Origin of the sequence: Dactylosporangium sucinum, assembly GCF_014647515.1 — a bacterium.
Taxonomy (GTDB): Bacteria; Actinomycetota; Actinomycetes; order Mycobacteriales; family Micromonosporaceae; genus Dactylosporangium; species Dactylosporangium sucinum.
In genome coordinates this window covers 99354-157024 of the sequence record NZ_BMPI01000004.1, presented here as the reverse complement: position 1 = coordinate 157024, position 57671 = coordinate 99354, and the positions used below count along the sequence as shown (strand labels likewise).

Genomic DNA, 57671 nt, shown 5'->3' with positions numbered 1-57671 from the left:
AGTGCCGCGAACTCCTGCTCGTTGCGCTCGGCGAGGTGGACGTAGGCCGAGCCGACGAGGTAGAGGAAGGGGTAGGCGAGAACGCCGAGCAGCAGCCAGGGCAGCGAGACGCCGAAGAGCCGGGCCTTGGCGACCGCCGGCGCGGCCGCGAAGAGCAGCGGCAGCCCGCCGAGCCCGACGGCGACCACGGCCGCCAGCCGCATCGCCACCGCGAACTGGGCCCGCACCAGCCCGCGCGCCAGCGCCTCCCCGACGGGGCTCTGCTCCTCCAGCTCGGCGCGGGTCCGCGCCGGCTTGATGCGCGTGCGGGCGACGTCACCGAGCACCACGCGGACGCGCGGCGCGGGTGGCTCCATGGACCGCAGTCTCGCAACGCTCCCGAAACAAACGCAAGGGCCGACGTCCCCCGTCCGAACGTCGGCCCTCGCGTTGCCTCGCTCAGTAACGTCGATAGCAGGGGTAGTCGCCGACATCGACGGGCCTCGGTGCCACCTCGCGCGCCTGCTCGCGGGCCAGGTTCCAGCCGCGCCAGTCGTCGCGGTCGTAGTAGAGATCCCTCGATATCGCCGACAGCGCGCACTCGCGGGCACCGGCCGGGAGCTTGCGCAGCTCGGGCACGGCGTCGGCGGAGAGCGTGGAGAGGTACCAGACATCGGCGTTGTTCGCCGCCACCCGCTGGACGTTGCCGGCCGCGATGAACCGGTCCGGGTTGAGCCCGGCCAGCCCGAGCAGCGTGACCACCCACAGCGCGACCGCCACCCGGGGCAGCCAGCGGGCCCGCCGGGCCAGGCCGCCGATCATCACGAGGACGAACAGCGCGCCGAGCCACAGCTCGAAGGCGGTGACGAAGACGCGCAGCCGCGTGTAGCCGTACGCCTCCTCGTAGACGTCCATCCGCTTCACCGCGGAGCCCACGATCACGAGCGTGCAGGCGGCGAGCAGGCCGAGCACGACCCGCAGCAGGATCCGGTCGGTGACGGTACCGCGTGGAGCCTTACGGACGGTGACCGCCATAACGACGAGCGTGAGCAGCGTGACCACGAGCAGCTGCCAGAAGCCCTTGCGGGCGTACTCGGCGAAGGTCAGCCCGACGGTCTTCATGACGTACCCGCGGTCGCCGTAGAGCACGGTGAGCTGGACGGCGACGAAGGCCACGAACATCACCAGCAGCGCGCCGACCGGCACCAGCCACTCGACCCGGCGAACCGTGCGCGGCTCGCCCGGCTCCCGGTCGCCGACGGCCGACGGGCTGTCGACGAGGTACGCGGCGCCGAACAGCAGCCAGGCGGCGACCGTGCCGACGAAGATCCAGCGCACCACGGTGCCGGCCGAGAACTCCGGCACGACCTGGTCGACGATCCGGTCGAACGCCACGTCGGCGCTGGCGAACAGGGCGCCGAAGACGACGAGCAGCAGCACCCCGAGCCCGGCCGAGGCGGCGAGGCGCACGACGTTGTTGCCCGTGCCCTTGAGCCGGCTCATCCCGGCGGCGACCCACGGCAGGGCGCGGAAGCCGGCGAGCGGGACGTTGATCAGGGCTATGAACAGGGCCGGCACCCGACGGCCGCGCCCGACGGCGAGGGCCACGCAGCCGAACGCGGCCATGAGGCAGAGGAAGAACAGCCAGCCGGCGGCCCGGAAGGCACCCACCGACAGCAGCGCGAGCGCGGCGGCGCACCAGGCGAACGACTCGACGCGGCCGGTGCCGCCCTTCCACAGCACGACGCCGAGGGAGACCAGCATGGCCAGGCCGGCGATCGGCCAGCCGAGGCCGGGGCGGTCCAGCGGCACGGCGGCGGCCGCGACGATGGCCGTGACCAGGCCGCCGGCGAGGGCGGCGGTCGCGGCGGCCGGCGTGCGCCGCGGCCAGCGCCGCTGGAAGAGCGTCGGGGACGGTGGGCCGAGCGGCACGGGCCGCATCAGGGCCGGAATGACCATGGGCGACACCGGCGTCGGCGCCGGCCCGGCCCAACCGGCCTGCGGCGGCTTCGGTGGCACCTTGATGGCCACCGCCACCCCACCCCCGCCGCCCGCGCGCGAATCCGCGGACGGACCGGTGGCGGGCGCCGCCGGGCGCGGGGTGGGAATCGCTGACGGGGCCGCGGGTCGGGGGGCGGCGCCGGGGGGTTCCGTATCCCTCGGGTTCCCGGCGCCGCCGGTCTCGGTGGGGTCCGCCCGGCTCGGCGGCGTGGCCGGCGACTCGGCGGGCGCTGGGGTCTCGTCCGGGGTTTCGGCTGCTGGCATGGCGAAGCCTCCTGAGGGCATGCGGGAGTGCGCGGGCGGCCGACGGTGGCCTCCGCTGTACCGAATCCGAAGGAATCAGGCGGGTAGCGTCACGCGGATGCGGGCGCCGGGGTGGCCGTCCGGCTGTTCGATCACCGCGATCGTGCCGTCGTGCAGCTGGGTCAGCCACTGGGCGATGGCCAGGCCCAGGCCGGTGCCGCCGCCGGAGGGGCGGGCGCCGCGGGTGAAGCGTTCGAAGACGCGCTCGCGCTCGGCGTGCGGGATGCCCGGGCCCTCGTCGGCGACCTCGATCATCACGTGCTGGGCGTCGCGGCGGCCGATGATGGTCACCGTGCCGCCCTCGGGGCTGTGCCGGGTGGCGTTGTCGACGAGGTTGGTCAGGACGTGGTGCAGCCGGGCCCGGTCGGCGCTGACCAGGGCGTCCTCGGGGAACGAGCAGGTGAGATAGTCGACCTTGCTGCCGGTGGCCGTGGCCTTGACCTCGGCCTCGGCGACGACCTCGTGGAGGAGGTCGTCGATGCGGAAGGTCTCGCGGTCCAGGGGTACCACTCCCGCGTCGAGACGCGAGATGTCCAGCAGCTCGGTGACCAGCCGGCCCAGCCGCTCGGTCTGCGCGAGCGCCGTGCGGAGCGTGGCGGGATCCGGCTCGGCGACGCCGTCCACGATGTTCTCCAGCATCGCCTGTACCGCGGAGATCGGCGTCCGCAGCTCGTGGGACACGTTCGCGATCAGCTCGCGGCGCTGCTGGTCGGCGGCGGCGAGCTCGCCGGCCATCTGGTTGAACGCGGCGGCGAGCTGGCCGACCTCGTCGCGGGACGTGGAGCGGACCCGCACCTTGTAGTCGCCGCGGGCCATCGCGCGGGCGGCGGCGGTCATCTCGCGCAGCGGCGAGGTCACGCCGTGGGCCAGGATCTGCGAGGTCAGCAGTCCGACGGTGAGGGCCATCGCGCTCGTCGTCGGCGGCATCCAGCCGATGCCGATCCGGAAGACGAGCAGGCCGGCGAGCGCGGACGCGAACAGCAGGATCGCCAGCTTGAGCTTGATCGACCGGACCGGGTCAAGGGGCCTCGGCAACAAGTCCATGATCTTTTTCATGTGGCCCTCGCTTCGCCGTTCACGCGGCCTCCAGGGCATAGCCGACGCCGTGGACGGTGCGGATCAGGTCGGCGCCCAGCTTGCGGCGCAGTGCCTTGATGTGACTGTCGACCGTGCGGGTGCCCGACGCGTCCGCCCAGCCCCAGACCTCGGCCAGCAGGCGCTCCCGCGGCAGCACCGTGCGAGGCCTCGTCGCGAGGTTGACCAGGAGGTCGAACTCGGTCGGGGTCAGGTGGGCCTCGACCCCGGCGCGGGTCACCCGCCGCTGGGCCCGGTTGATCTCCAGGTCGCCGAGGACGATCGGCGCCTCGTCCAGGTCCGGCTCGACGTGCGCGAGGCGCTCCAGCCGGCGCAGCAGCACGTGGACCCGGGCGGCGAGCTCGCGCATCGAGAACGGCTTGGTCAGGTAGTCGTCGGCCCCGACGGCGAGCCCGACCAGCATGTCGGTCTCGTCGTCGCGGGCGGTCAGCATGAGCACCGCGACCGGGCGCTCGGCCTGGATGCGCCGGCAGACCTCGAGGCCGTCGAAGCCGGGCAGCATCACGTCGAGGACCACGAGGTCGGGGCGCAGGAGCTTGGCCGCCGCGACCGCGGCCGGCCCGTCGTGAGCCTGGTCGACCGCGAACCCCTCGGCCCGCAGCCGCACCGCGATCGACTCCGCGATCATCCGCTCGTCCTCGACGACGAGCACCCGGCGCCGCTCCCCTGCTCCGTTCATGTCTCGCAGCGTATTCGCAGGACGTGCAGGGCCTCAGTCGGCAATGTGGAGGGATTGTGGAGAACTTCTGTGCGTCACGTCCACGACTTCGCCGCCCGGACCAGCCGATCCTTGAGCTCGCGCGTGTGGCGGCGCGAGACGGGCAGCTCGTGGTCGTCGATCAGCACAACATACCCGCTGTTGGTCATGCGCAGCTCGGTGATGAGCTTGAGCTGCACGAGGTACGACCGGTGAACGCGGACAAAACCGGCATCGGCCCAGCGCTCGGCCAGCGTCGCCAGGGAGACGCGGACCAGGTGCGAGGCGTCGGCGGTGTGCAGGCGGGCGTAGTCGCCCTGCGCCTCGACCCAGCGCACCGACGAGCGCGGCAGCATCCGGGTCGTGCCGGCGAGCTCCACCGGGATCGTCGGGTCGTCCTGCCGGTCACGGCGCGCGGCGACCGCCGGGTGCGCGGGCACCAGCCGGGTGGCGAGCACCCGGCGCAGCGACTCGGCGATCCGGTCGGCGCGGACGGGCTTGCGCACGTAGTCGGCGACGCCGAGGTCGAACGCCTCCGCGGCCCGGTCGTCGTACGCGGTGACGAACACGACGGCCGGCGGCTTGGCGAACCGGCCGAGCACCCGCGCGAGCTCCATGCCGTCGAGGCCGGGCATGCGGATGTCGAGGAACACCACGTCGACGTCGACGTCGCGCAGCACCCGCAGCGCCTCGGTCGCGTCACCGGCCGTGTGCAGGCGGCCGACGCGCGGGTCGGCCCGCAGCAGGTACGCCAGCTCGTCCAGCGCCGGCACCTCGTCGTCGACGGCGAGCACGCGCAGGTAGCCGGTCGCCGGCTCGACGATCACGCCTTTCACGGTGTTGTCGTTTTCATGCGCCGCTCCTGACTCCTGGGTGGAACTTCGGGACCCGCATGCTCACTTTGGTGCCGGCGTCGGGCGCCGTTTCGACCACGACGCCGAAGCCGTCGCCGAAGACCGAACGTAGCCGATCGTCGACATTGCGCAAGCCCACGTGCTGCCCGGCGTCGGTGCTGTCGTCGGCCCTGAGCAGCTGCTCGGGGTCCATGCCCACGCCGTCGTCCTCGACGGTGATGTGACACTCGGCCCCCGCGTCGCGCGCCACGATGCTGATCGTGCCCATGCCGGGCTTGCGCGACAACCCGTGCCGCACGGCGTTCTCGACCAGGGGCTGCAGGCAGAGGAACGGCAGGGTGACCGGCAGGACTTCCGGCGCGATCTGCAGGCGTACCTGGAGCCGCTCGCCGAAGCGGGCGCGCTCGATGGTGAGGTACCGGTCGATGGATCGCAGCTCCTCGGCGAGCGTCGTGAACTCGCCGTGCGCCCGGAAGGAGTACCGCGTGAACTCGGCGAACTCCAGGATCAGCTCCCGCGCCAGCTCGGGGTCGGTGCGCACGAAGCTGGCGATCGCGGTCAGCGCGTTGTAGATGAAGTGCGGGCTGATCTGGGCCCGCAGCGCCCGCACCTCGGCCCGCGCGAGGCGGGCCCGCGAGGTGTCGAGCTCGGCGAGCGCGAGCTGGGTGCCGACCCAGCGGGCGGTCTCGGCCGTGGCCTGGACCAGCCCGGGCGCCGGCGGCCCGTCGGACAGCGCGACGACGGCGCCCTCCCGCTGGGCGAGCGGCACGACCACCGCGCCGCGGACCGGGCAGTCGACCAGGTCGCAGGGCAGCTCGTCGCTGCTGAGCACGGTCGAGCGGCCGGCGGTGACGGCCTTGGTGGCGGCGACCGCCACCTGCTCGCGGTGATGATCACCCGCGCCGTCGAACGCCAGCACCCGCTGCGGGTCGGTGACCGCGATCCCGGCGGCACCCGTGAGCGTGCGCAGGTGCCGGATGGCCTTCCCGGCGGCCGCCTCGGTGAGCCCGGCCCGCAGCGGCTCGGCGGCGAGGGCGGCGATGTGGAGGACGTCGTACGTCGCCCGCTGCGCGGCGGTCGCGATGGCGCGCCGGCTGCGGAGGCGGATCGCGGCATACACCGCCCCGCCGAGCGCGGCCGCCAGCACGACAACGACGAGCGCGGCGATGAGGTTCCCTTCCACGCGCATCATCGTGACGTCGCCGCCGCCCTTTGACCAGGCCACCCCGAGCCCCGCCGCACCCGCCAGACCTATCCGACAATTCGGAAAAGTCCGGCGCCTGGCGGGGCGGGCGCCGGAAGGCGTCTCATGATCGATGGAGACTGCTGGCTGTCATGGCGACCAGAAGTCTCCATGGATCATGGAGTTGGTGCGCGGCCGGGGCTAGTAGGCGCCCTTGCGGAAGACGACCACGCCGACCGTGCGCCACAGCGTGTGGAGGTCGAGGACCAGGGACCAGTTGTCGACGTAGTACAGGTCCAGGCGGACCGCGTCGTCCCAGCTCAGGTCGCTGCGGCCGCTCACCTGCCACAGGCCCGTGATGCCCGGGCGGACCAGGAGGCGCCGGCGGACGTCGCCCAGGAAGTCGCCGTCCTCGGCCGGGAGCGGGCGGGGGCCGACCAGCGACATCTCGCCCATGAGGACGTTGAGGATCTGTGGGAGCTCGTCGATCGAGGTGGCGCGGAGCCACTTGCCGACCTTGAACACGCGCGGGTCGTTCTTCATCTTGAAGAGCAGGCCGTCGCTCTCGTTCTGGTCGTCGAGCATCGCCTGGCGTTCCTCGGCGTCGACGTACATCGTCCGCAGCTTCCAGACGCGGAACGTCTTGCCCTCGCGGCCCACGCGCGGCTGGCGGAAGAAGATGGGGCCCGGGTCGGAGAGCTTGATGGCCAGGGCGATGATCGGGAAGAAGGGCAGGACGACCAGGAGGGCGATCAGGGCGAGCACCCGGTCCATCACGTTCTTGAACAGCCAGCCGAGGCCCGAGAGTTTGGGCTCCTCGACGTACAGCAGGGGGATGCCCTCGATCGGGCGGATGTGCACCCGCGGGCCCGCGATGTCGGTGAGCTGCGGCGCGACGGCCAGCTCGATGCCCGTGCCCTCCAGCTGCCAGGCCAGTCGGCGCAGCTCGACCGGCTCGGCGCTGGCGGAGCCGCAGACGGCGATCGTGTCGGCGTTGATCTCCCGGACGAGCGAGAGGATGTCGCGGCCGGCGTGGACCGGGACCGGCGTGTTGGTGTTCGGGTGCGGCGCGTAGCCCTCGGTGAGGTGGATCGCGACCGGCACCAGGCCCGCCGCGGGGTCGCGGGCGATCGCCTGGTGGACCTCCATCGCCTCCTGCAGCGTGCCGATGAGCAGCACGCGGTGGGTCGCGAGGTGGAACTTCGTCCGCGAGAGATACAGCGCGCGCCGCGCCAGATAGCGCAGGAACAGCACATACAGCAGGGCGCCGACCAGCGCGGTGCCGACCGTGGTGCGGGAGACGTCGGTCTTGAACGCGAAGGCGGCGAAGGCGACGATCGCCACGACGGTCCACGAGGCGCGGACCACGCGCTTGAACTCGTCGGTGCCGGTGCCCAGGTAGCGCCGGTCGTAGGCGCCGTGGCCCCACAGGACCATGATCCAGATCAGCGGCAGCAGCACGTAGGCCGTCAGGTTGAACAGGCCCGGGTTGTGCTGGAAGCCGGCGTTGGTCTTGTTGGGGTCGATGTTCGACAGCGCGGTCAGGCTGGCGAGCGCCACCGCGCCGGCGTCGAGCACCAGCAGGAGGGCGGCATAGGGGCGGTGCCAGCGAGCGGCGCGCTTGGTGCGCTGCCAGCCCGAGCGGGGCACGCCGTTGGGGCCCAGCGGAGTCAGGGCGTGATCGGGGAGGATCTCGAAACTGTCGAGTTCACCCAAGGTCGATCTCCGGCTCGGCGGGGTGGCCGGACGTTGGAGACTAGCGGTCACCTCAGTGCGTCCTCTCGCCCCACGGCGCGGGGCCGCGGAGCTCAGCTGCTCGACCGGTTGGGTTGCCCGTCTTCATGGCGTGGTCACGGACACCGGAAAGCACGTAAAGAGTGTCCCATGGCGGCCGGGGCAACCGACGACGACCGGCCGACACTAGTTGCTCAACGTGTTGGCTGTCGAGTGCTGTGCCGTAGGCCGGACAGAACTCCGCGTGACGATCACCCCGAGTAGTACGCCACCCACCGCACAGCACAGCAGCGGCACGACGCTGCCCGCGGCAGGGTGCCAGGTGCCGCCGAGCGGGTCGAGACCATGGCTGATGCCGTGTTGGAACCGCGTCATGACCCGCGCCAGGGCATAGAGATCCATCGGTACGGTCAACGCCACGCCGGCGAGCACCACGCGACCGAGCCAGCCCCGGTCGGTCAACCACGCTGTGTAACGCTCAGCGAACGCGGCCAGCAGCACCACGCCGACACCGAGGGGCATGATGTACCGCCCGTGGGCGAAATGCCCGACCTTCGGGGCGAAGTACAGCTCCATGGCCACCAGCAGGACCACGCACGCCGCCGCGGTCGCCACGATGCCGAGGCGCAGCCGGCGGTCGCCGAACCAGAGCGCGGGGAGCACCAGGGCCGCGACCAGGAGGTACCAGAGCGCGATCATGCCGATCGAAACCGTGGTCTCGCCGTAGTTGAACTGGCCCACGACCTGGCGGACCCAGAACTCGGCCCGGTTGTCGGCGATGTCGCGCAGGATCGCGCCGGAGGTGGTCGGCGGGATGGTGCGGGTCGTCTCCAGGTCGCTGGAGCGCGCGGCGACGGCGATCCAGAACACCGCGAAGGCGGCGCCGAGCGCGGCCGGGACCAGGAACGAGCGGCGCAGCAGCGCGCGCGGCGAGGTGCGGCTGACGAAGAGCGACACCGCCAGTACCCCCACCGTGAAGACCGGACCGAGATCCCGGACCGTCAGCAGGAGCGCCGCAGCGACCCCGGCCGGCGCGTAGGCCCGGGTCAGCAGGGCCACGAAGAGCAGCACACCGGCGGCGATCTCCAGGCCGTTGGGGTTGATCGAGCCGGCCAGGTTCAGCGCCATGGGGGTGGCGGCCAGCACGATCGCGGCGGCGAGCAGCCGGTTGCCGGCCCGCACGGCCAGCCCGACGGCGGCGGCGAGCAGCAGCGCGGTGAGCGCGGCGGACAGCAGGCGGGACAGGATCAGGCCGGTGCCGTCGGGGCTGATCCGCAGCGGGAGGCCGACGAGGGCGTAGTAGACCGGGCTGTACCGCGCGGCCGCGCTCGGCACCAGCGTCTCCGTGCGATCCGACGTGGTGACCAGGCAGGACGCCGGCCGGTAGGTCGGCTTGTCGATCCAGGTGCAGTCCGCGTTCTCCGGCAGCAGGCTGCGCGGCCCGGTGAACGCGTTGGTCTCGATGCCGCTCGCGTCGACGGCACGGCCCTCGGGCAGCCACTGGCCACTCCAGACCGCGTAGGCGCGGACCAGGTGCTGCTTCTCGTCATACGTGCCGTTGACCGGCAGGGCGAGCGCCCAGGCCGAACCCAGCAGGAAGAAGGCGGCGAAAGCCACCCAGAAAGCACGGCGCACAGGCGTCAGCGTACGAGCTTCGAAAGCCGGCGGTCCGCCAAGGGTTTGCCGTTGGTCTGACACGTGGGGCAGTACTGCAGCGAGGTGTCGGCGAACGAGACCTCGCGCACGGTGTCGCCGCAGACCGGGCACGGCAGCCCGGTGCGCGCGTGGACGGCCAGGCCGGAGCGCTTCTCGGACTTCAACGTGGCGGCCTTCTGCCCGACCGACCGGGTCACCGCGTCGGTGAGGACCCTGCGCACGGCGGCGTGCAGCTGGGTCATGGCCTCATCGGTGATCTTGCTGGTCAGCGCGAAGGGTGACATTTTCGCCGCGTGGAGGATCTCGTCCGAGTATGCGTTGCCGACGCCCGCCAGGATGGTCTGATCGGTGAGGACGCCCTTGACCTGGCCCTTGCGGGAGCGGATGGCGGCGGCGAACTCGTCGGCGGACACCGCGAGCGCGTCCGGGCCGAGCCGCGACACGCCGGGCACCAGCCGCGGGTCGGTCACGAAGTACGCCGCGAGGCTCTTCTTCGTGCCGGCCTCGGTGAGGTCGAAGCCGGATTCGTCGTCGAGGCGCACGCGCAGCGCGATCGGGCCGGAGCCCGGCTTGAGCGGCGTCTTGGCGTTGAACGTGTCGCGGTAGTGCAGCCAGCCGGCCCGGGCCAGGTGCACGACGAGGTGGAGGTCGTCGCCGACGTGGACGTCGAGGAACTTGCCGTGCCGGGAGGCGCCGGTGATCGGCTTTCCGGTGGCGGCGGTGATGGGCGGGTCGAACGTCTTGAGCGCGGAGATCGCGGAGACCTCGATCCGCTCGACGGTGTGGCCGACGGCGCGCTCCCGCAGGAACGCGGCGAGCGCCTCGACCTCGGGAAGCTCAGGCACCCGTACAGTCTGCCGCAAAACGCGGGCCGTAGGCTTTTTCCGTCATGAAGGTCGTCGTCGCGCACAACCGCTATGCGTCCGGCCAGCCGTCGGGCGAAAACGTCATCGTCGATGCGGAGATCGCGCAGCTCACCGGGGCCGGGGTCACCGTGCTGCCGTTCCTGCGCAGCTCCGACGAGATCGGCACCTTCTCCACCGCGCAGAAGGTGCTGTTGCCACTGTCCCCGGTGCGCAACGGCGCGTCGCAGCGCGCGCTGGCCGATCTCCTCAAATCCGAAAAACCGGACATCATCCATCTGCACAATCCGTACCCGCTGATCTCGCCGTGGGTCATCAGGACCGCGCACGCGCACCGCGTGCCGGTGGTCCACACGGTGCACAACTACCGGCAGGTCTGCGCGCCCGGCCTGTACTTCCGCGACGGGCAGATCTGCACCGAGTGCCGCGGGAAGGCGTTCCCGCTGCCGGCGGTCAGGCACGCCTGCTACCGCGACTCGAAGGCCCAGTCCGCCGTGATGGCGGCCACTCTGGCGTACCACCGCGGCACCTGGAAGCACGTCGACCACTTCATCGCGCTGACCGACCGGATCGCCGAGCACCTGATGGACTTCGGCATCCCGCAGGCGCGCATCACGGTGAAGCCGAACGGGATCCCGGACGCCGGCGCTGCGCAGCAATCCGGGGAGGGCTTCCTCTACGCGGCCCGGCTCAGCCCCGAGAAGGGGCTCGCGCTGGTGCTCGACGCGTGGGAGCGGCACCCGGACGGCGCGCTCGGCCCGCTGCGGATCATCGGCGACGGGCCCCTGCGCCAGCTGGCGGTCGATGCGGCGGCGCGCCGGGGCGACGTGACCTATCTCGGCGCGGTGGACAATTCGGCGGTACGGGCGGAGATCGGCCGGGCGGCGTGCGTCATCGCCGCATCCACCTGGCACGACGTGCTCCCGACGATCATCCTGGAGGCGCTGTCCGGCGGCCGGCCGGTGCTCGTGACCGACCGGGGCGGCATGCCGTACCTCGCCGGTGACGCCGGCTGGGTCGTCCAGCCCGACGCGGCGGCCCTGGCCGACGGCCTGCGGGCGGCCCACGCCGGCGCGGCCGAGCTGGCCCCCGTCGCCCGGCGGCGCTACCAGGAGCACTTCTCGCCCGACGTGCTGACCCAGCGGCTGCTGGCGATCTACGCATCGGTGATCTCCTCGCCGTGACGGTGCCGGCCCGGTGGACGGTCGTCGCGGTGGTCGCCGTCGGGCTGGCCGCCGGGGCGGTCGAACTCATGGTCGACGGCGCCCTGGACGCGCTGCTGGCCTCGGTGGCGGGCCTGCTCGCGGCCGCCACCGGGGCGCTCGGCGCGTCCCTGGTGCCGCGGGTGGACTGGCGCGGGCTGGTGGTGGGCGGGGTCTTCTTCGCCCAGGGCGTGCTCAGCTGGACGTACACGAACACCGGCATCGTCGTGTGGACGCTGCTGCTGCTGTCCGGCCTGCTGTTCCTCTTCTGGGCGGCGCCCGTGTCGAACCCGGGCGCGCTCGGCACCGCCTGGCTCGGGGTCTCGTACTGGCTGATCGGCATCCTCGGCGCGCTGCTGGTCCTGAAGGTCGACATCGCGGCGCAGCGCCTGCTCTACGCCGGGTACTTCGGCCTCGTCGTCCTGGTCGTGCTCGCCTTCCGCGGCCCGCGGTTCAGCCTGGGCATCGCGGTGTCGTTCCTGTTCGGCATCGCGGTGCTGCTGCTCGCCGGGTCGGGCAACCTGTTCACCACGCCGCACGTCGTGCCGGACACACCGTGGGGTGCGGGCTTCGAGTACCGCTTCTGGGGCATGCGCTGGCTGCTGCTGCACCCCAACGCGATGGCCCTGGCGGCGATGCTGGCCGCGATCCGGGTCGGCGCCGACCGCTCGCTGGCCGCTTGGCAGCGCATCGGTGCGGTGGCGGTGTCGGCGCTGATCCTCTGCGTGAGCGACTCGCGGACGGGTTTTCTGCTGCTGGCGGTGGCCACGCTGACCTACGCGCTGATTTCCTGGCGTGATGCTCTTGTACCCTTTGTCGCGCTCATGATGGTGCTCGTGGTCAACGGCCCGGGATTCCTGCTGAGGGAGCGCTACGGCAGCGACGCGGGCGTGAGCAGCGGCCGCGTCGAGACCTGGCGGCAGGTCGCGGTGGACTGGCGGGCCGACTCGCCGCCCGAGCAGCTGCTCGGCAACACCCGCGACGCCCGGGCGACGGTCTACCGGGCGTCGAGCGGCGCCGACATCAAGCTTACGGTCGACAACGCCCCGATCGCGGCCTTCCGCAAGGCCGGCGTGGCCGGCGCGCTGGCCTTCGCGGCCGGCCTCCTGCTCCTGCTGTGGAACGTCTGGCGCCGCCGCGCCAACGCCCCACCCTGGCTGCTGGTCCTGCTCCCGGCGGCGCTGCTGAGCGCGGTGACCAACGAGTGGCTCATCGGCGGCACCGGCGGCATCCTGTGGCTGCTCCTCCTCGCCGCCGAGGCCGACGTCGTCAGGCGTTCTGGGCCGCGTCCAGACGAGTGGTCGCCGGGGCCGGCTCCGGCGGTGGGCCGACCCATTTGAGGGCGTAGGCGTAGAGCACCATCATGCAGATCAGGCCGGCCGTGGAGCCGGTCAGCAAGCCCCACGCGGCGCCCTGCAGACCGTAGTTCGCGCCCACCGAAAGGCCGGTCAGCGAGACCGCCGCGAAGACCACGTACTGCACGAAGAGCATCCGGGCCCGGTGCATGCCCCGCATCGCCGCGGTGAACGGGACCTGGAGCAGGTAGACCGCGCCCTGCAGGGCGATCGGCAGGGCCAGCGGGGCGGCCTCGGCGAACTTGCCCGTCTCGGTCAGGATCCACGACACGAGCGGCCAGACGGCGGCGACCATGACCGCGCCGAGAATGGCGAAGGCGATCGCCAGTTGGCGGGTCTGGCGGCGCAGGGTGGCCGCGGCGGCCTGGCCCTCGGCGCCCGGCTTGGCGGCGTCGGCCGCGTTGCGGGAGGCGCGGGGCACGAGCAGGCCCTGGATCGCCGCCACGAGGTTCTGCACCGGCTGGAGCTGGACGGTCTGCACGAACCGCAGGTTGCCCAGGTCGATCTTCGACAGCTTGCCCGCCACGAGGAAGCTGATCGAGAGCACCTGGACCTGGGCGACGACCGCGGTCGCGGTGAACCAGCCCGAGAGGTGGCGGGTCTCGGCCAGCCAGGCCTTCGGGTTGCCGGCCCAGGGCAGGTGCCCCTCGCGCAGGACATACACGGTGGCGCCGGCCGTCGCGCCGATGCCCCACGCCGCGAGGAGGCCGCCGGGGCTGGAGTTGCCGGTCAGCACCATGGCGACGATCGCGACCGCCTGGGTGCCGAACCACACCAGGTCGATGCCGAGCGCCTTCTCCGGGCGCCGGTCGGCGAGGTAGTCGCAGCGGGCGGTGTCGTGCAGCATGATCGGCAGCATGAACGGCGCCAGCCAGATCAGCTCGTGCAGGTCGATCTTGCCGCTGTGCGGCCACAGCAGCCAGATCGCGACGAAGATCAGGGTGGTCACGAGGCCGGAGCACAGCGCCGTGGTGAGCCCGTTGCGGATGAGCCGCGCGCGGTGGTCGCCGTCGTAGCGGGACGCGAGCGCGAGCAGCACGTCGCCGACGATGGCGCGGTTGAGGTACATGGAGAAGTACCCCACGCTGAGCGCGAGGGCGAGCGCGCCGAACTGGCTCTTGGACAGCAGAATGCCGCCGAGCAGCGTGTTCGCCGCGTTGGCGGTGGCGATGACCACCTGGTCCAGCAGGCCGGCGCCCACGAAGCGGGAGGCGACACGCAACGCCTGCAGGCGTCGGGACGGCTGTTCGGTCACGAGCCGAGACGGTTGCGAGCGGGCTTCACGACACGCACCATACGTGACCTGCGGGTGACGAGACTATCCGCAGGCACCTCATTCACCAGCTGACGTCGAGTGGTTTTCCCTCGGCGAAACCGGCCGCGCTCTGCACGCCGACGGTCGCACGCTCGGCGAACTCCGCAAGGTCGGCGGCGCCGGCGTAGGTGCAGGCGCTGCGGACGCCCGCCACAATCTCGTCGAGAATGTCCTCGACGCCGGGACGGCGGGGGTCGAGGTACATCCGGGAGGTCGAGATGCCCTCCTCGAACAGCGCCTTGCGGGCCCGTTCGTAGACGGTGTCGTCGGCCGTGCGCCGGCTCACCGCCCGGGCCGAGGCCATGCCGAAGTTCTCCTTGTAAAGACGGCCGTCGGCGTCGCGGCGCGGGTCGCCGGGCGACTCGTGGGTGCCGGCCAGCCAGGAGCCGATCATCACGTTGGAGGCGCCGGCGGCGACCGCGAGGGCGACGTCGCGCGGGTGCCGGACGCCGCCGTCGGCCCACACGTGCCGGCCCAGGCGCCGGGCCTCGGCCGCGCACTCGAGGACCGCGGAGAACTGGGGGCGGCCGACGCCGGTCATCATCCGGGTGGTGCACATGGCGCCCGGCCCGACACCGACCTTGACGATGTCGGCCCCCGCCTCCAGCAGGTCGCGGGTGCCCTCCCAGGTCACGACGTTGCCGGCGACGACCGGCACGCCCGGGTCGAGCGCGCGCACGGCCCGCAGCGTGGCGAGCATCCGCTCCTGGTGACCGTGCGCGGTGTCGACGACGAGCACGTCGACCCCCGCGGCGAGCAGCTTGTCGGCCCGCCCGGCGGCGTCGCCGGTGATGCCGATGGCGGCGCCGACGCGCAGCCGGCCGTCGCGGTCGACGGCGGGCTCGTACAGGGTGGCCCGCAGCGCGGCGTTGCGGGTGAGAATGCCGACGAGCCGGCCGGCCCGGTCGATGACCGGGGCGAGCTTGTGGTGTCCGGCGGCGAGCCGGTTGAACGCGTCCTCGGGGCTGACGTCGTCGGGCAGCGTCAGCAGGTTGCGCGACATCACGCTCCGCAGCTGGCTGAACCGGTCGACGTCGGCGCAGTCGCCCTCGGTGACCACCCCGACCGGGCGGCCGTCCTCGACGACGATCACGGCGCCGTGCGCACGCTTCGGCAGCAGGTCGAGCGCCAGCGAGACGGTCTCGGTCGGGCCCAGCGTGATCGGGGTGTCGTGCACGAGGTGGCGGCGCTTCACCCAGGAGACGGCCTCGGCGACCACGTCGATGGGGATGTCCTGCGGGATGATGGCCAGGCTGCCCCGGCGCGCCACGGTTTCCGCCATCCGCCGGCCGGCGACGGCGGTCATGTTCGCCACGACGATGGGGATCGTGGTCCCGCTGCCGTCGCGGCTGTTGAGGTCGACCGCCATCCGCGACTCCACGGCCGAGCGGCTCGGCACCATGAAGACATCGTCGTAGGTCAACTCGTGGCCAGGGGTCTGATCATTCAGAAACCGCACGTTTTCGAACTGTATCTCGACCGCACCCGCGGGTGAGCAAGTCTTGAGAGTTCGGCTCCGGGGCGGGACGATATCCGTACCGTGCCTTGCGAGGAGTGATGCGCCATGCAAGTACACGAAGCCATGTCCACGGCCGTCGTGCAGGTCGGCCCGGACCATACCCTGCGACAAGCCGCCCAGCTGATGGCCACCCGGAAGGTCGGTTCGGCGATCGTCGTCGATCCCGACGGGTCCGGCGTGGGCATTATCACCGAGCGTGACGTCCTCAACGCGATCGGCACCGACCTCGACCCCGACGTCGAGCGAACCGCCGCGCACATCACGTGGGAGGTCGTCTACGCGAGCCCCAACTGGACGATCGAGGAGGCGGCGAGCGCCATGGTGCGCGGCGGTTTCCGGCACCTGGTCGTGCTCGACGGCGACGAGGTGCTCGGAGTGATCTCCGTCCGCGACATCATCCGCGTGTGGGTGCAGACGACCATCCTGGCCTGACCCACGGAAAGGGTGGCGCACTTCATAACCGTGCGTGTCCACGCTCCGGATGAACGGAGCGTCGGCGGCGCGGCGGGAAAGTCCGGCGTAAGACCGGCTCACGGCCGGAAGAACACTCCGCCATCCACCCGGTGGAGTCGCCGGAAGTCGGCTGAGCGGTCACCGGCCGCTCTCGTAGGCTGCCACCATGCAGCTCATCTCCTTTGCCCGTGGCGCGCCCAGTCTCGACATCATCGACGTCGAAGGGCTCAAGGCCGCCTCGGCCCGCGCCTTCGAGGCCGACCCGGCTGGCATCACCGCCTACGGCACGTCCGTCGGCTACCTCCCCCTGCGCTCGTGGATCGCCGCCAAGCACGGCGTCGAGGCCGAGCAGGTCATCGTCACCAACGGCTCGATGCAGGCCGACGCGCTGCTGTTCGCGCAGCTGGTCAAGCCGGGTGACGTCGTCGTGGTGGAGAAGCCGACCTACGACCGCACGCTGCTCAACCTGCGCAACCTCGGCGCCGAGGTCCACCAGGTGACCGTCCAGGAGGATGGGCTCGACGTCGAGGAGCTCAAGCAGCTCCTGGAGGGCGGCCTGCGGCCCACGCTCGCCCACGTGATCCCGAACTTCCAGAACCCGGCCGGCGTCACCCTGTCGGCTGACAAGCGGCGGGCGCTGCTCGCGCTGGCCACGCAGTACGGGTTCACGATCTTCGAGGACGACCCGTATGCGGACATCCGCTTCCGGGGCGAGAAGCTGCCGACGATGCTGTCCCAGGACACCGCCGGCGTCGTGGTGCACGCCAGCTCCTTCACCAAGACGATCGCACCCGGGCTGCGGGTCGGCTACCTGGTCGGGCCGCAGGCGACGATCTCCTCGATCGCCAAGCGGGCCACCAACCTGTACATCTCGCCGAGCATGGTCGCCGAGGCCATCACCCACCAGTTCTGCGTGACCGGCGACATCGACCGCTCGATCGCGAAGGTGTCGGCGACGCTCGGCGAGCGGGCCCGCCTGCTGGCCGAGGGCCTGCGCAAGCACATTCCCGACGCCACGTTCGTGGAGCCCGACGGCGGCTACTTCCTGTGGGTCGAGCTGCCCGAGGACGTGGACACGACCGAGCTGGAGACGGTGGCGGCCCGCGACTTCGGCGTGGCCGTGGTCAAGGGCAGCGACTTCCTGCTCGACGGCGGTCGGCACTCGGTGCGTCTGGCCTACTCGGCGGTGCTGACGGACCAGGTCGACGAGGGTGTGCAGCGCCTGGCGGCGGCGATCGAGGCCGTTCGCAAAAGCTGACACCAAAACGTGATGGTGGGGTGGTTCCCCAGCCGGTACCGGATGGATCAAAATCCAGCCCGGCGCGCTTTGCGAATCGCGCTGCAGGCATCACCCCCCGCCCCCCAACGGCACCGGGTGGGCCGACCGCGCCCCCACCCCCCACCTGCGGTCGGTCCACCCGGTGCCAACTTCTTTCCGGGCGGGCCGGCCTTCCCATGTGCGAAGACTCCGGGAGGTCGAGATGGCCGACGACCAGCAGCAGAACACCAGCCCTCTCTCGCGTGCACTGTCCCGACCGGTGCGGGCGTGGTCCCGGATGCTGAGTACCACGGCGGCCCCGGCCGCCCCCGTCGCCAAGCCCATGGCCAGCGCCATCGTCGACTGCGCCGTCTACGTCGACGGCGTGCGCCAGCCCGGCGAGTTCCACTACGCGGAGGCACTGCGCACCGCGCGCCGGCACCGCAACGGGTTCGTGTGGATCGGGCTCAAGGAGCCGCGCGCCGAGGAGATGGCGCACATCGCCGAGACGTTCCAGCTGCACGAACTGGCGGTCGAGGACGCGGTGACCTCCAAGCAGCGGCCCAAGGTCGAGCGCTACGGAGAGATGATCTTCGTAACGATGCGGACCGCTCGCTACGTGGAGCACGACCAGCTCACCGACACCAGCGAGGTCGTCGAGACGGGCGACGTCCTGATGTTCATCGGCGAACACTTCATCATCACCGTGCGGCACGGCGACGCGAGCCGGCTGGCGCCGGTGCGCTCCGGGCTGGAGCAGCGCCGGGAGGTGCTGGAGCGGGGCCCGTGGGCGGTCGCCTACGCCGTCGCCGACAGCGTGGTGGACACGCTGGTCGAGGTGGCGACCGGCATCGAGGAGGACGTGGCCGCGGTCGAGGACCAGGTGTTCAGCCCGGACCGCTCGCGGGGCACGAACCGGATCCAGCGCGTGTACCAGCTCAAGCGCGAGCTGATGGAGTTCAAGCGGGCGGTGCTCCCGCTGCAGCGGCCGCTCGCGGGGCTGGCCAACGGGCAGCTGGCCGACGTGCCGGATGAGATCCGGCGGTACTTCCGGGACGTCAACGACCACCTCGCGAGCGCCGTCGAGCAGGTCCTGTACCTCGACGACGTGATCAACTCGGTGCTGCAGGCGCGGCTGGCCCAGGTGAGCGTCGACCAGAACAACGACATGCGCAAGATCGCCGCGTGGGCCGGTATCGCCGCCCTGCCCACCGCCGTCGCCGGCATCTACGGGATGAACTTCGACTTCATGCCCGAGACGAAGTGGGTCTTCGGATATCCGGTACTGATGGCGCTGATCTTCCTGGGCTGCGCCGGGCTGTACCGCATGTTCCGCCGCGCCGGCTGGCTCTGACGCATAGGTGGGCCGTCCCCCGTGGCCGGGGACGGCCCGCCTACACGATCGATCGGGCTAAGGACGACTGTTCTTCGACGCCGACTGCGGCATCGACGGCTTGTCGTACTCACCGCTGCCGGCCGGGCCGGTGTTGGTGCTCTTGCTACCGATCAGGTCGGAGGCGCGGTCCTTCGCCGCCTCACCCATGGTCTTGGCCTTCTCGATCCCCGCGTCCATGCTCGACTTCGCGGAGTCGAGCATCGAGCCGGTGTCGCTCGTGGTGCGGGTCGAGCCGTACTCGTCCCAACTCTGCTGGTTGCGCCGGCGACGGAGCATCGCCGACGCGGCACCGACAGCCGCGCCCGCGACCAGGATCCCGCCGATCGCCATCGGCCACCGGCTCGACCGGCCCTCGTTCCCCATCATCCGAGCCTTCCCCTTGCGTCCCATCTTCCCGGCCTTCTTCCCGGCCTCGCGCGAGCGGTCACGGGCAATGACGAGAACCGTGTCCATACCGCCCATCGCCGCGTCCCGGGCCTTGCGCACGCCGGGCCTGACCGCCTTGCGGGCGGCGTCGACGCGTGGCGCCAAGGCGCCGGAAGCGCCATCGGCGGCGTGCGCCGCGGCCATCCGCAGGTGGTCGAAGCTTTCCCCGAGCTCGTCCCGCATGAGCCGGCTGTGCGTTCTCACCTGACGACGTCGAAACACTTGCTCCACCTCCCGTGGCGATGCCTGTCCATCTCCGGTTACCCCATTCGGACCAGGGAGAACCTCGTGGACTCGGCCACTGCTGGTCATCGTGCACCGAACGGGCGGCCCGCACACCCGGATCCGGCAGAATCCCCGTCGGATACCGTGATGACGGAATGTCACCAATGAAAGGGAGAACTGGTGGCCGAGCAACTGTTCGCGACGCTGCACACCAACGTCGGCTCCATCCGGCTTGAGCTGTTCCCCAACCACGCCCCGAAGACCGTGCGCAACTTCGTCGAGCTCGCCGAGGGCAGCCGGGAATACACCGACCCGCGCACCGGCCAGCCGGGCCAGGGGCCGTACTACGACGGCGTCATCTTCCACCGCGTGATCGACGGCTTCATGATCCAGGGCGGCGACCCGACCGGCACCGGCCGGGGCGGCCCGGGCTACACGTTCAACGACGAGATCCACCCGGAGCTCCACTTCAACCGGGCCTACCTGCTGGCCATGGCCAACGCCGGCATCGACCGCTTCACCGGCGGCGGCACCAACGGCTCGCAGTTCTTCATCACCTTGGGCCCGACGCCGCACCTCAACGGCAAGCACACGATCTTCGGCGAGGTCGCCGACGACGACTCCCGCAAGGTCGTCGAGCAGATCGGCGGCACCCGGACCGCCTCGGGCGACCGGCCGATCCAGGACATCGTGATCGAGCGCGTCGAGATCGAGCGACTCTAGTGGCGGGCTAGCCCGGAAGGGCTAGCTAACCTTGGTGCATGACTCAGCCGCCGGCGAACGTGGTCCCCGTCTGCTACCGGCACCCCAACCGCGAGACGTATGTCCGGTGCACCCGCTGTGACCGGCCGATCTGCCCGGACTGCATGAACGAGGCATCGGTCGGCTTCCAGTGCCCGGAGTGCGTCCGCCAGGGTGCGCGGACGCAGCGACCCGTCCGGACCACGTTCGGCGGCGGCCAGTCCGGCGCCCAGGGCACGGTCACCATCGCGCTGATCGTGCTCAACGTGCTCGTCTTCGTCGCCGCGTTCATCAGCTCCGGCAAGTCCAACGCCATCGCCGGCGGCGGCCTGGGCGGTCTGCTGGGTGGCTCGACGCCGCTGCACGAATGGGGCGCGCTGGTCACCTACCCGCTCGGCACCTACACCGACGGGCCGCTGGAGGGAACGAGGGTCCTGCTGCCCGGCGGCATGCACGACGGTGAGTACTACCGGATCTTCACGTCGATGTTCCTGCACTACGGTCTGCTGCACCTGGCGATGAACATGTGGGCGCTGTGGGTCCTGGGCCGCCCGCTTGAGGCGATGCTCGGCCGGGCGCGGTTCTTCGCGCTGTACCTCGTGTCGGGCCTCGGCGGCAGCATCGGCGTCTACCTCTTCGCGGCGCCGACAACCCAGACGGCGGGCGCCTCCGGCGCGATCTTCGGCCTCTTCGCCGCGCTCATCGTCGTGCTGCGCCGCATGCGCCGCAGCGTGGCCGGCATCGTGCCGATTCTGATCCTCAACCTCGTGATCACGTTCAGCGTGCCGGGCATCTCGATCGCCGGGCACCTCGGCGGCATGGTCACCGGCGCGCTCATCGCGGCCGGGCTGGCCTACGCGCCACAGCGGCGGCGCGCGCTGATCCAGACGACCACCGTGCTCGGGGTGCTGGTGGTGCTCGCGGTGCTCTTCGCCGTGCACACGGCCAACCTGACGCCGCCGGCCGGCATCCCCTTCGTCCAGTAGCTCAGGCGCGCCAGACCCTGCCCTGCAGGAGGGACTCGGCGCCGATCCAGACGAAGTTCATCATGCGGGTCGCGGTCTGCTCCGGGTCCTCCTCCTCGTGGTCGGCGAGCCAGTCCGCGAGGGATTCCGCCGCGCCCACGTAGGCGTAGGCCATCGCCACGAAGTCGCCGGGGCGGGCCGGGACGGCGGCCGCCGCGCAGGCGCTCTCCAGCAGGCCGGCGACCACCTCGACGATCCGGGCGCGCATGCCCGCGAGCTCGCCGGCGAAGTGGGGCTCGCTGCGGGCCTGGCGGTAGAGGACGCGCCAGCCGTCGCGGTGCGCGCCGACGAAGGTGAAGAACGAGCGCAGGCCGTTCCAGAGTTGCTCGTCGGGGGTGGCCGCCGGCAGTACCCCCGCCGCCACCGTCTCCAACAGGCGCGTCGCCTCCCGCTGGAGGCAGGCGATGAAGAGCTCGTCCTTGGTGCCCAGGTAGGCGTAGACCATCGGCTTCGAGATGCCGGCGACCTCCGCGATCTCGTCCATCGACGCCGCGTGGAAGCCCCGGTCGGCGAACACCTTGACCGCGGCGTCGAGCATCTGCTGCTCGCGGACGACCCGGGGGAGCCGTTTCAGCATCTTGCCACCTTACTTACTCGTGCGTAAGGTTACGCACGAGTAGCTTAATTCCAACGGAGGGCACAGCATGTCCGACCTCGACGCCCTGGGCGACTTCAACAACGTCGACCCCAAGCAGTTCGCGCAGCTCGTCAAGAACTCGCCGGACTCCCAGCTCGCCGACATCATGAAGAGCGACCAGCGCGGCAAAGTCCTCGACACGATCTTCTCCCGCTTCCCGGAGCTGTTCCGCCCCGACCGGGCCGGATCGACGAACGCGATCATCCACTGGACGATCACCGAACGCCCCGACGGCAGCGTGGACACCTACGAGCTGGTCATCGCCGACGGCACCTGCACGCTGTCGCCGAGCGCCGGCCAGGACCCGAAGCTCGCGATCACGGTCGGGCCGGTCGACTTTCTCAAGGTCGTCTCGGGTGCCGGCAACCCCATGATGATGTTCATGACGGGCAAGCTCAAGGCGAAGGGCGACCTGGGCCTGGCGGCCAACATCGCCAACCTCTTCGACATCCCGAAGGCCTGACCCGCCCGCGGCGCCCCTCCGCGCCGATCTTGCAGTTGTGGTTGCCGTTTCGGACGGAATTGTCAGGACATTTCCGAACCACAACTGCAAGATCGACGCAAGAAGGGGAGTAGGGCACGACGACGAAGGGAGGAACGCTGGTGGTGGAGTTCTCGCTCGATCTCAACGAGGAACAGCGGGACCTGCGGGAGTGGGTGCACGGGTTCGCCCGCGACGTCGTGCGGCCGGCCGGCGCCGAGTGGGACGCCCGCGAGGAGACGCCCTGGCCGGTGATCCAGGAGGCGGCGAAGATCGGCCTGTACGGGTTCGAGTTCCTGGCCAACACCTGGGCCGACCCGACCGGGCTGTCGCTGTGCCTGTCCAACGAGGAGCTGTTCTGGGGCGACGCCGGGATCGGCATGGCGATCTTCGGTACCAGCCTGGCGGTCGCCGCGATCTACGCCTCGGGCACGCCCGACCAGATGCTGGAGTGGGTGCCGCAGTGCTTCGGCGACGCGAGCGACCCCAAGGTCGCCGCGTTCTGCACCACCGAGCCCGAGGCCGGGTCGGACGTCGGCTCGATGCGCACCCGGGCGCGGTACGACGAGGCCGCCGACGAGTGGGTCATCAGCGGCCAGAAGGCGTTCGCGACCAACGGCGGCATCGCCGAGGTCCACGTCGTCACGGCGAGCGTCGAGCCGGAGCTGGGATCGCGCGGGCAGGCCGCGTTCGTCGTGCCGCCCGGCACCCCGGGGCTGAACGGCTCCAAGAAGCTCAAGAAGCTCGGCCTGCGGGCCTCGCACACCGCCGACGTCTTCCTGGACGAGGTCCGGGTGCCCGGCCGCTGCCTACTCGGCGGCAAGGAGGCGCTCGACGCGCGGCTCGCCCGGGCCCGCGAGGGCCGCAAGGCGCAGGGTCAGGCGGCGATGCGCACGTTCGAGCTGTCCAGGCCGGCGGTCGGCGCGCAGGCGCTGGGCGTGGCGCGGGCCGCGTACGAGTACGCGCTGGAGTACGCGAAGGGCCGCGTGCAGTTCGGCCGGCCGATCATCGAGAACCAGTCGATCGCCTTCGCGCTCGCCGACATGAAGATGGAGATCGACGCCGCTCGCCTGCTCGTCTGGCGGGCCGCCTGGATGGGCCGCAACAACCGCCCGTTCGAGGCCGGCGAGGGCTCCATGAGCAAGCTCAAGGCCGGCGAGGTCGCGGTTGCGGTCACCGAGAAGGCCGTGCAGATCCTCGGCGGCGCCGGATTCGTCCGCGAGCACCCGGTCGAGCGCTGGTACCGCGACGCCAAGATCTACACGATCTTCGAGGGCACCAGCGAGATCCAGCGGCTGGTAGTGGCCAGGGCAATCTCAGGCGTCTATATTCGGTAGGCATTATGTCCGCGAATAAGGCGTTTGTGCTGAGAACTCTGGCCCGCCGCAAGGTGCTGGCGCCGGGCAGCCCCGCCCGCGTCGTGCGACAGCTCAACGCGCTGCGCAGGTGGGGGTTCGGCCTCTTCGGCGAGATGCGGTCCGCCGCCGCCCGCGACCCGCAACGGGTCGCCATCGTCGACGAGCACCGGGCGGTGACCTACGGCGACCTCGACGAACGGGTCCGCCGCCTGGCCAACGCCCTCCGGGTGGAGCACGGCGTCGGCCCCGGCACGCGGGTCGGCCTGCTCTGCGACAACTCGGCGTACTTCGTCGAGGCCGTCATGGCGGTGATCGCCCTCGGCGGGCAGGCCGTCCTGATCAACACCGGGCTGGGCAACGCGCAGCTGGAGACGGTCGCCCACGACCAGCGCCTGATGCTGCTGCTGCACGACGACGCGCTGCTCGGGCTGCTCGCGGCGATGCCGCCGCACCTGCCACGGGTGGCCGTCGAACGCGTCGACTCGCTCATCCAGCGGTCCCCGACGGGGGTGATCGAGCCGCCCGAGCACGCCGGGTCGGTCGTCGTGCTCACCTCCGGTACCACCGGAGCACCCAAGGGCGCGAAACGCCGGAACCCGGCGGGACTGGGCCCGCTCGCCACGGTGGTGTCGCGCATTCCGCTGAGCGCGGGCGAGCGGATGTTCGTGGCCGCGCCGCTGTTCCACACGTGGGGGCTGGCCGCGCTGCAGCTGTGCCTGGCGCTGCGCGGGACGATGGTGGTCACCCGGCGGTTCACCCCGGCATCCACTGTGGAGTCCATGCGGGCGAACCGGTGCACGTCGTTGTTCGCGGTACCGGTGATGCTGCAGCGGCTGCTGGAGGGCCCGGGGGCGATCCCCACGCTGAAGGTCGTGGCGACGTCCGGCTCGGCGCTGACGGGGCCGCTCGCCACGCGATTCATGCGGATGTACGGCGAGGTGCTGTACAACCTCTACGGCACGACGGAAGCGTCGTGGGCGTCGATCGCCACCCCCGCCGAGCTGCTCTCGGCGCCGGGCACGGCCGGTCGTCCGCCGCAGGGCACCAGCGTGGCGATCCTCGACGAGGCCGGGCGTCCGCTGCCGACCGGCGTGGTCGGGCGGATCTTCGTGGGCAACGACATGCTGTTCGAGGGGTACACCAACGGGACCGGCCGCGAGCGGCACGGCGACCTGCTGGCGACCGGCGACCTGGGGCACCTGTCGGAGGACGGGCTGCTGTTCGTCGACGGCCGCGAGGACGACATGGTCATCTCGGGCGGCGAGAACGTGTATCCGGCGGCCGTCGAGGACGTGATCGCCGAGCTGCCGCAGGTCCGCGAGGTCGCGGTGGCGGGCGTGCCGGACGACGAGTTCGGCCAGCGGCTCGCCGCGTGGATCGCCCTCCACGAGGGCGAGTGGGTCGAGCCCGACGCGGTGCGCGAGTACGTGCGGCACCGGCTGGCCCGCTTCTCGGTCCCGCGTGACGTGTACTTCGTCCCGGCCCTTCCCCGCAACGCCACCGGCAAGATCGTGCGCCGTCAGCTTTTTCCCAGGTAGCCTCGCTACGCTTGGTCGGTGGACGTCAGTAGTACCGAGCCGCTCTTGCGGCGGCATCGATGAACTCAACGTGGATCGAGCTCACGCTCGTCCTGGTGCTGACATTGCTCAACGCGGCGTTCTCCGGCAGCGAGATGGCACTCATCTCGCTGCGGGAGGGCCAGCTCCGCCGGCTGGAGCGGCAGGGCCGAGCGGGCCGCACGCTGGTCAAGCTGGCCCGTGACCCCAACCGCTTCCTCTCGACCATCCAGATCGGCATCACGCTGGCCGGCTTCCTCGCCTCGGCGACGGCGGCCGTCTCGCTGGCCGAGCCCGTGCGGCCACTGCTCAGCTTCCTCGGCGGCGCCGCCAACGGGGTCGCGATCGTGCTGGTCACCCTCGTGCTCACCTTCGTCACGCTGGTCATCGGCGAGCTCGCCCCCAAGCGGATCGCGATGCAGCGGGCCGAGCCGTGGGCGATGATGGTGGCCCGGCCGCTGTACTTCCTGTCGACCGCCCTCCGGCCGGTCAACTGGGTGCTCGGCAAGTCCAGCGACCTGGTGGTGCGGCTGGCGGGCGCCGATCCGAACCTGCGCCAGGACGAGATCAGCCCGGAGGAGCTGCGCGACCTGGTGGCCACCCAGCGCTCGTTCAGCCGCCAGCAGCGCCTGATCATCTCCGGCGCGGTGGAGATCACCGGCCGCACGCTGCGCGAGGTCCTCGTGCCGCGCCCGTCGGTGTTCTCCCTCCACGCCGACCTCCCGGCCCGGGAGGCCGCCGCCGAGCTGGCCGCCACCGGCCACTCGCGGGCGCCGGTCGTCGCCAACGGCGACCTCGACTCGGCGATCGGCATCGTGCACTGGGCCGACCTGATCCGGGCCGACGGCCCGGTGCGGGCGGTGATGCGCCCGGCGCTGCTGCTGCCCGAGTCGCTGCCGGTCGCGCAGGCGCTGCAGCGGTTCAAGGCGGAGCGGCAGCAGCTGGCCCTGATCGTCGACGAGCGCGGCGCGATCGACGGCATCGTCACCCTGGAGGACCTCATCGAGGAGGTCGTGGGTGAGATCTACGACGAGACCGACAAGGACATCCAGCAGGTCCAGCGGCAGAACGACGGCAGCCTGCTGCTGCCGGGCTCGTTCCCGATCCACGACCTGCCGGACATCGGCATCGACCTGGAGCGGCTGCCAGGCAGCGGCTACACGACGATCGCCGGCCTGGTCCTGGCGACGCTCGGCCACCTGCCGACCGCGCCGGGCGAGTCGGCGACGGTCGGCCCGTGGACCTTCACGGTGTCGCAGGTCCGTGGGCGCGCGATCTCGGCGGTGACGGCCCGGCAGGCGGCTATGGATCGAGCGTGAGCTCGGGGCGGTGGCGATCGCGACGATCTCCGCCGCCCCGACGAGGTTGGCCGCGACGTACTCGCGGCAAGGCGTGTTCCATCACGCACTCAGAACGGAGGGTTCCCGGGCTCGGGTTGTCCGGGAACACGAAAGCGGCGCCGGGAGGATCCCGGCGCCGCTTTCGGGGTGTTGCTCAGGCGACGAACTTGATGTTGCGGCGGCGGCGGTACACCACGAAGAGGACCGCACCCAGGGCCACGAGGCCCGCGCCGATGCCGCTGATCAGGCCGACGTTCGAGCCGGTGACCGGCAGGGACGGGCCGGGGGTCGGGCTGGCCGACGGGGCCGGGTTGCTCGGCGCCGGGCTGCTCGGGGCGTCGGCCGCGACGCAGGTGCTGATCAGGTCGAACGTGCCGCTGGTCAGCTCCGGCTCGGTGATCGCGGCGGCGAAGACCAGCCACAGGCCCGGCGAGGTGCGGATCCAGCCGCCGCCGGCGCCCGCGTCGGTCAGGCTGCCGCTGAAGCCGGACGGGGCCGGGCCGATCGGCAGGTCCGGGTCCTCCTCGGCGACCTTGGCGGCGGCCTTGGCGGCGGCGCGCGCCTTGGTCAGGTTGGCGGCGTCCTCGATGTCGTCGTCCGTGATCGAGTGGAGGCCGTCCTTGTCGAGGTACAGCGGGAAGATGTCCGCGTCCTCGTCGAGGCTGGTCGAGTAGAGCGCCAGGTAGGCGACGACCCGGTCGGCCTTGGCCGGCGCGCCGAGGCGCCAGCCGTCGGCCCGGGACGCGGGCTTGCCGTCGGCGATGCCCTCGCAGCTGTGCGTCTTGTAGTCCACCGCGGTCGTCGGCTCGGTGGACAGGATCGGGAAGCCGTAGTCGGGTTCCTCGGCGCGGGCCGGGGCTCCGAGCGTGGCCAGAACGATGGTGGTGGAAGCCGCCACGGCGCCGAGCCGGGCGATCCCCCGCAGGTTCAGCTTGAACACCCGGGGAATCTCCCAGCAAACTCCCAGTCCATCAACCGCGACGATTCGGACTTAATCAGTCCTTAAACCGGCAATCACGGGCGTCGCCCCGGTAATGTCTGGCCGATCGGTGGATGCCAACATCACGCTCCGTGCACCGGAACCGACACTCGGTCCTCGACGGCGGCCAATGCGATGTCGGTGCGGAACTGGGCGCCGTCGAACTGGACGCCGTGCACCAGCGCGTACGCCGCCGCGCGAGCCTCGGCCAGGGTCGTGCCGCGCGCGGTGCAGGTCAGCACCCGACCACCGGCGGTGACGAGCGCGCCGTCGGCGCGGCGGGCCGTGCCGGCGTGGATCACGCCCGGGACGCCGTCGGCGCCGGTGATCACGTCGCCCTTGCGGGACGACTCCGGGTAGCCGGCGCTGGCCATCACCACGCAGACCGCGGCGCCCGAGCGCCAGGCCAGCGGCGGGTCCTCGGCCAGCCGGCCGACCGCCGCGGCATGCAGCACGCCGGCCAGCGGCGTCTCCAGGCGGGCCAGGACGACCTGCGTCTCCGGGTCGCCGAAGCGGCAGTTGAACTCGATGACCTTGGGGCCGCCGGCGGTGATCGCCAGGCCGACGTAGAGCGTGCCGACGAACGGCGCGCCGCGGTGTCGCATCTCGGCCATGGTCGGCTGGACCACCTCGGCCATGACCCGCTCGACGAGGTCGGGCGGCGCCCAGGGCAGCGGCGAGTAGGCACCCATGCCGCCGGTGTTCGGGCCCTGATCGCCGTCGAAGATGCGCTTGAAATCCTGGGCGGGTTGCAGCGGTACCGCCGCGGTGCCGTCGGTGACCACGAAGAGCGACACCTCGGGGCCGGCGAGATACTCCTCGACGACGACCCGCTCGCAGGCGGCGCCGTGGGCCAGGGCCGCGTCCCGGTCGTCGGTGACGATGACGCCCTTGCCGGCGGCGAGCCCGTCGTCCTTGACCACGTAGGGCGGGCCGAACTCGTCGAGCGACCGCGCCAGCTCGTCCGGGGTCGTGCACACGAACGAGCGGGCGGTCGGCACGCCCGCCGCCCGCATGACGTCCTTGGCGAACGCCTTCGAGCCCTCCAGGGCCGCGGCCGCCTGGGACGGGCCGAAGCAGGGGATGCCCTTCGCCCGGACCGCATCGGCGACCCCGGCCACCAGCGGCGCCTCGGGCCCGACGACCACCAGGTCGGCCGAGCGCTCGACGGCCAGCGCGGCCACGGCCGCCGGGTCGAGCGGGTCGACGTCGACCTGCTCGCCCAGAGCGGCCATGCCCGGGTTGCCGGGCGCGCAGACGAGGGCGGTCACGGCCGGGTCAGCGGCCAGGGCAGCGGCGATGGCGTGTTCCCGGCCGCCGGTTCCGATCAGCAGTACGCGCACCCGCAAAGACTAGATCAGCGGGTGCCGGATGACGTTTTCGTCCCGGCCCGGTCCCACTCCGACAATGGACACGCGGGTGCCGGCGAGCTCCTCGATGCGCTCGACATACCGCTGGGCGTTGGCCGGCAGGTCGGCGAACTCGCGGGCCTGGGAGATGTCCTCCCACCAGCCGGGCAGCTCCTCGTAGATCGGCACGGCGTGGTGGAACTCGGTCTGCGTCATCGGCATGTCGTCGGTGCGCTTGCCGTCGACCTCGTAGGCCACGCACAGCGGGACCTTCTCCAGGCCGGACAGCACGTCGAGCTTGGTGACGACCAGGTCGGTGATGCCGTTGAGCCGGGTCGCGTAGCGGGCGACGACCGCGTCATACCAGCCCGTGCGCCGCTCGCGGCCGGTCGTCGTGCCGTATTCCCGGCCGACCTTGCGCAGGTGCACGCCGTTGTCGTCGAAGAGCTCGGTCGGGAACGGGCCCGAGCCGACGCGCGTCGTGTAGGCCTTGGTGACGCCGATGACCTGGGTGATCGCGGTCGGCGGGATGCCCGAGCCGACGCAGGCGCCGCCGGCGGACGGGTTGGACGACGTCACGAACGGATAGGTGCCGTGGTCCATGTCGAGCATCGTGGCCTGCGCGCCCTCCAGCAGGACCGTCCGGCCCTCCTCGAGGCCGCGCCAGAGGACGGCGCGGGTGTCTGTGATGTACGGGCGGAGGCGTTCGGCGTAGGTGAGGTACTCCTCCACCACCGCGTCGACGTCGATCTCCTTGCGGTTGTACACCTTGAACAGCACCTGGTTGCGCTCGCGGAGGACGATCTCCAGCTTCTTGCGCAGGATGCCGGGGTCGAGCAGGTCCTGCACCCGGATGCCCATGCGGCTCACCTTGTCGCCGTAGGCGGGGCCGATGCCGCGGCCGGTGGTGCCGATGCGGGACGAGCCGAGGTAGCGCTCGACGACCCGGTCGAGCGCCCGGTGGTGCGGCATGATGAGGTGTGCGTCACCCGAGATCATCAGGCGGGACACGTCGACGCCCCGCTCGGCCAGGCCGTCGATCTCGGTGAGCAGCACCTTCGGGTCGATGACCACCCCGTTGCCGATGACGATCGCGGCGTTTGGCCACAGCGCCCCGGAGGGCATGAGGTGCAGGGCGAACTTCTGCCCGTCCGGCGTCACCACGGTGTGACCTGCGTTATTGCCGCCCGAGAAGCGCACGACGTAGTCGACGCCGCCGCCAATCATGTCGGTAACCTTGCCCTTGCCCTCGTCGCCCCACTGTGCGCCGATGAGCACGATCGCTGGCATGTCTGCTCGCCCTCCAACGGGGTCGGGCGACCGCTCGGTCACCCGGGCTGCCAGGCTAACAACCTCATGCTGTGTGTTTCCTCTGAGGAAGGCTGACAACGGTGGTCGACGTCGTGGTGCTCGCGCTCGGCGAAGGCACGGAGTGTGCCTGCGACAACGGCGCGTGCGGCACGCGTACCCCCATTCTTGCCTGCCGAGACGCCCTTCGCACGGCAAGTGCCGAGGTCCGGACCGTGGTCGCGCACACCGACGCCGAGATCGACTCGGCGCTGCGGACCGACGCTCGGATCATCGTGGCGACCGCCGCCGACGCGCAGCTGCGCGCGGTCATGCGGCGCCTGGTCCGCCTGCACGCGCCCGCGCCCTCCAAGCGGCCCGACGACCTGCCCGGCGACCGCACCGTCCCCGACCTGCCGCCGATCGGCATCCTGCCGCTCGGGCCGGACGCGACCGACCTCGCCACCCGCCTCGGCCTGCCCCGCGAGCCCGCCGTGGTCGCCGCCGCCGTGCTCGGGGGCCGCACCCGGCGGCTCGACCTGCTGCGCAACGACGGCGGCTCGGTGACCCTGGACGGCGCGCTGATCGGCGGCGTCGACGCCGGCGGCTCCGCCCGCACGTTCCTCGCGCGGGTCGAGGTCGACGACGCGGTCCTGGCCGACGGCACCGAGCCGGTGCTGATGTCGGTGATCGCCAACGCGTCCCGCTACGCGACGGTCGACGGGCTGCCGCTGGTGACCGGTCCCGCTGTGGATGACGGTGTACTGGATGTGGCCGTGGCCCTGCCCCGGGCGTCCCGCCGGCTGTTCCGCCAGCCCCGCGTCGAGATCGAGGTGCGCCGCGCCCACGGCCGCGCCGTCGCCGTCACCCCGCGCGTCGACGTGCCGTTCGTCGACGACGGGGTGGAGGGCTCGCTGACCCGCAAGCGTTCGTGGTGGATGGAGCGCGCGGCCTGGGCCGTGTACATCCCGTAGCCTGCTCCTACGCTGCGTGATCACCGGTTGGCGGCTGGTATCGGGTCGCATACGGTGGGGAGCGGCGAGTGGTGGGAGGGCACGCAGTGGAGGACGGTTTCTGGCCACCGGAGGAGAGCATCGACGGCCGGCGCCCATCCGAGGCCGACCCTCCCGCGCCGCCGTCCAGCTCGTCGGCGGATGGCGGTTCGCACAGTGGCTCGCCCTGGTCGCAGCCGCCGAGCGCGCCGGTGGTCCAGCACGGCCGGCCGGTGCCGCACGTTCCCGCGCCGGGTGAGCCGGTGCGACCGTCGCCGGCTATTCCGGTGTCGGGCTCGGGGGCGATCCCCGTGTCGGGGCCGGCCGGGGTTCCGCATCCGATGCCGCCTCGGTATGCGGCCGAGCTCTCGGCGCCGCCTACCGCCCCGCCGTCTCCGGCCCCGCCGCCGCGTCCGGCCCCTCCCTCGGCGCCGTCTGCCGGGCCTGCGTCCGGGCCGCCTTCCGCTCCGCCCGCTGGGCCGCCTTCCGCTCCGCCCGCTGGGCCGCCTTCCGCTCCGCCCGCTGGGCCGCCTGCCGGGCCTGCGTCCGGGCCGCCTTTCGGGCCGCCCGCTGGGGCTCATCCTGGGCCGATGCCGCCGGCCAGGGCGCCTCGGCCGCGGTCCGGGGAGCCGGCCGGTTGGCCACAGGCGGCGGCGGCTGCTCCGCCCGTGCCTCCGGGGCCCTTGCCGCCCCACCTGGCACCGGCCCCTCCGGCACCGCCGCTCCCCCCGCTTCCCCCAGCTCAGTGGGGGGACGGGAGCACGCCCACGGCCGAGGAGTTCGCTCGACGGCGGCAGGCCCGGCCGGCCGATCCGGTGGCCGTCCGCGGGGTTCGCGGCGCGCTCGCCAAGGGGACGCTCGGGCTCGTCCAGCTGCCGCCCGGGCGGCGGGAGGTGGAGTTCCGGCAGGACGTCGAGCGGGTCCGGCGCAACTTCGGCGGGCTGCGGCAGGTCACCGTGGTCAACCCGAAGGGCGGGGCCGGGAAGACCGTGGCCGTGCTGCTGCTCGCGATGACGTTCGGGCAGAAGCGCGGCGGCTACGTGCTGGCGTGGGACAACAACGAGACGCAGGGCACCCTCGGGATGCGGGCCCAGCAGGACTTCCACAACCGGACCGTGCGCGACCTGCTGCGCGACCTCGGGCAGTTCCAGGGTGCGCAGGGGCGGGTCGGGGACCTGTCGCAGTACGTGCGGGCGCAGGGCGAGGGCATGTTCGACGTCCTGGCGTCCGACGAGTCAGCGACGGCGGGCGAGATGCTCACGGCGCACGCGTTCGGCGAGATCCGCGACGTCGTGAGCCGGTTCTACAAGCTGATCTTCGTCGACACCGGCAACAACGTGCGCGCGGAGAACTGGCAGGCGGCGATCGACGCCACCGACCAGCTCGTGGTGACGATGTCGGCCCGCAACGACTCGGCCGAGACCGCGTCCCGGATGCTGGACCACCTGGAGCAGCACGGCCGCCAGCGGCTGGTGCGCCAGGCGGTCACGGTCGTGTCGATGCCGCCGAGCCGCCGACACGTGGACATCCCGGCCATCACCCGGCACTTCGCGGCCCGGACCCGGACCGTGCTACTGGTCCCGTATGAGCGCTTCATCGACTCCGGCGAGCCGATCCGCTACGCCGGCCTGACCGCGGCCAGCCGCGACGCCTGGCTCAAGGTCGCCGCGGCCGTGTCCGAGGGGCTGTAGCCGTCAGGCCAGGGCCTGGGTGGCGGCCGGGTCGCTGTCGTTCAGGAACTGCGCGCAGCGCTCGGCCTCGTCCTGCTCGCCGATTCCCGCGGCCGCCTGCCCGAGGGCGTGCAGCGCGCGGAGAAAGCCCTGGTTGGGCCCGTGGGACCACGGGACCGGGCCGGCACCGCGCCAGCCGTTGCGGCGCAGCTGGTCGAGCCCCCGGTGGTACCCGGTCCGCGCGTACGCATACGCCGTCACCGGTTCGCCGGCCGCGAGCGCCAGCTCGGCCAGCCGGGCCCACGCCGCGCTGAACGCGGGGTGCGCGGCGGCGACCGCCTTCACGGCCTCCTCCGACTCGGCGGAGTCCAGCAGGTCGGTCGCGACCTGGTCGACGGGCAGCAGGGTAGGGGCGGCCTCAGGCAGCAGGTTCTGCATGCCGCCATTACACCAGCCGACTGCGGCGGATGATTCCAGAGGTGACTAAACGGTTGAGGTCTCGTCGCGCGACCGGGGGGTGTGGCGCTACCGGTGGGCGGACTACAAATGAAAGTCCGGAGCCTCCCCAGGACCCGGTTATGCGATGGCCCGATCATCACGATCGGGCCATCGTCCTTTGCCTCACCCTGACAGGATGATCTGGTGCCAACTCCGCCACCGCCAGACGTCGTCGCCCTCCACGACCACTCGCCGGACGAGATCGAGTCGCCCGAAGAGCTGCGGTTCCACCTGAGCTCCGGGTCGCTGGCCAACAAGATCGTCCAGGGGCTCGACCTCGCCGCCGTCGACCTGTCCACTGTGGACGTGAGCGACGCGCTGTTCATCGGCTGCCACTTCGCCGAGCTCGACACCGTCGTCGACCTGCTGCTGCGCCGCGCGGTCGTGGTGCCCGAGTTCGCCGGGGTGCCGTATCCGACGCATCCTTCCCAGCTGTACGACCCGGAGAACCTCGCGGCCGGCTTCGCCTCGGACGGCTTCTCGGGCATGTTCGACACGGTCGTCTACGAGCACTTCCGCGCGACGGGCGGCGCCACCCCCGAGATCCGCGAGGCGGTCGCCCAGCGGATGCACGACTCGGGCATCGACAACGCCCTGGCCAACGTGACGGCCGGCTGGATCGCGGCGCGCGGCCCCGCGGCGGCGGTCGGCATCATGGGCGGCCACGCCGTCCTGCGCGGCTCCGCCGAGTTCCGCAACGCGGCCGAGCTGGCCTGGCGCCTGGCCCGCGCCGACCGCCTGGTCGTGACGGGCGGCGGACCCGGCGTGATGGAGGCCGCCAACCTGGGCGCGTTCCTGGCGGACCACCCGCTGTCGACGGTGGACGAGGCGATCGCCGCGCTGGCCACCGCGCCCGACTTCCACGACCACGACCCCTACACGGCGGTGGCGTTGAAGGTACGGTCGACGTTCGCCCAGCCGGTCCCTCCCACGCCGGACTCGGTGACACCCGCCGACCAGGTGGCGGTGGACCCGGTAACGTGGGCGCGCCGCGGCGGCCTGGCCATCCCGACGTGGCTGTACGGCCACGAGCCGGCCAACCTGTTCGCCGCGAAGATCGCCAAGTACTTCTCCAACGCGATCCGCGAGGACACCATCCTGCGCCTGTCCCGCGGCGGCATCGTGTTTGCCCCGGGGATGGCCGGCACGGTCCAGGAGATCTTCCAGGCCGCGACGAAGACCTTCTACGCAACGGACGGCGTGAGCGGCCCGTTCGTGTTCCTGGACGCGGCCCACTGGACCGACCGCCTCCCGGTGCGGGGCCTGCTGGAGCCGCTCTTCGCCGCGTCCCCGGTGGGCGACCTGCGCCACCTCATCCACATCACGGACGACGTGGCCGAGGCCGCAGAGATCCTGACGACCTACACCCCCTGACCCCCACGGGGAGCGGCGCGTCCGCAGCGACCCACGACGCGATCTTCGTTTCGTGGTAGGAAAACTGGGGTCATAGCGCCAGTTTTCCTACCACGTCATCGAGCCTGCTACGGACCCGAGTCATGAAAAGGGCGCCCCACGAACCAACCGTGGGGCGCCCCTTCGCAGCGTGAGCTACTTGGACAGCGTGGTGCCCGTCGAGCGGAGGTGCTCGCAGGCCTCGACGACGCGCTGGGCCATGCCCGTCTCCGCCGCCTTGCCCCAGGCGCGCGGGTCGTACGCCTTCTTGTTGCCGACCTCGCCGTCGACCTTGAGGACGCCGTCGTAGTTGGTGAACATGTGGGCGGCGACCGGGCGGGTGAAGGCGTACTGGGTGTCGGTGTCGATGTTCATCTTCACGACGCCGTAGTCGAGGGCCTCGCGGATCTCCGAGAGCAGGGAGCCCGAGCCGCCGTGGAAGACCAGCGAGAGGGGCTTCTCCTTGCCGTACTTGGCGGCCACCGCGTCCTGGATCTGCTTGAGGATCTCGGGGCGGAGCTTGACGTTGCCCGGCTTGTAGACGCCGTGGACGTTGCCGAAGGTCAGGGCGGCCATGTAGCGGCCCTTCTCGCCGAGGCCCAGGGCCTCGACCATGGCCAGGCCGTCCTCGACCGTCGTGTAGAGCTTCTCGTCGATGGCGCCGACGACGCCGTCCTCCTCGCCGCCCACGACGCCGACCTCGATCTCCAGGACGACCTTCGCGGCGGCGGTCGCGGCCAGGAGCTCCTCCGCGATCTGGAGGTTCTCGCCCAGCGGGACCGCGGAGCCGTCCCACATGTGCGACTGGAAGAGCGGCTCGCCGCCCTTGGCGACGCGCTCGGCCGAGATGGCCAGCAGCGGACGGACGAACTTGTCCAGCTTGTCCTTCGGGCAGTGGTCGGTGTGGAGGGCGATGTTCACCGAGTACTTCTTCGCGACCTCGTGCGCGTAGGCGGCGAAGGCGACCGAGCCCGTGATCATGTCCTTGATGGTCGGGCCGGACAGGTATTCGGCGCCGCCCGTGGACACCTGGATGATGCCGTCGCTCTCCGCCTCGGCGAAACCGCGCAGGGCCGCGTTGAGCGTCTGCGACGACGAGACGTTGATCGCCGGGTAGGCGAACGCGCCGGCCTTGGCGCGGTCGAGCATCTCGGCGTAGACATCGGGCGAGGCGATGGGCATGACGGCGCTCCTTGGCTGTTTTGGATCGTGCGGTATTGGAGCCGACAGGCACGGCTCCGCGCGCGGACCGCGCTGTCCTGCCCCGAATTATCTCCCAGTACTCCAGCATGCCCGTAGCCGGGTGAGGACCAGGGGATTTGCCGACCCCGGGAGCGAAAGGGACGATTCAGTCGTACGGTTGAGAACGGCCGACGAGGAGCGACGACCACAGAGGGAGCGGCGATGACCCAGCCGGACGAGGAACTGGTGACGCTCGACGAACGGCTCGATCCCGAGGTCCGCGACCCCGAGGCATCCCCCGCGGACGCGGCGGAGCAGGCGCAGCCGGCCAATCCCGTGGACCGGCCGGCGACGCCGCACGCGCGCCCCTGGGACGCCAACGAGTATGACGCCATCGAGCAAGACCGCGAGGTCGACCTGGACGACGAGTACCGCTGAGAATCGTCAGGACGCGTACGCGGGGTGAGTCACCAGCCACTCCGTGAGGTTGTTGTTGCGCAGCGCCGCGAACAGACCCTCGGCGTCGGGGGCCAGCAGGACCGTGCCCTCCTCCGTGAGCCGGGTCGGCAGCCGGATGCCGATCAGGTTGTCGGCCCCGACGCGGGCGAACTGCAGGGACAGCGTCGTCAGCGAGCGCCCGCCGAGGTGCAGGTCGACGCTGTCGGAGATGAACGGCAGCAGCTTCGACAGCGCGACCGGCTCGGTCACCGAGCGGGCCAGCGCGGTCAGCAGGTCGCGCAGGTGGCGGTCGCGGTCGACGCCCTTGCGCTGGCGCACGTAGTCCACCGCCTCCCAGCCCTGGAAGTGCCGGCAGCCGGGCTCGTAGACGATGGGCTGCGCGCTCGGCTTCGCCAGCAGCGAGACGATCTCACCCGACTTGGTGCGGCCCAGGTGAGCCGAGACGGTGCGCTGGTCGACGCACAGGTTGACCCCGCCGAGCTGGTTGATCACCCGTTGGACCCCGGCGAAGTCCACGACCGCGCCGCCGTCGATCGGCACGCCGGCCAGCGCGCTCACGACCTGGGCCGTGAGGTCGTAGCCGCCCTGGTAGTAGGCGCCGTTGATCTTGTCGGTGCCGCGCGGCGTGGCGACCTGTAGATCGCGCGGGATCGAGATCTGGAACGCCTTGCCCGACGCCGGGTCGACGTGAAGCAGGATGATCGCGTCGGTGCGGACCGGCTCGTGGGCGTCCTGCCCCTGGCGGCGGTCGGTGCCGAGGAGGAGCAGGGTGAGCCGCTCGGTCTCGGGCGGGGCTGCTTCGAGGAGCGAGTCGACGCTCGGCGCGGGCGGCCTGGCGTAAAGGGCGAGCGCGGAAATCACCGCTAGAACACCGATAAATGCGCCCGAGGCTCCCCCGATGCGCCGCCAGCGCCGGCGGCGGCGAGCGCCGAGCGTGATCGCCGACCGCAGCTCAGGCGTCGCCGGCGGGGCCAGGTCCTCGTGACGCGCGAACGTCTCGCGCAACAGCTGTTCCATCATCACTCCGCCGGGACGATCTGGATCCGAAGCGTGGCGAGGGCGCGGGAGATCGACGACCGGACGGTCCCGACCGCGCACTGCAGCACGTCGGCGATCTCGGTGTCGTTGAGCCCCTCGTAGTAGCGCAGCACGAGCGCGGCCCGCTGCCGCGCGGGCAGCGTGGCGAGCCAGGCCCACATCTGGTCGCGCTCGACCGAGGCGTCGACGTGGTCGGCCACCGCACGGTCGAGCGTCGACGGAAACCCGCGCAGGACGACCCGCTTCAGCCACGAACCGCGGTGCAGGTCGACATACGCGTTGGTGAGCATGCGCTTCACGTATCGCTCGGGCGTCTGGGAGGTGGCCACCCGGCGCCACTTCAGCTGCGCGCGGATCATCGTCTCCTGGACGAGGTCCTGGGCGGTGTGCGGATCGCCGGTGAGCATCACGGCATACCGCAGCAGCGCCTGCAAGCGCGCCTCGACGAACTCCTCGAACGTCAAACCGGTCCCCCAATGAACGACGGCCTCGACCCTAGGACGGGTCGAGGCCGCTCGAACATTGCGCTGTCTACGGAATCAGCGGCGGATAGTTCGGGTCCAGCAGGCCCCGCTCGCGCAGCTCGTTGTAGAGCGGCGTGGTCTCCGGGTAGTGCCCCCAGGCGTGGTCGCCGTCGAGGCCGCCGATGCCGCCGAGCAGCTGCTGCTGCACCGGGTTGAGCCGGTTCCACCACGGCTTGCCGGGCAGGGCGCGCACCTCGTCGCGGACGGCGATCCAGCGGTACGTGTAGCCGAGGAAGACGCACTTGCGCGTGATGTCCGAGCGGTTGTCGGACCGGGCGTGCCAGATCCGCCGGTCGAAGAAGACCACGTCGCCGGCGTCGACCTGGACCTGGCGGGCGCCGTCCGGGGTCGGCCACGGCACGTCGCGCTTCGGCGGCCCGGGCAGCCAGTTCGTCGTGTGGCTGCCGGGGATCAGGGTCAGGTTGCCCCGGCCGGTCTGCGAGACGTCGGACAGCCAGTAGGCGAGCTTCACCGAGAGGCGGGGGCGCGGGTCCGTCTCCAGCTCGCGGTTCTGCCGGCCGCCGTCCTGGTGCCAGTGCCACCACTCGGGCTTCGGCGCGGCCAGCGGCGGGTGCACGTCGAGGTGCGAGTGGTAGATGTGGATGTTCCAGCCGAGCATGGACCAGACCAGGGGGAAGGTCTCCGGGTGGTCGATCAGGCCGGCCAGCTCCGGGCAGCTGGTGACCGCGCTGAGCAGGTGCAGCGAGCCGTCGGGCGCGTGCGGGTGCTGGGCGTACGCGGCGTCGAGCGCGGAGGAGTAGTGCGCCACCTCGTCGGGGCTGAGGACACCCCGCAGAATGAGGTAACCGTCCGTGTCGAACTGTTCGCGTTGCTCGCTGGTCATGGGTGCCCAGGTCGGCGCGGCCGTCGTCGTGACTGACATGCCCCGTTCTCCAACTTCCGGCGCCGTCCGCAGGCGCCTCCACCCACTCAGACGGTTCCGAACGGCCACTTCAGAGGTCGTCCGTTCGGCCATCCTCTTTTGGACAATCCGGGTGCAACGGAAGACTTCGCTAAACCGTCAGTGACGCCGCTAAGTAACCGACGACCCGCTCCTTCGGGCCGCCCTCGTCGGCGGAGGTCGCGAGATGGAGGATGTCGGCGGTGCGGCGGGTCGTCTTGCCCCAGCGCAGCAGGCCGCGCAGCGCGTGCCGGCCGCACGCGTCATGGGTGCCGATGCGTGACGCCGACAGCGCGGTGATCGCGGCCACGGTGGCCACGTCGCGCACCCGGGCCTGCTCCTCGCTCAGATAGTGCGAAAGATCGGTGCTGCACAGCACGATCGTGCCGGTGTGGCAGACGGCGTGCACGATCGCCTCGACGTGCTCCACCGAGGACTGTCCGATGCAGACGGGCAGCAGCCGCACGTCGGGGATCTGCTGCAGGAACGGCACCTGCACCTCGATCGAGTGCTCCGGGGCGTGCGGCCGGTCGTCGGCCAGCGCGAGGCCGCGCGCGATCAGGTCGCGGGCGCCGCCGGAGTCGATCGTGATCGGGCCGAGCGGGGTCGCCCACTGCCGGTCGGTGGGCACGGCGGCGCCGCGCAGCGGCACCTTGTGGGCCGGGCCGAGCACGACCACGCGCGACGGCTTGCGCTCCACCACGCGGCGATAGACGTGCGCCGCCGTGCGGCCGGACCAGCGGTAGCCGGCGTGGGGCACGATGTACGCGTCCGCGGTGTCCTTGGGCGCCTCCGGTGCCCCGTTGAGCAGGTCGTCGACGGTCGCCTGCAGGACCGCGGGTGAGCCGGGGTAGAAGCTCCCGGCCACCGCGGGTCGCCTCATCGGACGCTCACCGGCAGCCGGCGCCGGCCCCAACGGCCGGCCGGCCCGTCGAACACGCCGGGGAGGGCGTGTCCACAGTGGAGGCAGTGACCGTCGCCGGTCACGTCGTAGGAGCGCAGGTCATACCAGTCCCGGACGATGACGGCGGTGTCGCAGCCGGGACAGCGGGTCGACTGGCCCTCGGGATCGTGGACGTTGCCGGTGTAGACATACCGCAGCCCGGCATCCAGCGCGATCTTCCGCGCCCGGGTGAGCGTCTCCGGCGTGGTGCGCGGCACGTCGCGCATCTTGAAGTCGGGGTGGAACGCCGAGAAGTGCAGCGGCACGTCGGGTCCGAGGTGCTCGGCGAACCAGTCGCACTGGCGGCGCAGCTCGTCGTCGCTGTCGTTGCGACCGGGAATCAGCAGGGTCGTCACCTCGAACCAGACCTCCGTGCCACGCAGGTACTCCAGGGTGTCGAGCACGGCATCGAGCCGCGCGAACGTGATCTTCTCGTAGAAGTGCTCGCTGAACGCCTTGAGATCGATGTTGGCGGCGTCGATGTGCCGGTAGAACTCCTCACGCGGGGCCGGGTTCATGTAGCCGGCCGAGACCGCGACCGCCTTGATCCCGCGCGCCCGGCACGCGTCGGCGACATCCATGGCGTACTCCATGAAGATCACCGGGTCGTTGTAGGTGAACGCGATCGAGCGGCAGCCGAGCCGCTCGGCGGCGACCGCCAGCTCCTCCGGCCCGGCCGCGGCGGCCAGCGTGTCGATCTCGCGGCTCTTCGAGATGTCCCAGTTCTGGCAGAACCGGCAGCCCAGGTTGCAGCCCGCCGTGCCGAACGAGAGCACCGGCGTGCCCGGCAGGAAGTGGTTGAGCGGCTTCTTCTCGATCGGGTCGACGCAGAAGCCGGACGATCGCCCGTAGGTGGTGAGGACGATCTCGTCCCCGACCCGCTCACGGACGAAGCAGAAGCCCCGCTGACCCTCGTGGAGGCGGCAGTTGCGCGGGCAGACGTCGCACTGCACCCGGCCGTCCGCCAGCCGGTGCCAGTGCACGGTCGGCACCGTCGCCATCCCTTGACCTTACGCCGGGAAAAACCGGCGGACCTCCGGAAAAAACCAGGAGAAGATGGCGCCCGTGCTGCTCACCCTGACCACGACCCATCGACCGGCGACCGACCTCGGCTTCCTGCTCGTGAAGCATCCGGACCGCCTCCAGTCGTTCCCGGTCACCGGCGGGACCGCGCACGTCTTCTACCCCGGCGCCACCGAGGAACGGTGCACGGCGGCGCTGCTGGTCGACGGCCCCGACGTGGTCTCGGCGAGCCACCTGGCCGCCGCGCTCAACCGGGTCTGGCGCTCCGCCATGCGGGGCGAGTCGCGCGACCGGCCGGAGCTGGCGGCCGCCGCGATCCCGCTCGAGGTGCACGTCCCGGCCCTGGGCTGCAAGGGCAGCGCCGCGGACCTGTTCGAGCCGCTCGGCTGGACGGTCCGGGCCACCCCCATCCCCGACGACTGGGGCGACAGCCGGTACGTCGACCTGCGGCTCACGGGCACGCTGCGGCTGGCCGACGCGCTCAACCAGCTGTACGTGCTGCTGCCCGTGCTCGACGACGAGAAGCACTACTGGGTGTCGTCCGACGAGGTGGCGAAGCTGCTGCGGGCAGGCACGGGATGGCTCGCCGCGCATCCGGCGAAAACCCTGATCGCGCGGCGCTACCTCGCGCATCGCAGGGCGCTGACCAACGAGGCGTTGGAGCGGCTGGGCGTCGTTCCGGAACCGTCGACGAGCAGGCCGGAGTCGCTCGCGGTCCAGCGGCGGGCCGCGGTGCGCCAGGCCCTGGAGGAGTCGGGCGCCGCCCGGGTGCTCGACCTGGGCTGCGGGCCCGGTGCGCTGCTCGGCGAGCTGGTGCGCGACCGGCGGTACACCGAGATCGTCGGCGCCGACGTCTCCGCCGTGTCCCTGGAGGCGGCCGCCCGCCGCCTGCGGCTGGACCGGCTCCCGGAGCGGCAGAAGGCCCGGATCCGGCTGCTCCAGACGTCGCTCACGTACCGCGACGACCGCCTCAAGGGCTACGACGCCGCCGTCCTCATGGAGGTCGTCGAGCACGTCGACCCGCCGCGGCTGGACGCGCTGGCGGCGAGCGTCTTCGGGCACGCGGCGCCGGCGACGGTCGTCGTCACCACGCCCAACGCCGAGTACAACGTCCGCTACCCGGGCCTGCCCCACGGCCGCTTCCGGCACGGCGACCACCGCTTCGAGTGGAGCCGCGCGGAGTTCAGGGCCTGGTGCGCGGCTGTTTCGGAACGGTTCGGCTACACCGTGGCGATCCGCGGCATCGGCGACCACGACGACGAAGTCGGCGAACCGACCCAGCTGGCGGTGTTCAATGCGGCTTCCTGAGCTGTGCCTGGTGGCGCTCGTCGGCATCTCCGGATCCGGCAAGTCGACCTTCGCCCGCCGGCACTTCACGCCCACGCAGGTGCTGTCCTCCGACGCGTTCCGCGCGATGGTCGCCGACGACGAGAACGACCAGTCCGCGTCGTCCGACGCCTTCGAGGCGCTGCACTTCGTCGCCGGCAAGCGGCTGCGCGCCGGCCGGCTCACCGTCGTCGACGCCACCAACGTGCAGGCGCACGCCCGGCAGGCGATCGTCCAGGTCGCCCGCGAGCACGACGTGCTGCCGGTGGCCATCGTGCTCGACGTGCCCGAGGAGGAGTGCTGGGCGCGCACCCAGGCCCGGCCCGACCGCGACTTCGGCCGGCCGGTGCTCGCCCGGCAGGCACGCGACCTGCGCCGGTCGCTCAAGCAGCTGGCGAAGGAGGGGTTCCGGCAGGTCCACGTGCTGCGGGGCACGGCGGCGATCGATGCCTTTGAACTCGGCTACGAGAAGCTCTACAACGACAAGCGCGAGCTGACGGGCCCGTTCGACATCATCGGCGACGTCCACGGCTGCCTGGACGAGCTGGTGGAGCTGTTGCGCCGGCTGGGGTACACGGTGAGTTCCGACGACGCCGTGCACCCCGACGGCCGCACCGCCGTGTTCGTCGGCGACCTGGTCGACCGCGGCCCCGACTCGCCGGGCGTGCTGCGCCTCGTGATGGGCATGGTCGCCGCCGGGCACGCGCTGTGCGTCGCCGGCAACCACGAGGCGAAGCTGCTGCGCAAGCTGCGCGGCAGCAACGTGCGGGTCGCGCACGGCCTGCAGGAGACGCTCGACCAGCTGGCCGTCTCCGACGTCGACCCGGTGCCGTTCCTCGACTCGCTGATCAGCCACTACGTGCTCGACGGCGGCCGCCTGGTGGTGGCGCACGCCGGCCTCAAGGAGGCCTACCACGGCCGCGCCTCGGGCCGGGTGCGCGCGTTCGCCCTCTACGGCGACGTCACGGGCGAGACCGACGAGTACGGCCTGCCCGTCCGCCTCCCGTGGGCGACCGAGTACCGCGGCAAGGCCATGGTCGTCCACGGCCACATCCCGGTGCCCGCGCCCGAGTGGGTCAACAACACCATCTGCGTCGACACGGGCTGCGTGTTCGGCGGCTCGCTCACCGCGCTGCGCTACCCCTCGCGGGAGCTCGTGTCGGTCAAGGCGCGCCGGGTGTACTACGAGCCCGCCCGCCCGGTCGCCCCGGCACCCGTCGAGGACGCCGGGCTCAACCTGGCCGACGTCACCGGACGGCGCAGCCTGGTCACCCCGACCGGCCGGGTCACGGTCGCCGCCGAGAACGCCGCGGCCGCGCTGGAGGTCATGAGCCGGTTCGCGGTCGACCCGCGCTGGCTGGTGTGGCTGCCGCCGACGATGGCGCCGTCGTCGACCTCGCGTCAGGAGGGGTACCTCGAGCACCCCGTCGAGGCGCTCGGCGACTACGCCCGCGCCGGCGTGCCGCTGGTCGTCTGCCAGGAGAAGCACATGGGCTCGCGGGCCGTGCTCGTGGTGTGCCGCTCCCCCGAGGCCGCATCCAGGCGATTCGGCATCGACGGCCCAGGTGCGATCTACACCCGCACCGGGCGTCCCTTCTTCCCCGACGATGCCGCGTTGCTCGATCGGGTCCGGGTCGCGGCGGAGGGGCTGTTCGACGAGCTGCGGTCCGACTGGCTGGTGTTGGACGCCGAGGTACTGCCGTGGTCCGCGAAGGCGACGCCGCTGATCCGCGAGCAGTACGCGAGCGTCGCCGCCGCGGCCGGCGCCGCGCTGCCCGCCGCTCGGGCCGCGTTGGAGCTGGCCGCCGGGCGCGGGGTGGCCGTGCAGGGGCTTTTGTCGCGGTTTGCGGCGCGGGCGGCGGACATCACCGCCTACGCCGACGTCTACCGGCGGTACTGCTGGCCCACCGACGGCCTGCTCGGGGTGCGGCTGGCGCCGTTCCATGTGCTGGCCTCCGAGGGCGCGAACCACTCCCGCCGCGAGCACGACTGGCACCTGGCCCTGGCCGACCGGCTGGTCGCGGCCGACCCGGAGCTGTTCACCGCGACCCGCCGCCTGGTCGTCGACCCGTCCTCCGCCGACGGGGTGAGGGCGGCGACCGAGTGGTGGCTCGACCTGACCGCGTCCGGTGGGGAGGGCATGGTCGTGAAGCCGGCGGCGGACGCCGGCCCGCGGGTGCAGCCGGCGATCAAGTGCCGCGGCCGGGAGTACCTGCGGATCATCTACGGCCCGTCGTACACCGAGCGGCTGGACGAGCTGCGCGCCCGCAACCTCGGGCGCAAGCGCAGCCTCGCCCTGCGGGAGCACGGGCTGGGCCTCGCCGCGCTCGACCTGCTGGCCGAGGGCGCGGCGCCGTGGCGGGTGCACCAGCACGTCTTCGCGGTGCTCGCGTGTGAAAGCGAGCCGGTGGATCCACGTTTGTAGTCTGGCTCACGTACGCTGGTTCGCCGTGGAAGAAAAGACCCGCGCCTTCGGCGACCTGCTCTCCCTCAACCCGCTCGACGCAAAAGGCCTGCTGACGACATTCGGCGTCATCGGCGTCTGGATCATCATGTTCGCGGAGACGGGCCTGCTCGTGGGCTTCTTCCTCCCCGGAGACTCGCTGCTGTTCCTGGCCGGCGTCGCCTCGTCGCCGGCCGCCACGGACCTGCTCGGCACCAGGCTGAGCCTGACCCAGCTGCTCATCGGTGCGCCGATCTGCGCGATCGCCGGCGCGCAGCTGGGCCACTACCTCGGCGCGCGCTATGGGCGGAAGATGTTCGACCGTCCGAACTCGCGGATCTTCAAGAAGGAGTACGTCGAGAAGGCCGAGCACTACTTCGCCAAGTTCGGCCCGGCCAAGGCCGTGGTGCTCGCCCGGTTCATCCCGATCGTGCGCACCTTCCTCAACCCGGTCGCCGGCGTGGTCGGCATGCCCGCCAAGCAGTTCTTCATCTGGAACGTGATCGGCGGCATCCTGTGGACCGACGGCATCATCTTCGCGGGCTGGGCGCTGGCCAAGCAGATCCGCGACCTGATCCCGCCGGAGAAGATCGACACGTACCTGCTGCCGGCCGTGCTGCTGATCGTCCTGATCTCGGCCCTGCCGATCTTCATCGAGATCATCAAGGGCTGGCGTGAGAAGCGCCGCGGCGGCGGCCACTCCGCTTCCGCGGCCGCCGGCGCCGGCGCCGCCCAGGCCGACGCCGCCCAGGCCGGCCCGCAGGTGGGCCCGGCCCGGGGCACCGCGAGCGTCCCCGGCAGCCACCACGGCGCTACCGGCCCGGCCGACACGTACGGCACCAACGGCACGTACGGTGCGCACGACCCCTACGGCACGCCGGGCACCTACGGCAGCCACGACCCGCACGGGCGGCCCGGTTCCCACCGCGTCCACGACTGATCGCGCGCACGTCGAAGGAGCCCTCGCTCGCGGGGGCTCCTTTTTCGTATCCCGATGACGTGGATGATGACGTGGATCAGGACGAACGGATCAGCGCCTGGAGGAAGATGTCGCCGATCTCGTCCGGGTTGGTGACCACGAACGCCCGGCCGCCAGTGGTGGCGGCGATCTCGTCCAGCTCCTGCTTGTGGACGTCCGGCCCGATGCCGAGCAGCACGACGCGGATCGGCCGGGTCGGGTCCGTCGCCCGCTCCAGCTCCAGCTTCAGCGTCTCCAGGCTCATCCCCGGCTTGGTGTTCGAGCCGTCGGTGAACACGACGACCGTGTTCGAGCGGCCCTCCTTGTAGCCCTCCTTGAGCGACCGGTACGCGGCGAGGACCGTCTCGTAGAGCCCGCACACGTCCGAGCCGGTCGCCTTCGCCGCGGACACCGCCGTCGTGAGCCGGGCCCGCTGGCCCTGGTTCAGCTGGGACAGCGGGACGACCTGCTGGTACTCCGCGCCGTAGGCCCACAGGCCCAGCTCGCTGTCGTCGGTGAAGAGGCCCAGGCCCTCCGTCGCGGTCTTGCGCAGCACCTCCAGGCGCGACGGGGAGCCGGCGCGGCTCGCCATCGGGCGGTTCATGGACGAGGTGACGTCCACGAGCGTGAGCACCCGCGACGGCGCCGTGGTGGCATTCCAGTAGCCGAGCACGTCGGCGATCTTCTGCGGGTCCACCGGCGGCCTGACCGTGACGGGTGCGGTGCCGGCGCCGCGACCGGCCGGGAAGCCCGCCGACGTGCTGCCGTCCGGACCGCGGAAGCCGAGCTTCGCGAAGGGCTCGCGATCGGCGCGCAGCGCGGTGCGGAACAGCTCGGCGGCGGCCGCCTCGGCGCGCGGCTTGCCGGCGACGACCGCGAACGGGTAGTCGAGCGTCGCCGCGGGCTCCAGCGGCAGCGCCGTGCGGTCGCCACCGGTCAGGACGGCCTGCTCGCTGGTCAGCGTGACCTGCTGGGCCGGCGCCTTGAGCAGGGTCGCGGCGTCGGGGGCGACGGCGATCGAGCGGTACGCGCGGACCATGTCGACCAGGTGCCCGGGGTCGGTGACGATCGCGTCGTAGAGCAGGCCGGCCCCGGCCAGCCCGGCCGTGCTGCGGCGCGGGTCGACCGCGGCGACCTGCAGCTCCTTGGCTTCGACCCGGGCCAGCAGGGCGGCGACCTGCGGGGCGCCGACGGTCGGGCTGCCCAGCGCCTTGGCGACCGGTTCGGTGGCCGCGACGACGACCGGGCTGGTCGCCACGGAGGTCGCGTCGGCCTCGAACGCCTCGCGGTTGACGGCCTGCATGCGGGTGATCCAGGTCGAGGCGTCGGGGATCCAGACGGTCGGCACGTCGGCGCCGGCCGGCGACGGCGCCGCGGCGGCCGCGACGTTGATCGTGCCGCCGGCCCGGACGGCGAGCTGGTTGGCGACGTCGGCCGGTTCGACCGCCCTGACCTCGACGCGCACGCACTCGCCGCTGACCTCGGGCTCGGTGGCCGCGAACCGGGACGCGGCCGTGCGCACCGCGGGGGCGATCTCGGGCGCCGCGGCCACGGAGAGCGTGACGCTGCCGTCGCAGCCGCCGAACCTGCCGAGCGCCGCCCGTACCGCCACCGCACCACCGGCGACGATCGCCACCGCGGCGACGACGGCGATGACTGCCCGTCGTGCGTTCACGTCCTACTCCCCTGACCTGCGCTTCTTCAGCAAGAGGACGAGTGTAGGACGACCGGACTCCACCTAGGCAGTGACGTTGTCCGCGTGCAGCCAGTCGGTCGGCAGGGGGTCGAGCGGACGGCCGAGGAGAAGGGCGCGGTACGTCAGCTGCGCGGCCTCTTCGAGGTAGAAGGCGCGCTTGTGCGCGAGTTCGACCGAGTCGGCGATCACCGAGCAGCCGTGGCGGGAGAGCACGACGCAGTTGGTGCCGTCGGCGCACGCCGCGGCGGCCAGGGCGCCCACCTCGGGGCGGCCGGGCGGGACGAACGGCGTGGTGGCGACGCGGCGCAGGTAGAACGCGTGGTCCGTGGTGGCGAGCACGATCGGCGCGCCGACGGCGTCGAGCAGCAGCACGGACTGCGGATGGAGGTGCACGATCGCGTTGACGTCGGGACGGGCCCGATACGTGGCGAGGTGGAGCCCGAGCTCCGACGATGGCGCGGCCCCGTTGTCAAGGGCCGCGCCATCCGTAATTCGGACCCGAACGAATGAACCGCGGTCGAGCCGGTCGAGCCACGTCCCGGCCGCGGTTACCCAGCATTCGTCGGCATATGGTGCCCGAGCGGAAAGATTTCCTCCCGAGCCCACGACAAGCCCGGCTTGCACGACCGCGTGCCCGAGGTGGGCCAGTTGGTCGCGCAGGTCGCCGGTTCGGTAGTGCAAAGCCTTACCGAGGGGCCTTCTTGGTCGCCCGCTTGCGCGGCGGCGTCAGAAGGTCGGCGATGGTGCCGATGGCGGAGGGCACGAGGCGGTAGAACGCCCACACACCCCGCTTCTCGCGCTCCAGCAGCCCGGCCTCGGTCAGGATCCGCAGGTGGTGGCTCACGGTCGGCTGCGAGAGGCCGAGCGGGGCCGTCAGGTCACAAACACACGCCTCGCCGTCGGGCGCCGACTGGATCAGGCTCAGGAGCCGGAGTCGGGCAGGATCGGCAAGCGCCTTCAGGACGCCGGCAAGACGCTCGGCGTCGGCACGGTCAATCGGCTCGCCGGCAAGCGGCGAGATCTGGGGCAGGGTCATCTCAGCCAGCGCAGTTCCCACGTTTTCCATCCTTCCACCAACACCATCGACCCGCCTGCATATCCGCAGGTCCGAATCGACAATTTTTCAGCCCTGTTGGCCGAGGTCGACCAACGAAAATGCTGAGCGATAGCTCAGCCCCGCGGCGCGAACCGCCTTTTCCGCGCCACGATCGACGATAACGGCCACACCGACCACTTCGGCGCCGGCCTCCCGGAGCGCCGCAACGGCGGTGAGCACGCTTCCCCCTGTCGTGGAGGTGTCTTCCACCGCCAGGACGCGTCGGCCGGCGACGTCGGGCCCTTCGACCCGGCGTTGCAGACCATGAGCCTTGTCACTCTTTCGAACGACGAACGCATCGAGCGCCCGTCCACCGCGGGCGGCCGCCGCATGAAGCATCGCGAGGGCCACCGGATCGGCGCCAAGGGTCAGCCCTCCCACGGCGTCGAACTCCCAATCGTCAACCAGATCAAGCATGACTCGGCCCACGAGCGGTGCACCAGCATGGTGCAGCGTCAAGCGACGAAGGTCCACGTACCAGTCGGCAACTTGTCCGGACGACAGCGTCACCCGCCCTTTGACCACGGCGAGGTCGCGCACGAGTTTCAGCAGGTCGTCACGGTCGGTCATGTCCGAAGCGTACGCGCTAAATCCGCTCGGCGAATCGATGACCCGCACTCTCGCACGAATTTAGGTCCGTCAAGTGGATGAGGAGGAATACGAAGGTGATCGCAGCGATCACCACGAGTGACGTGAGGGGTGACGGTGACAGGGGATACGGAAGCGCCGATGCGCGTCCCGGCGCCGGGATCTCACCCTGCCCCGATCGGCCCGGCGCCCGACGAAACGGCGTTGACCTGCGAAAATGTCCGACCCGTCGATGCCCTGCAACCGGCGCCAGGGAGCGCATCGACACCTGGCTCTACATCGAGATGGACGTGACCACAATCATGCTCGATACACAGGAAACTCTATGCTTGCTGTACCACACGTACCTGCCCAGGTGGAGGAGGGTGCGCACCGAACCGGGGGAGGCTCCCCGCCGGCCGGTGGATGCGTCAATGCCCCGACGGCTCGGTCAGTGCGTCTCTCGGCCGATGCGGCTGCGGGTGCGCCGCGAGACCCGGTGCACCAGACCCTGCGGCGCGTGCCGCATGCCGAACGTCGCCAGCTTGTACTTCCAGTCCGGCACGCTCACCAGCTTGCCCTTGCGCAGGTCCTTCAGCCCGGCCCGGACCACCGCCCCGGCGTCGAGCCACATCCAGGACGGCGTCTTCGACACGTCGATGCCGGCCCGGTCGTGGAACTCGGTGCGGGTGTACCCCGGGCACAGCGCCATCACCCGCACCCCGTACCCGCGGACCAGTTGGCCCTGCGACACGCTGAAGTTGGTGACCCAGGCCTTGCTCGCCGGATAGGTGGAGCCGGGCATCAGCGCCGCGAAGCCGGACACCGACGACACGTTCACGATGTCGCCGCGGCCCCGCTCGGTCATCACCGGCAGCGCGGCGAGCGTCAGCCGCATGACCGCGTTGACGTTGAGCCGCAGGAGGGCCTCCTCCAGCTCGACCGTCGAGCGCAGGAAGGAGCGGTTGAGGCTCATCCCGGCGTTGTTGACCAGCAGGTCGACCGGCCGGGCCGGATCGGTGAGCCGCGCGGCGACCGTGTCGCAGCCCTCCGGGGTGGCCAGGTCGGCGGGGAGCACGGCCACGTCGACGGAGGACAGCTCGGCGGCCATGGCACCCAGCCGGGCCTCGTCGCGGGCCACGAGGACCAGGTCATAGCCCTCGGCGGCGAGCTCGCGGGCGAACGCGGCCCCGATGCCGGCGGTGGCCCCGGTGATGAGTGCGATGCGCCGTTCGGTCACCGCGGCAATCTAGCCGCTGCCGCGCGCCGGCGTGCGGGGTGGGCCGCTCGCGGCCGCCCACCCCGCTGATCGTCAGGGTGCCGGGCCGGCCGGCGGGGGCGGGGGCGGGGGCAGGTCGTCGCCGCCCGGGGTGCCGGGAACCGGTGGCTCCCACTCCTGCTGCGGCGCCCGGAAGTACGGGTGCGAGGCGGGCAGCGCGAGCAGGATGATCGCCACGAGGATCGCGACCACCATCAGGATGCTGACGATCGTCGTGACCGGCTGGTACCAGCCCGGGACGTCCGCGTAGAGCGCCTTGTTGTACTCCTGCCACGTCGGCAGGTCGGGGTCGTTCTTGCGGGCCTCGTTCCAGCCCGCCTCACCGAGGGCCGAAAGGCCGAACGTGCCGATCGTGCAGCACAGCGCCAGACCGCCCAGCACCCAGGTGAGAATCCGGGCGATCTGCTTGCCCTTGCCCACGTAGATGGCCAGGACCACGAGCAGCACGAGGATGATCAGCCCCACGACCACGCCGATCACGGTCGACAGGGTCGGGTTGCTGTTGGCCTGGCTGGTCCCCTCCAGCGCCTTCCTCGACGCGTCGGCGATCTTGCCGGCGTAGACGGCGCTGAGGATGATGTTGATCAGTTCCAGCGCTGCCGCGGCGAAGAGCAGGTTGACGGCGAGACTGACGGTGGACGGTCGTACACGTGGCGCCGGCGAGGGCGCGTCGAAAGACATCGGTTCTCCTCCCGTGACTCTTAGAGGATCACCGTATCGACGCCCGGCTAATCCCGCAGCCGCTCCTCGGCATATCGTCCGACGGTCGTGCTGCTCATGATGCATCCGCTGAACGTCTTGACGTCCCCGTGCTGGCCGGCCAGCCGGCGCCAGGCGGCCCGGCCGGCCTCCGCGTCGACGTGAGTCAACAGCTCGGCCGCGTAGACGCGGCCGGCCGGGGTGGCCTTGTCGAGGAGGGCCTCCAGCTTCGGCCGCAGCTCGGCGGCGTGCCCCCGGAGCCCCTCCTCGATCGCGAAATAGGCCTTCGTGGCCGGCAGGAGTGCGCCGGCGATGCCGACCCCACCGAACGCCAGCGTGTCGGCGTCCTCGATGAGGCGCAGTTCGTCATGGAACGCGCCGCGTTCCCCTAGCAGCTTGTTCCACAGCATCGCCAGTACACCTCCATCTAGCCGGCGGTCACGGAGAGCGCCTTCTTGTCGTCGGCCAGGTCCACGACCACCCGGTCACCGTCGCGGATCGCCCCGCCCAGCAGCGCCTTGGCGAGCTGGTCGCCGATCGACGTCTGGACCAGGCGGCGCAGCGGGCGAGCGCCGTACACCGAGTCGTACCCAAGACTCGCCAACCAGTCACGCGCGGCGTCCGTGACGTCGAGCGCGAGCCTCCGGTCGGCCAGCCGCCGGCCCAACGCATTGAGCTGGATCTCTACAATCTTACGCAGGTCCTCCTGGGACAGCGCGTCGAAGACCACCATGTCGTCGAGGCGGTTCACGAACTCCGGCTTGAAGTGCTGCCGGACCGCGGCGATCACGGCGTCGCGGCGCTGCTCGGCGTTGAGCGTCGGGTCGTCGGCCAGCACCTCGGAGCCGAGGTTGGACGTCAGGATCAGGATCGCGTTGCGGAAGTCGACCGTGCGGCCCTGGCCGTCGGTGAGCCGGCCGTCGTCGAGCACCGCGAGCAGCACGTCGAACACGTCCGGGTGGGCCTTCTCGACCTCGTCGAGCAGGACGACGGTGTAGGGGCGCCGGCGGACCGCCTCGGTGAGCTGCCCGCCCTCCTCGTAGCCGACGTAGCCGGGCGGCGCGCCGACCAGCCGGGCGACCGTGTGCTTCTCGCTATACTCACTCATGTCGATGCGAACCATGGCCCGCTCGTCGTCGAAGAGGAACTCGGCGAGCGCCTTGGCCAGCTCGGTCTTGCCGACACCGGTCGGGCCCAGGAACAGGAAGCTGCCCGTGGGCCGGTCGGGGTCGGAGATGCCGGCCCGCGCCCGGCGCACCGCGTCGGACACCGCCTGGATCGCCCGGTCCTGACCGATCACGCGGCTGCGCAGCGAGTCCTCCATGCGCAGCAGCTTCGCGGTCTCGCCCTCCATGAGCCGGCCGGCCGGGATGCCCGTCCAGGACGCGACCACGGCCGCGATGTCGTCGGCGGAGACCTCCTCCTTCAGCATGGCGCCCGCGGCCTGGAGCCCCTCGAGCTCCCGCTCGGCCTGCGCCAGCTCGTGCTCGAGCTGCGGAATCACGCCATACCGCAGCTCCGACGCCTTGGCCAGGTCGAGGTCGCGCTCGGCGCGCTCGGCCTCGCCGCGCAGCTGCTCCAGCTGCTCCTTGGTGTTGGAGATCTTCTGGATGTGGGCCTTCTCGTTCTGCCAGCGGTCGGTGAGCGCGGTGAGCTGCTCGCGCCGGTCGGCCAGCTCGGCCCGCAGCCGCTGCAGGCGCTCGGCGGAGGCGGGGTCGGGCTCCTTCGCGAGGGCCATCTCCTCGATCTCCAGGCGCCGGACGTTGCGCTCCACCTCGTCGACCTCGACCGGCCGCGAGTCGATCTCCATGCGCAGCCGCGACGCGGCCTCGTCGACGAGGTCGATGGCCTTGTCCGGCAGGAAGCGGTCGGTGATGTACCGATCGGAGAGCGACGCGGCGGCGACCAGCGCGGCGTCGGTGATCCGCACGCCGTGGTGCACCTCGTAGCGCTCCTTGAGCCCGCGCAGGATGCCGATGGTGTCCTCGGTCGACGGCTCGCCGACGACCACGGGCTGGAACCGCCGCTCCAGGGCGGGGTCCTTCTCGATGTGCTCCCGATACTCGTCCAGGGTGGTCGCGCCGACCATCCGCAGCTCGCCGCGGGCGAGCATCGGCTTGAGCATGTTGCCGGCGTCCATCGAGCCCTCGCCCTTGCCGGCGCCGACGACGGTGTGCAGCTCGTCGAGGAACGTGATGACCTGGCCGTTGGAGCCCTTGATCTCCTCCAGGACGGACTTCAGGCGCTCCTCGAACTGCCCGCGATACTGCGCGCCGGCCACCATCGCGCCCAGGTCGAGGCTGACCAGGCGCTTGTCGCGCAGGGACTCCGGCACGTCGCCGGCCACGATCCGCTGGGCGAGGCCCTCGACGATCGCGGTCTTGCCGACGCCCGGCTCGCCGATGAGGACGGGGTTGTTCTTGGTCCGGCGGGACAGCACCTGGATGACCCGGCGGATCTCCGAGTCTCGGCCGATGACCGGGTCGATCTTGCCGTCGCGGGCGGACTGGGTCAGGTCGACGCCGTACTTCTCCAGCGCCTGGTAGGTCTGCTCCGGATCGGCGGTGGTGATGCGCCGGTCGCCCCCGCGGACCTGCGGGAACGCGGCGACGAGGGTCTGCTCGGTGGCGCCGGCCTCCTTGAGCCGGGCGGCGACGGCGCCGCCGACGCGGGCCAGGCCGGCCAGCAGGTGCTCGGTCGACGTGTACTCGTCGCCGAGGGGACGGGCGATCTGCTCGGCCGCGGCGATGGCGTTGGCGAACTCGCGCGACACGTTCGGCTCGACGACGCTGGCGCCCCGCGCGCTCGGCAGGCGGTCGACGGCGTGCACGGCCGCCCGCCGCACGTCGGCGGGGTTGGCCCCGACCGCGCGGAGCAGGCCGGCCGCGGTCGAGCCGCCCGTGTCCAGCAACGCGAGCAGCAGGTGCCAGGGCTCGACGGTCGCGTGTCCGCGCTGGCTCGCCGCGTCCACGGCGGCCTTGATGACCTCGCGACTCTTGGTGGTCAGGCGTTCGGCGTTCATGTTGGGTCCGTGGCTCCTCGGTCTCAGTGCTACCCGTTCCTTGGGTACGACACCTCCGAGGTTGAGTCTATTCCACTCAAGTCTCAGCGGGCACTGACCGCGACGCGCGACCAGTCACATTTCCCGTCCTTCTCCTGGACAGCGCACAGCCAAACCTCGCCGGACTGCTGAGCCGGGTAGCCCAGGACGGTCGTCTGACCGAGCCGGCGCAGCCGGAAGATCGTGCGGGCGCCCGGGTCGCGCACCTTCTGCTCGAGGTCGACCAGCCACACGCCCTGGCCGGTGGCGACGAGCACCCGGCCGCGCGGGAGCACCTCCGCGCTGTACACCTCGGACAATTCGCGCATCGCGGTCGCCTCGGTCCACGAGCCGGCCCCGTTGCGGCGCGCCGCGAACCGGCCGCCGACCAGCCAGACGGCGGTGCCGGAGGGGTCGACGACGAGCTTGGGGTCGGCGGTCGGGTCCAGTGGGTGGACGCTGCCGTCGGCGACCCAGTGCTTGCCACCGTCGGAGCTATACCACACCGTGACGGTCGGGCCGGTGTCGTCGACGACCTTCGAGGACACCCACATGCGGTTGTCGTCGGTCACCGCGATGCTGGTGAAGGCGTGGCTGCCCGGGGGCTTGGCGGTGATCGCGGCGCGGGTGCCGTCGTCGGCGACCTGGGTGAGCTGCCGGGCCGGGCACTCGCTCGCCCCGACCTCGGGGCAGCTGGCCTGGTAGCGCGGCTCGGTCAGGTTGAGCTCGACCGGCGCCGGCTCCATCGGCCGCTTCTCGAACGTGCGGCCGGTGTCGCGGGAGATGAACCAGCCGGTCGGCGCCGCCTTGAGGATGAGCACGTTGCCCCGGCCGAGGCGCATGTCGACCTCGGTGGCGTCGTCGAAGGGCAGCTTGCGGGACACCCAGCTGCTGCCACCGTCGAGCGTGAGCACCAGCCCGACCTCGCAGGACTGGCCGGCCACGCAGGCGCTGAAGAGGGCGTAGCCGGTGTCGGGGTCGGCGAACTCGACGGCCCGCGGCGAGGTGCCCTTGGGCACGGGCACGACGTTCTGCCGGTTGTGCGGGTCTTCGGAGCCGGTCGGGGCGGGCGGCAGCTCCTCATACGAGACGTCTGGGGCGGGCTCCTCGGCCTGCGGGGTCTCCTGCGGCCGGCACCCGCCAGCGGTGAGCGTCGCGGTGAGGACGGTGGCCAGCGCGACGACCACGGCTCGGCGCCGGACTGCTACCAACGCCACCACCAGAAACGTCGCTGATAACGGACGCGGACGCTGCTGCTGCGCAGCTCGCCGTTGATCCGGAAGACCACGCCCTCGCCACCGGCGTCGTAGACCGCGGGCACCTTGGTCTTGACCGTGCTGGCATGGTTGTCGATCTGGTCGACGTCGGCGGTGGCCCCGGCCGGCAGCACCAGGTCGACCGCGCTCGACCGCGCCTCGATGTCGATCTGCACCTCGCGCTGCAGGAACACGGCCTCGGTGAAGTCGAGCTTCACGGCGCCGGCGCGGGTGCTGATCGAGATCCGCCGCGGCACCGTCCAGCGGCCCTGGCGCTTGAGGCTCGACGAGCGGTTGCGGATCGGCAACAGGTCGGGCGCCGATGCCGGGGTGCGGACCGGCAGATCGCCGACGAACGGCTCGATCTCGCCGAAGGTGCGCGAGCGCAGGACGCCGTCGACCCGCTCCTCGAACTCTGACAGCGTGAGCCGGCCTTCCGCGACGGCCGTGTTGAGCTGGGCGACCACCCGCTCGCGCTCGGCGTCGGAGATGCGCATGTCCGGGCGCTCGCTGCTCACGACGACACTGTAGACCCCTGCCGGGCCATTGACATCCCGCGTTTTGCGCTACGGGAAACGCGAAATTTACGGAATTTTCGGAGTATCCGGAGGGTAACCAATCCCTTCGGCTCTTCCGCTGTCGCCAGATGGCGGGCTACCGTGTCGCCGGACCCAGGACCTCTGGCGATAACTCAGCCCGCTGGCCACGGGAGCAGACGGTGAGCGTGACACAAGCGGGATTCCGAGGCTTCGCGAACCCGGTAGACCCTACTCCTGCCGAGCTGCGCGCGTGGGCCTATCACCCCGACGCGGCCGTGCTGCAGACGATGCCGCCCGACTGGGACCTGCTGGTCGCGGGCGACCGGCTCATCGGCACCCTGTTCGACCTGGCGATGGACCCGGCCTGCCCGGCGCGCCGGTTCGCGCTGCACTGCCTGTACATCTACGCCGCCGACGGCATCCGCACGCACTTCCGGGCCCACCCGAAGCGGCGGCTGCGGAAGTTCGTCGAGCAGGCCGAGGAGCACGGCGACGAACTGCTCACCACCTGGGCGCACAACGCCCGGATGCTGCTCGCGCGGCCGGAGCTGTTCGAATACCACGACTGGTGCGAGGGCGGCCTGGTCCGCCAGCCCCGCCGGCTGGCCTGAGCTTCGCCCGCGACAGCCGGAAGGGCGCCCCTGACGGACGCCCTTCCGAGCTTGACCACACCCCTGCGCGAGCATCCCGGTCAGCCTCCGGAACAACCGCACCATTCCCTGCCGTCAGGGTGCCCCGCGCCGGCGGCGCTCAAACGTCCTTGCGACCCGGTCGCCAGACGACCAGCGCCGTCTGGCGCTGATGCTGCGGAACCAGGTCTCGGCGCGGAAAGCCGGCCGCCTCGACCTGGGCCAGCCTGGCCCGCGTGCGGATCAGCTCGTCCTCGAGCTCGGCCACCCGCTGGCGCAGGTCGCCGACGATGCCCTCCAGGTCGATGATCCGCTTGATGCCGGCGAGGTTGACGCCGTCCTCCTGGCTGAGCCGCTGCACCTCCCGCAGGAGCGCGACGTCGCGCTCGCTGTAGCGCCGGCCGCCGCCCGAGGTGCGGCCGGGCTGCACCAGGCCCATGCGGTCGTACTGCCGCAGGGTCTGCGGGTGCATGCCGGCCAGCCGGGCCGCGATGGAGATGATCAGCACCTTGGCGTCGGAAACCGCCTCGAAGCTGAGGAAGACCTCGTGCTCCTCGCCGTTGTCACCGCTGCTCATAGCTACTGCGCTCCCGTGCGATCGCGTCGAGCCGCTCGCGTGGCGCCGGCGGCGCCGCGGCCGCGAAGTCGGTCAGTGCCCGCCGGGCCTCCTCGGAGAGCTCGGCCGGCACGTGGACGTCGATGGTGACCAGCAGGTCACCCACGTTGCCGTCGCGCCGGACGACGCCCTTGCCGCGCACCCGCAGCGTCCGCCCGCTCGGCGTGCCCGGGGGCACCCGCAGCGTCACGGCCGCGTCGAGCGTCGGCACCCGCAGGTCGGCCCCGAGGGCCGCCTCCGCGAACGTCACCGGCACCGTCAGCGTCAGGTCGTCGCCGGACCGGCCGAAGACCGGGTCGGCCCGGACCTTGATCAGCACGAACAGGTCGCCGGCCGCGCCGCCGCGCGCGCCCGGCTCGCCGCGGCCGGCCAGGCGGATGCGCTGGCCGTCGGCGACGCCGGCGGGGATCCGCACGTTGATCGTGCGGGTCTTGGTGACCCCACCGGTGCCGTGGCACTCCGGGCACTTCTCGTCGACGATCGTGCCGACGCCCTGGCACTCACGGCACGGCTCGGTGAAGCTGAACGAGCCCTGGTTGGTGCTCACCACGCCGAGCCCGCGGCACTTGGGGCAGGTCCGCGGGGACGTGCCCGGCGCCGCGCCGTTGCCGTGACAGGTATCGCAGGTGCCCGGCGTG

53 protein-coding genes and 1 pseudogene (2 of these 54 cut by a window edge) are annotated in these 57671 nt (G+C 71.6%); 19 read left to right on the top strand and 35 right to left on the bottom strand.

All coding sequences use genetic code 11. From position 1 onward, the window contains the following. The 9 genes from IEZ31_RS04870 to IEZ31_RS04830 all read right to left on the bottom strand — a co-directional run. Positions 1–356 carry the 5' portion of a hypothetical protein gene (locus IEZ31_RS04870; RefSeq protein ID WP_190248503.1) on the bottom strand. The gene continues 34 nt to the left of window position 1, outside the view, so 356 of the gene's 390 nt are visible here — the first part of the coding sequence; it begins with the start codon at positions 354–356; its stop codon lies off the left edge, out of view. Between the two features lie 82 nt (positions 357–438). After that, on the bottom strand, positions 439–2010 hold the full coding sequence (locus IEZ31_RS04865) for a DUF4153 domain-containing protein (protein ID WP_190248502.1): 1572 nt from the start codon (positions 2008–2010) through the stop codon (positions 439–441). A gap of 309 nt (positions 2011–2319) precedes the next feature. Next, positions 2320–3327 (bottom strand): HAMP domain-containing sensor histidine kinase, encoded by a 1008-nt coding sequence (locus IEZ31_RS04860; RefSeq protein WP_308429351.1) that lies wholly within the window; start codon positions 3325–3327, stop codon positions 2320–2322. A gap of 31 nt (positions 3328–3358) precedes the next feature. After that, entirely contained in the window at positions 3359–4057 is a 699-nt protein-coding gene (locus IEZ31_RS04855) for a response regulator transcription factor (RefSeq protein ID WP_190248500.1), read from the bottom strand. Between the two features lie 74 nt (positions 4058–4131). Beyond that, the gene (locus IEZ31_RS04850) at positions 4132–4899 is read right to left on the bottom strand and encodes a LytR/AlgR family response regulator transcription factor (RefSeq protein WP_190248657.1); all 768 of its coding nucleotides are present in this window, start codon (positions 4897–4899) and stop codon (positions 4132–4134) included. A gap of 25 nt (positions 4900–4924) precedes the next feature. Then, complete coding sequence (locus tag IEZ31_RS04845) at positions 4925–6112, bottom strand: sensor histidine kinase (RefSeq protein WP_190248499.1); 1188 nt, start codon at positions 6110–6112, stop codon at positions 4925–4927. Between the two features lie 201 nt (positions 6113–6313). After that, positions 6314–7828, bottom strand: coding sequence for a sugar transferase (locus tag IEZ31_RS04840; RefSeq protein WP_190248498.1), 1515 nt, complete (start codon positions 7826–7828; stop codon positions 6314–6316). 204 nt (positions 7829–8032) lie between these two features. Next, positions 8033–9481: a DUF2142 domain-containing protein gene (locus IEZ31_RS04835; RefSeq protein WP_190248497.1), complete on the bottom strand. Its 1449-nt coding sequence runs from the start codon at positions 9479–9481 to the stop codon at positions 8033–8035. Positions 9482–9486: 5 nt separating this feature from the next. Then, positions 9487–10347, bottom strand: a complete 861-nt coding sequence (locus tag IEZ31_RS04830) for an Fpg/Nei family DNA glycosylase (protein WP_190248496.1) — start codon at positions 10345–10347, stop codon at positions 9487–9489. A gap of 44 nt (positions 10348–10391) precedes the next feature. Here IEZ31_RS04830 and IEZ31_RS04825 point away from each other — a divergent pair, with 44 nt between their 5' ends. Continuing rightward, positions 10392–11549 carry a glycosyltransferase family 4 protein gene (locus IEZ31_RS04825; RefSeq protein WP_190248495.1) on the top strand — a complete coding sequence of 386 codons (1158 nt, stop codon included), beginning with the start codon at positions 10392–10394 and terminating at the stop codon, positions 11547–11549. Next, entirely contained in the window at positions 11546–12907 is a 1362-nt protein-coding gene (locus IEZ31_RS04820) for a hypothetical protein (protein WP_190248494.1), read from the top strand. The genes IEZ31_RS04825 and IEZ31_RS04820 overlap by 4 nt, the downstream gene beginning before the upstream one ends. Here the strand turns inward: IEZ31_RS04820 and IEZ31_RS04815 are convergent. Next, positions 12837–14177, bottom strand: a complete 1341-nt coding sequence (locus tag IEZ31_RS04815) for an MATE family efflux transporter (RefSeq protein WP_190248493.1) — start codon at positions 14175–14177, stop codon at positions 12837–12839. The two genes, IEZ31_RS04820 and IEZ31_RS04815, sit on opposite strands and share 71 nt — an antisense overlap. 82 nt (positions 14178–14259) lie before the next feature. Continuing rightward, the gene (locus IEZ31_RS04810; RefSeq protein ID WP_190248492.1) at positions 14260–15696 is read right to left on the bottom strand and encodes a GuaB1 family IMP dehydrogenase-related protein; all 1437 of its coding nucleotides are present in this window, start codon (positions 15694–15696) and stop codon (positions 14260–14262) included. 105 nt (positions 15697–15801) lie between these two features. On the opposite strand from IEZ31_RS04810, the gene IEZ31_RS04805 reads away from it, so the two are divergent. The 3 genes from IEZ31_RS04805 (at position 15802) to IEZ31_RS04795 (ending at position 18821) form a co-directional block, all read left to right on the top strand. Continuing rightward, positions 15802–16188, top strand: coding sequence for a CBS domain-containing protein (locus IEZ31_RS04805; RefSeq protein ID WP_190248491.1), 387 nt, complete (start codon positions 15802–15804; stop codon positions 16186–16188). Positions 16189–16375: 187 nt separating this feature from the next. Further along, entirely contained in the window at positions 16376–17467 is a 1092-nt protein-coding gene (locus tag IEZ31_RS04800; protein WP_190248490.1) for an aminotransferase-like domain-containing protein, read from the top strand. A 223-nt stretch (positions 17468–17690) separates the two neighbouring features. After that, the gene (locus tag IEZ31_RS04795) at positions 17691–18821 is read left to right on the top strand and encodes a magnesium and cobalt transport protein CorA (protein WP_190248656.1); all 1131 of its coding nucleotides are present in this window, start codon (positions 17691–17693) and stop codon (positions 18819–18821) included. A gap of 57 nt (positions 18822–18878) precedes the next feature. On the opposite strand, the gene IEZ31_RS04790 is transcribed toward IEZ31_RS04795, so the two are convergent. Beyond that, the gene (locus IEZ31_RS04790; protein WP_190248489.1) at positions 18879–19493 is read right to left on the bottom strand and encodes a hypothetical protein; all 615 of its coding nucleotides are present in this window, start codon (positions 19491–19493) and stop codon (positions 18879–18881) included. Positions 19494–19694: 201 nt separating this feature from the next. Here IEZ31_RS04790 and IEZ31_RS04785 point away from each other — a divergent pair, with 201 nt between their 5' ends. Continuing rightward, a complete protein-coding gene (locus IEZ31_RS04785) occupies positions 19695–20237 on the top strand; it encodes a peptidylprolyl isomerase (protein WP_190248488.1) in 543 nt (180 codons plus the stop codon). Positions 20238–20275: 38 nt separating this feature from the next. Further along, a complete protein-coding gene (locus tag IEZ31_RS04780; RefSeq protein ID WP_190248487.1) occupies positions 20276–21241 on the top strand; it encodes a rhomboid family intramembrane serine protease in 966 nt (321 codons plus the stop codon). Position 21242: 1 nt separating this feature from the next. Here the strand turns inward: IEZ31_RS04780 and IEZ31_RS04775 are convergent, their stop codons facing one another. After that, complete coding sequence (locus IEZ31_RS04775; RefSeq protein ID WP_190248486.1) at positions 21243–21857, bottom strand: TetR/AcrR family transcriptional regulator; 615 nt, start codon at positions 21855–21857, stop codon at positions 21243–21245. A 67-nt stretch (positions 21858–21924) separates the two neighbouring features. Here IEZ31_RS04775 and IEZ31_RS04770 point away from each other — a divergent pair, with 67 nt between their 5' ends. The 4 genes from IEZ31_RS04770 (at position 21925) to IEZ31_RS04755 (ending at position 26631) form a co-directional block, all read left to right on the top strand. Then, positions 21925–22380: an SCP2 sterol-binding domain-containing protein gene (locus IEZ31_RS04770; protein ID WP_190248485.1), complete on the top strand. Its 456-nt coding sequence runs from the start codon at positions 21925–21927 to the stop codon at positions 22378–22380. Positions 22381–22520: 140 nt separating this feature from the next. After that, positions 22521–23735, top strand: a complete 1215-nt coding sequence (locus tag IEZ31_RS04765) for an acyl-CoA dehydrogenase family protein (protein WP_190248484.1) — start codon at positions 22521–22523, stop codon at positions 23733–23735. Positions 23736–23740: 5 nt separating this feature from the next. After that, entirely contained in the window at positions 23741–25294 is a 1554-nt protein-coding gene (locus tag IEZ31_RS04760) for an AMP-binding protein (protein WP_190248483.1), read from the top strand. Positions 25295–25353: 59 nt separating this feature from the next. Next, entirely contained in the window at positions 25354–26631 is a 1278-nt protein-coding gene (locus tag IEZ31_RS04755; RefSeq protein ID WP_190248482.1) for a hemolysin family protein, read from the top strand. A gap of 175 nt (positions 26632–26806) precedes the next feature. Here IEZ31_RS04755 and IEZ31_RS59330 read toward each other — a convergent pair whose 3' ends face one another. From IEZ31_RS59330 to IEZ31_RS04740, 3 genes are all read right to left on the bottom strand, one after another. Next, the gene (locus IEZ31_RS59330) at positions 26807–27592 is read right to left on the bottom strand and encodes an LPXTG cell wall anchor domain-containing protein (RefSeq protein ID WP_373294497.1); all 786 of its coding nucleotides are present in this window, start codon (positions 27590–27592) and stop codon (positions 26807–26809) included. A gap of 122 nt (positions 27593–27714) precedes the next feature. Beyond that, positions 27715–28974, bottom strand: a complete 1260-nt coding sequence (gene purD / locus IEZ31_RS04745) for a phosphoribosylamine--glycine ligase (protein ID WP_190248481.1) — start codon at positions 28972–28974, stop codon at positions 27715–27717. A 9-nt stretch (positions 28975–28983) separates the two neighbouring features. Then, complete coding sequence (locus IEZ31_RS04740; protein WP_190248480.1) at positions 28984–30270, bottom strand: adenylosuccinate synthase; 1287 nt, start codon at positions 30268–30270, stop codon at positions 28984–28986. A gap of 101 nt (positions 30271–30371) precedes the next feature. On the opposite strand from IEZ31_RS04740, the gene IEZ31_RS04735 reads away from it, so the two are divergent. Both IEZ31_RS04735 and IEZ31_RS04730 read left to right on the top strand, forming a co-directional pair. After that, complete coding sequence (locus IEZ31_RS04735; protein WP_190248479.1) at positions 30372–31241, top strand: diacylglycerol kinase family protein; 870 nt, start codon at positions 30372–30374, stop codon at positions 31239–31241. Between the two features lie 317 nt (positions 31242–31558). After that, positions 31559–32950 (top strand): annotated as a pseudogene (locus IEZ31_RS04730) (MinD/ParA family ATP-binding protein); the annotation flags it as partial. Between the two features lie 3 nt (positions 32951–32953). On the opposite strand, the gene IEZ31_RS04725 reads toward IEZ31_RS04730, so the two are convergent. After that, a complete protein-coding gene (locus tag IEZ31_RS04725; protein ID WP_190248478.1) occupies positions 32954–33367 on the bottom strand; it encodes a DUF3151 domain-containing protein in 414 nt (137 codons plus the stop codon). A 204-nt stretch (positions 33368–33571) separates the two neighbouring features. Here IEZ31_RS04725 and IEZ31_RS04720 point away from each other — a divergent pair, with 204 nt between their 5' ends. Beyond that, complete coding sequence (locus IEZ31_RS04720) at positions 33572–34801, top strand: LOG family protein (protein WP_190248477.1); 1230 nt, start codon at positions 33572–33574, stop codon at positions 34799–34801. Positions 34802–34975: 174 nt separating this feature from the next. Here the strand turns inward: IEZ31_RS04720 and fbaA are convergent, their stop codons facing one another. Beyond that, positions 34976–36001: a class II fructose-bisphosphate aldolase gene (gene fbaA / locus IEZ31_RS04715; protein ID WP_190248476.1), complete on the bottom strand. Its 1026-nt coding sequence runs from the start codon at positions 35999–36001 to the stop codon at positions 34976–34978. Between the two features lie 222 nt (positions 36002–36223). On the opposite strand from fbaA, the gene IEZ31_RS04710 reads away from it, so the two are divergent. Next, on the top strand, positions 36224–36439 hold the full coding sequence (locus IEZ31_RS04710; RefSeq protein ID WP_190248475.1) for a hypothetical protein: 216 nt from the start codon (positions 36224–36226) through the stop codon (positions 36437–36439). Between the two features lie 6 nt (positions 36440–36445). On the opposite strand, the gene IEZ31_RS04705 is transcribed toward IEZ31_RS04710, so the two are convergent. From IEZ31_RS04705 to amrS, 5 genes are all read right to left on the bottom strand, one after another. After that, positions 36446–37477, bottom strand: a complete 1032-nt coding sequence (locus IEZ31_RS04705) for an LCP family protein (protein WP_190248474.1) — start codon at positions 37475–37477, stop codon at positions 36446–36448. Between the two features lie 2 nt (positions 37478–37479). Beyond that, entirely contained in the window at positions 37480–37962 is a 483-nt protein-coding gene (locus IEZ31_RS04700; protein WP_190248473.1) for a SigE family RNA polymerase sigma factor, read from the bottom strand. 67 nt (positions 37963–38029) lie between these two features. Continuing rightward, positions 38030–38905 (bottom strand): phytanoyl-CoA dioxygenase family protein, encoded by an 876-nt coding sequence (locus tag IEZ31_RS04695; protein WP_190248472.1) that lies wholly within the window; start codon positions 38903–38905, stop codon positions 38030–38032. Between the two features lie 130 nt (positions 38906–39035). Beyond that, complete coding sequence (gene amrB / locus IEZ31_RS04690; RefSeq protein ID WP_190248471.1) at positions 39036–39806, bottom strand: AmmeMemoRadiSam system protein B; 771 nt, start codon at positions 39804–39806, stop codon at positions 39036–39038. Continuing rightward, the gene (amrS, locus tag IEZ31_RS04685; protein WP_190248470.1) at positions 39803–40867 is read right to left on the bottom strand and encodes an AmmeMemoRadiSam system radical SAM enzyme; all 1065 of its coding nucleotides are present in this window, start codon (positions 40865–40867) and stop codon (positions 39803–39805) included. The genes amrB and amrS overlap by 4 nt, the downstream gene beginning before the upstream one ends. 64 nt (positions 40868–40931) lie before the next feature. Here amrS and IEZ31_RS04680 point away from each other — a divergent pair, with 64 nt between their 5' ends. The 3 genes from IEZ31_RS04680 to IEZ31_RS04670 are packed head-to-tail and all read left to right on the top strand — an operon-like array spanning position 40932 to position 45598. Further along, entirely contained in the window at positions 40932–42197 is a 1266-nt protein-coding gene (locus IEZ31_RS04680) for a 3' terminal RNA ribose 2'-O-methyltransferase Hen1 (RefSeq protein WP_190248469.1), read from the top strand. Further along, positions 42184–44640: a polynucleotide kinase-phosphatase gene (locus IEZ31_RS04675; protein ID WP_190248468.1), complete on the top strand. Its 2457-nt coding sequence runs from the start codon at positions 42184–42186 to the stop codon at positions 44638–44640. The genes IEZ31_RS04680 and IEZ31_RS04675 overlap by 14 nt, the downstream gene beginning before the upstream one ends. Positions 44641–44665: 25 nt before the next feature. After that, positions 44666–45598, top strand: coding sequence for a VTT domain-containing protein (locus IEZ31_RS04670; RefSeq protein ID WP_229834197.1), 933 nt, complete (start codon positions 44666–44668; stop codon positions 45596–45598). 76 nt (positions 45599–45674) lie between these two features. Here IEZ31_RS04670 and IEZ31_RS04665 read toward each other — a convergent pair whose 3' ends face one another. The 10 genes from IEZ31_RS04665 to IEZ31_RS04620 form a co-directional block, all read right to left on the bottom strand. Continuing rightward, the gene (locus IEZ31_RS04665; RefSeq protein WP_190248467.1) at positions 45675–47291 is read right to left on the bottom strand and encodes a VWA domain-containing protein; all 1617 of its coding nucleotides are present in this window, start codon (positions 47289–47291) and stop codon (positions 45675–45677) included. Positions 47292–47354: 63 nt separating this feature from the next. Further along, positions 47355–47993 (bottom strand): class II aldolase/adducin family protein, encoded by a 639-nt coding sequence (locus IEZ31_RS04660; protein WP_190248466.1) that lies wholly within the window; start codon positions 47991–47993, stop codon positions 47355–47357. 4 nt (positions 47994–47997) lie between these two features. Next, positions 47998–48378, bottom strand: a complete 381-nt coding sequence (locus IEZ31_RS04655) for an ArsR/SmtB family transcription factor (protein WP_190248465.1) — start codon at positions 48376–48378, stop codon at positions 47998–48000. 57 nt (positions 48379–48435) lie between these two features. Beyond that, positions 48436–48978 (bottom strand): orotate phosphoribosyltransferase, encoded by a 543-nt coding sequence (pyrE, locus tag IEZ31_RS04650; RefSeq protein WP_190248464.1) that lies wholly within the window; start codon positions 48976–48978, stop codon positions 48436–48438. Between the two features lie 448 nt (positions 48979–49426). After that, positions 49427–50224: an SDR family NAD(P)-dependent oxidoreductase gene (locus IEZ31_RS04645; protein ID WP_190248653.1), complete on the bottom strand. Its 798-nt coding sequence runs from the start codon at positions 50222–50224 to the stop codon at positions 49427–49429. A gap of 63 nt (positions 50225–50287) precedes the next feature. Next, positions 50288–50935 carry a hypothetical protein gene (locus tag IEZ31_RS04640; RefSeq protein WP_190248463.1) on the bottom strand — a complete coding sequence of 216 codons (648 nt, stop codon included), beginning with the start codon at positions 50933–50935 and terminating at the stop codon, positions 50288–50290. Between the two features lie 47 nt (positions 50936–50982). Continuing rightward, complete coding sequence (locus tag IEZ31_RS04635) at positions 50983–51363, bottom strand: hypothetical protein (RefSeq protein WP_190248462.1); 381 nt, start codon at positions 51361–51363, stop codon at positions 50983–50985. A 17-nt stretch (positions 51364–51380) separates the two neighbouring features. After that, positions 51381–53975 (bottom strand): ATP-dependent chaperone ClpB, encoded by a 2595-nt coding sequence (clpB, locus tag IEZ31_RS04630; protein WP_190248461.1) that lies wholly within the window; start codon positions 53973–53975, stop codon positions 51381–51383. A gap of 83 nt (positions 53976–54058) precedes the next feature. Then, positions 54059–55210: a beta propeller repeat protein gene (locus tag IEZ31_RS04625; protein ID WP_190248460.1), complete on the bottom strand. Its 1152-nt coding sequence runs from the start codon at positions 55208–55210 to the stop codon at positions 54059–54061. After that, positions 55198–55767: a DUF1707 SHOCT-like domain-containing protein gene (locus IEZ31_RS04620; protein WP_190248459.1), complete on the bottom strand. Its 570-nt coding sequence runs from the start codon at positions 55765–55767 to the stop codon at positions 55198–55200. Before IEZ31_RS04620 ends, IEZ31_RS04625 begins: the two co-directional genes overlap by 13 nt. 200 nt (positions 55768–55967) lie before the next feature. Here IEZ31_RS04620 and IEZ31_RS04615 point away from each other — a divergent pair, with 200 nt between their 5' ends. Further along, positions 55968–56399 (top strand): hypothetical protein, encoded by a 432-nt coding sequence (locus tag IEZ31_RS04615; protein ID WP_190248458.1) that lies wholly within the window; start codon positions 55968–55970, stop codon positions 56397–56399. Positions 56400–56538: 139 nt separating this feature from the next. Here the strand turns inward: IEZ31_RS04615 and IEZ31_RS04610 are convergent, their stop codons facing one another. Beyond that, entirely contained in the window at positions 56539–56994 is a 456-nt protein-coding gene (locus IEZ31_RS04610; protein ID WP_190248457.1) for a heat shock protein transcriptional repressor HspR, read from the bottom strand. After that, positions 56981–57671, bottom strand: partial view of a molecular chaperone DnaJ gene (dnaJ, locus tag IEZ31_RS04605; RefSeq protein WP_190248456.1) — the 3' portion only. The gene runs 533 nt beyond the window's last position; 691 of the gene's 1224 nt are visible here — the last part of the coding sequence; its start codon lies off the right edge, out of view — the gene reads right to left on this strand; the stop codon is at positions 56981–56983. Before dnaJ ends, IEZ31_RS04610 begins: the two co-directional genes overlap by 14 nt.

What these genes read in the sequence shown, in the direction of transcription:
- IEZ31_RS04800 (WP_190248490.1), top strand. Translation starts at nt 16,376, where the DNA reads ATGCAGCTCATCTCCTTTGCCCGTGGCGCGCCCAGTCTCGACATCATC.
- IEZ31_RS04675 (WP_190248468.1), top strand. Translation starts at nt 42,184, where the DNA reads ATGCGGCTTCCTGAGCTGTGCCTGGTGGCGCTCGTCGGCATCTCCGGA.
- IEZ31_RS04710 (WP_190248475.1), top strand. Translation starts at nt 36,224, where the DNA reads ATGACCCAGCCGGACGAGGAACTGGTGACGCTCGACGAACGGCTCGAT.
- IEZ31_RS04755 (WP_190248482.1), top strand. Translation starts at nt 25,354, where the DNA reads ATGAACTCAACGTGGATCGAGCTCACGCTCGTCCTGGTGCTGACATTG.
- IEZ31_RS04640 (WP_190248463.1), bottom strand. Translation starts at nt 50,935, where the DNA reads ATGTCTTTCGACGCGCCCTCGCCGGCGCCACGTGTACGACCGTCCACC.
- IEZ31_RS04805 (WP_190248491.1), top strand. Translation starts at nt 15,802, where the DNA reads ATGCAAGTACACGAAGCCATGTCCACGGCCGTCGTGCAGGTCGGCCCG.
- IEZ31_RS04725 (WP_190248478.1), bottom strand. Translation starts at nt 33,367, where the DNA reads ATGCAGAACCTGCTGCCTGAGGCCGCCCCTACCCTGCTGCCCGTCGAC.
- IEZ31_RS04855 (WP_190248500.1), bottom strand. Translation starts at nt 4,057, where the DNA reads ATGAACGGAGCAGGGGAGCGGCGCCGGGTGCTCGTCGTCGAGGACGAG.
- IEZ31_RS04795 (WP_190248656.1), top strand. Translation starts at nt 17,691, where the DNA reads ATGGCCGACGACCAGCAGCAGAACACCAGCCCTCTCTCGCGTGCACTG.
- amrB (WP_190248471.1), bottom strand. Translation starts at nt 39,806, where the DNA reads ATGAGGCGACCCGCGGTGGCCGGGAGCTTCTACCCCGGCTCACCCGCG.
- IEZ31_RS04775 (WP_190248486.1), bottom strand. Translation starts at nt 21,857, where the DNA reads ATGCTGAAACGGCTCCCCCGGGTCGTCCGCGAGCAGCAGATGCTCGAC.
- fbaA (WP_190248476.1), bottom strand. Translation starts at nt 36,001, where the DNA reads ATGCCCATCGCCTCGCCCGATGTCTACGCCGAGATGCTCGACCGCGCC.
- IEZ31_RS04610 (WP_190248457.1), bottom strand. Translation starts at nt 56,994, where the DNA reads ATGAGCAGCGGTGACAACGGCGAGGAGCACGAGGTCTTCCTCAGCTTC.
- amrS (WP_190248470.1), bottom strand. Translation starts at nt 40,867, where the DNA reads ATGGCGACGGTGCCGACCGTGCACTGGCACCGGCTGGCGGACGGCCGG.
- pyrE (WP_190248464.1), bottom strand. Translation starts at nt 48,978, where the DNA reads ATGACCGACCGTGACGACCTGCTGAAACTCGTGCGCGACCTCGCCGTG.
- IEZ31_RS04705 (WP_190248474.1), bottom strand. Translation starts at nt 37,477, where the DNA reads ATGGAACAGCTGTTGCGCGAGACGTTCGCGCGTCACGAGGACCTGGCC.
- IEZ31_RS04740 (WP_190248480.1), bottom strand. Translation starts at nt 30,270, where the DNA reads ATGCCAGCGATCGTGCTCATCGGCGCACAGTGGGGCGACGAGGGCAAG.
- IEZ31_RS04860 (WP_308429351.1), bottom strand. Translation starts at nt 3,327, where the DNA reads ATGGACTTGTTGCCGAGGCCCCTTGACCCGGTCCGGTCGATCAAGCTC.
- IEZ31_RS04655 (WP_190248465.1), bottom strand. Translation starts at nt 48,378, where the DNA reads ATGGAAAACGTGGGAACTGCGCTGGCTGAGATGACCCTGCCCCAGATC.
- clpB (WP_190248461.1), bottom strand. Translation starts at nt 53,975, where the DNA reads ATGAACGCCGAACGCCTGACCACCAAGAGTCGCGAGGTCATCAAGGCC.
- IEZ31_RS04770 (WP_190248485.1), top strand. Translation starts at nt 21,925, where the DNA reads ATGTCCGACCTCGACGCCCTGGGCGACTTCAACAACGTCGACCCCAAG.
- IEZ31_RS04825 (WP_190248495.1), top strand. Translation starts at nt 10,392, where the DNA reads ATGAAGGTCGTCGTCGCGCACAACCGCTATGCGTCCGGCCAGCCGTCG.
- IEZ31_RS04760 (WP_190248483.1), top strand. Translation starts at nt 23,741, where the DNA reads ATGTCCGCGAATAAGGCGTTTGTGCTGAGAACTCTGGCCCGCCGCAAG.
- IEZ31_RS04635 (WP_190248462.1), bottom strand. Translation starts at nt 51,363, where the DNA reads ATGCTGTGGAACAAGCTGCTAGGGGAACGCGGCGCGTTCCATGACGAA.
- IEZ31_RS04780 (WP_190248487.1), top strand. Translation starts at nt 20,276, where the DNA reads ATGACTCAGCCGCCGGCGAACGTGGTCCCCGTCTGCTACCGGCACCCC.
- IEZ31_RS04695 (WP_190248472.1), bottom strand. Translation starts at nt 38,905, where the DNA reads ATGTCAGTCACGACGACGGCCGCGCCGACCTGGGCACCCATGACCAGC.